Source organism: Aeromicrobium camelliae (assembly GCF_003850045.1).
GTDB classification, from domain to species: Bacteria; Actinomycetota; Actinomycetes; order Propionibacteriales; family Nocardioidaceae; genus Aeromicrobium; species Aeromicrobium camelliae.
The window spans coordinates 56,891-111,729 of sequence record NZ_RQJX01000002.1 but is presented as its reverse complement, the minus strand read 5'-3'; the positions used below and the strand labels follow the sequence as shown (position 1 = coordinate 111,729).

59 protein-coding genes (2 of these 59 running past the window's edge) are annotated in these 54,839 nt (G+C 69.8%); 17 read left to right on the top strand and 42 right to left on the bottom strand.

Features of this window, described 5'->3' with window-relative positions:
- The 3 genes from EHW97_RS02200 to EHW97_RS02190 all read right to left on the bottom strand — a co-directional run.
- Positions 1–657: the 5' portion of a glycosyltransferase gene (locus EHW97_RS02200; RefSeq protein ID WP_124235533.1), read on the bottom strand. 456 nt of this gene lie to the left of the window's left edge; 657 of the gene's 1,113 nt are visible here — the first part of the coding sequence; it begins with the start codon at positions 655–657; its stop codon lies beyond the left edge, outside the window.
- 68 nt (positions 658–725) lie between these two features.
- A complete protein-coding gene (locus EHW97_RS02195) occupies positions 726–1,436 on the bottom strand; it encodes a lytic murein transglycosylase (RefSeq protein ID WP_124235532.1) in 711 nt (236 codons plus the stop codon).
- Positions 1,437–1,460: 24 nt separating this feature from the next.
- A complete protein-coding gene (locus EHW97_RS02190; protein WP_166367353.1) occupies positions 1,461–2,975 on the bottom strand; it encodes an MFS transporter in 1,515 nt (504 codons plus the stop codon).
- Between the two features lie 52 nt (positions 2,976–3,027).
- On the opposite strand from EHW97_RS02190, the gene EHW97_RS02185 reads away from it, so the two are divergent.
- Positions 3,028–3,690, top strand: a complete 663-nt coding sequence (locus EHW97_RS02185) for a TetR/AcrR family transcriptional regulator (RefSeq protein ID WP_124235530.1) — start codon at positions 3,028–3,030, stop codon at positions 3,688–3,690.
- Between the two features lie 20 nt (positions 3,691–3,710).
- Here EHW97_RS02185 and EHW97_RS02180 read toward each other — a convergent pair whose 3' ends face one another.
- The gene (locus tag EHW97_RS02180; RefSeq protein ID WP_166367352.1) at positions 3,711–4,058 is read right to left on the bottom strand and encodes a sterol carrier family protein; all 348 of its coding nucleotides are present in this window, start codon (positions 4,056–4,058) and stop codon (positions 3,711–3,713) included.
- A gap of 48 nt (positions 4,059–4,106) precedes the next feature.
- On the opposite strand from EHW97_RS02180, the gene EHW97_RS02175 reads away from it, so the two are divergent.
- Entirely contained in the window at positions 4,107–5,750 is a 1,644-nt protein-coding gene (locus tag EHW97_RS02175; protein WP_124235529.1) for a DUF885 domain-containing protein, read from the top strand.
- Between the two features lie 124 nt (positions 5,751–5,874).
- On the opposite strand, the gene EHW97_RS02170 is transcribed toward EHW97_RS02175, so the two are convergent.
- From EHW97_RS02170 to dacB, 11 genes are all read right to left on the bottom strand, one after another.
- On the bottom strand, positions 5,875–6,354 hold the full coding sequence (locus tag EHW97_RS02170; RefSeq protein WP_124235528.1) for a DUF3180 domain-containing protein: 480 nt from the start codon (positions 6,352–6,354) through the stop codon (positions 5,875–5,877).
- Between the two features lie 7 nt (positions 6,355–6,361).
- On the bottom strand, positions 6,362–6,925 hold the full coding sequence (folK, locus tag EHW97_RS02165; protein ID WP_124235527.1) for a 2-amino-4-hydroxy-6-hydroxymethyldihydropteridine diphosphokinase: 564 nt from the start codon (positions 6,923–6,925) through the stop codon (positions 6,362–6,364).
- Positions 6,922–7,296 carry a dihydroneopterin aldolase gene (gene folB, locus EHW97_RS02160; protein ID WP_124235526.1) on the bottom strand — a complete coding sequence of 125 codons (375 nt, stop codon included), beginning with the start codon at positions 7,294–7,296 and terminating at the stop codon, positions 6,922–6,924. The genes folK and folB overlap by 4 nt, the downstream gene beginning before the upstream one ends.
- On the bottom strand, positions 7,296–7,724 hold the full coding sequence (locus EHW97_RS02155) for a nuclear transport factor 2 family protein (protein ID WP_124235525.1): 429 nt from the start codon (positions 7,722–7,724) through the stop codon (positions 7,296–7,298). Before EHW97_RS02155 ends, folB begins: the two co-directional genes overlap by 1 nt.
- Positions 7,721–8,518 carry a dihydropteroate synthase gene (folP, locus tag EHW97_RS02150; protein WP_124235666.1) on the bottom strand — a complete coding sequence of 266 codons (798 nt, stop codon included), beginning with the start codon at positions 8,516–8,518 and terminating at the stop codon, positions 7,721–7,723. The genes EHW97_RS02155 and folP overlap by 4 nt, the downstream gene beginning before the upstream one ends.
- Before the next feature lie 57 nt (positions 8,519–8,575).
- Complete coding sequence (folE, locus tag EHW97_RS02145; RefSeq protein ID WP_124235524.1) at positions 8,576–9,139, bottom strand: GTP cyclohydrolase I FolE; 564 nt, start codon at positions 9,137–9,139, stop codon at positions 8,576–8,578.
- Positions 9,136–11,151: an ATP-dependent zinc metalloprotease FtsH gene (gene ftsH, locus EHW97_RS02140; RefSeq protein WP_124235523.1), complete on the bottom strand. Its 2,016-nt coding sequence runs from the start codon at positions 11,149–11,151 to the stop codon at positions 9,136–9,138. Before ftsH ends, folE begins: the two co-directional genes overlap by 4 nt.
- Positions 11,152–11,170: 19 nt before the next feature.
- The gene (gene hpt, locus EHW97_RS02135; protein WP_124235522.1) at positions 11,171–11,725 is read right to left on the bottom strand and encodes a hypoxanthine phosphoribosyltransferase; all 555 of its coding nucleotides are present in this window, start codon (positions 11,723–11,725) and stop codon (positions 11,171–11,173) included.
- 4 nt (positions 11,726–11,729) lie between these two features.
- The gene (gene tilS / locus EHW97_RS02130; RefSeq protein ID WP_124235521.1) at positions 11,730–12,686 is read right to left on the bottom strand and encodes a tRNA lysidine(34) synthetase TilS; all 957 of its coding nucleotides are present in this window, start codon (positions 12,684–12,686) and stop codon (positions 11,730–11,732) included.
- Complete coding sequence (locus EHW97_RS02125; protein WP_124235520.1) at positions 12,686–13,729, bottom strand: zinc-dependent metalloprotease; 1,044 nt, start codon at positions 13,727–13,729, stop codon at positions 12,686–12,688. Before EHW97_RS02125 ends, tilS begins: the two co-directional genes overlap by 1 nt.
- A 65-nt stretch (positions 13,730–13,794) precedes the next feature.
- Positions 13,795–15,159 carry a D-alanyl-D-alanine carboxypeptidase/D-alanyl-D-alanine endopeptidase gene (gene dacB / locus EHW97_RS02120; protein ID WP_124235519.1) on the bottom strand — a complete coding sequence of 455 codons (1,365 nt, stop codon included), beginning with the start codon at positions 15,157–15,159 and terminating at the stop codon, positions 13,795–13,797.
- 58 nt (positions 15,160–15,217) lie between these two features.
- Between dacB and EHW97_RS02115 the strand changes: the two genes are divergently transcribed.
- On the top strand, positions 15,218–15,739 hold the full coding sequence (locus EHW97_RS02115; protein ID WP_166367351.1) for an inorganic diphosphatase: 522 nt from the start codon (positions 15,218–15,220) through the stop codon (positions 15,737–15,739).
- A gap of 4 nt (positions 15,740–15,743) precedes the next feature.
- Here EHW97_RS02115 and EHW97_RS02110 read toward each other — a convergent pair whose 3' ends face one another.
- Positions 15,744–16,337, bottom strand: coding sequence for a TetR/AcrR family transcriptional regulator (locus EHW97_RS02110; RefSeq protein ID WP_243696264.1), 594 nt, complete (start codon positions 16,335–16,337; stop codon positions 15,744–15,746).
- 264 nt (positions 16,338–16,601) lie between these two features.
- On the opposite strand from EHW97_RS02110, the gene EHW97_RS02105 reads away from it, so the two are divergent.
- The 4 genes from EHW97_RS02105 to EHW97_RS02090 are packed head-to-tail and all read left to right on the top strand — an operon-like array spanning position 16,602 to position 18,814.
- Complete coding sequence (locus EHW97_RS02105) at positions 16,602–16,871, top strand: hypothetical protein (protein ID WP_124235518.1); 270 nt, start codon at positions 16,602–16,604, stop codon at positions 16,869–16,871.
- A complete protein-coding gene (locus EHW97_RS02100) occupies positions 16,868–17,164 on the top strand; it encodes a WXG100 family type VII secretion target (RefSeq protein ID WP_124235517.1) in 297 nt (98 codons plus the stop codon). The genes EHW97_RS02105 and EHW97_RS02100 overlap by 4 nt, the downstream gene beginning before the upstream one ends.
- Before the next feature lie 29 nt (positions 17,165–17,193).
- The gene (locus EHW97_RS02095) at positions 17,194–18,036 is read left to right on the top strand and encodes an SCO6745 family protein (protein WP_124235516.1); all 843 of its coding nucleotides are present in this window, start codon (positions 17,194–17,196) and stop codon (positions 18,034–18,036) included.
- A 16-nt stretch (positions 18,037–18,052) separates the two neighbouring features.
- Positions 18,053–18,814, top strand: coding sequence for an adenosylcobinamide-GDP ribazoletransferase (locus EHW97_RS02090; protein WP_124235515.1), 762 nt, complete (start codon positions 18,053–18,055; stop codon positions 18,812–18,814).
- A 9-nt stretch (positions 18,815–18,823) separates the two neighbouring features.
- On the opposite strand, the gene EHW97_RS02085 is transcribed toward EHW97_RS02090, so the two are convergent.
- Positions 18,824–19,360 (bottom strand): bifunctional adenosylcobinamide kinase/adenosylcobinamide-phosphate guanylyltransferase, encoded by a 537-nt coding sequence (locus tag EHW97_RS02085; RefSeq protein WP_124235514.1) that lies wholly within the window; start codon positions 19,358–19,360, stop codon positions 18,824–18,826.
- Between the two features lie 320 nt (positions 19,361–19,680).
- Between EHW97_RS02085 and EHW97_RS02080 the strand changes: the two genes are divergently transcribed.
- Genes EHW97_RS02080 through EHW97_RS02070 form a run of 3 tightly spaced genes read left to right on the top strand, consistent with a single transcriptional unit; the run spans position 19,681 to position 22,849 of the window.
- Positions 19,681–20,913 (top strand): PucR-like N-terminal domain-containing protein, encoded by a 1,233-nt coding sequence (locus EHW97_RS02080; RefSeq protein ID WP_124235513.1) that lies wholly within the window; start codon positions 19,681–19,683, stop codon positions 20,911–20,913.
- Positions 20,910–21,839, top strand: a complete 930-nt coding sequence (locus EHW97_RS02075) for an HAD family hydrolase (RefSeq protein WP_124235512.1) — start codon at positions 20,910–20,912, stop codon at positions 21,837–21,839. Before EHW97_RS02080 ends, EHW97_RS02075 begins: the two co-directional genes overlap by 4 nt.
- Positions 21,840–21,880: 41 nt before the next feature.
- Positions 21,881–22,849 carry a M17 family metallopeptidase gene (locus EHW97_RS02070; protein WP_124235511.1) on the top strand — a complete coding sequence of 323 codons (969 nt, stop codon included), beginning with the start codon at positions 21,881–21,883 and terminating at the stop codon, positions 22,847–22,849.
- A gap of 2 nt (positions 22,850–22,851) precedes the next feature.
- On the opposite strand, the gene EHW97_RS02065 is transcribed toward EHW97_RS02070, so the two are convergent.
- The 7 genes from EHW97_RS02065 to clpB all read right to left on the bottom strand — a co-directional run bounded on the left by EHW97_RS02065 (position 22,852) and on the right by clpB (position 30,691).
- Positions 22,852–23,109: a DUF6457 domain-containing protein gene (locus tag EHW97_RS02065; RefSeq protein ID WP_124235510.1), complete on the bottom strand. Its 258-nt coding sequence runs from the start codon at positions 23,107–23,109 to the stop codon at positions 22,852–22,854.
- Entirely contained in the window at positions 23,088–23,657 is a 570-nt protein-coding gene (gene mobA, locus EHW97_RS02060) for a molybdenum cofactor guanylyltransferase (protein ID WP_124235509.1), read from the bottom strand. The genes EHW97_RS02065 and mobA overlap by 22 nt, the downstream gene beginning before the upstream one ends.
- Positions 23,654–24,847: a molybdopterin molybdotransferase MoeA gene (locus tag EHW97_RS02055; protein ID WP_124235508.1), complete on the bottom strand. Its 1,194-nt coding sequence runs from the start codon at positions 24,845–24,847 to the stop codon at positions 23,654–23,656. Before EHW97_RS02055 ends, mobA begins: the two co-directional genes overlap by 4 nt.
- Positions 24,844–25,176 carry a cupin domain-containing protein gene (locus EHW97_RS02050; RefSeq protein ID WP_124235507.1) on the bottom strand — a complete coding sequence of 111 codons (333 nt, stop codon included), beginning with the start codon at positions 25,174–25,176 and terminating at the stop codon, positions 24,844–24,846. Before EHW97_RS02050 ends, EHW97_RS02055 begins: the two co-directional genes overlap by 4 nt.
- A gap of 9 nt (positions 25,177–25,185) precedes the next feature.
- Positions 25,186–26,571, bottom strand: coding sequence for an NAD(P)/FAD-dependent oxidoreductase (locus EHW97_RS02045; RefSeq protein WP_124235506.1), 1,386 nt, complete (start codon positions 26,569–26,571; stop codon positions 25,186–25,188).
- A gap of 62 nt (positions 26,572–26,633) precedes the next feature.
- Positions 26,634–27,638 (bottom strand): hypothetical protein, encoded by a 1,005-nt coding sequence (locus EHW97_RS02040; RefSeq protein WP_124235505.1) that lies wholly within the window; start codon positions 27,636–27,638, stop codon positions 26,634–26,636.
- 413 nt (positions 27,639–28,051) lie between these two features.
- Positions 28,052–30,691, bottom strand: coding sequence for an ATP-dependent chaperone ClpB (gene clpB, locus EHW97_RS02035; protein WP_124235504.1), 2,640 nt, complete (start codon positions 30,689–30,691; stop codon positions 28,052–28,054).
- A 146-nt stretch (positions 30,692–30,837) separates the two neighbouring features.
- On the opposite strand from clpB, the gene EHW97_RS02030 reads away from it, so the two are divergent.
- Genes EHW97_RS02030 through EHW97_RS02015 form a run of 4 tightly spaced genes read left to right on the top strand, consistent with a single transcriptional unit; the run spans position 30,838 to position 33,414 of the window.
- Positions 30,838–31,455 carry a hypothetical protein gene (locus EHW97_RS02030; protein ID WP_124235503.1) on the top strand — a complete coding sequence of 206 codons (618 nt, stop codon included), beginning with the start codon at positions 30,838–30,840 and terminating at the stop codon, positions 31,453–31,455.
- Positions 31,452–31,763 (top strand): transcriptional regulator, encoded by a 312-nt coding sequence (locus tag EHW97_RS02025; RefSeq protein WP_124235502.1) that lies wholly within the window; start codon positions 31,452–31,454, stop codon positions 31,761–31,763. Before EHW97_RS02030 ends, EHW97_RS02025 begins: the two co-directional genes overlap by 4 nt.
- Positions 31,760–32,656 (top strand): ABC transporter ATP-binding protein, encoded by an 897-nt coding sequence (locus EHW97_RS02020; protein ID WP_124235501.1) that lies wholly within the window; start codon positions 31,760–31,762, stop codon positions 32,654–32,656. Before EHW97_RS02025 ends, EHW97_RS02020 begins: the two co-directional genes overlap by 4 nt.
- Positions 32,653–33,414, top strand: a complete 762-nt coding sequence (locus EHW97_RS02015) for an ABC transporter permease (protein WP_124235500.1) — start codon at positions 32,653–32,655, stop codon at positions 33,412–33,414. The genes EHW97_RS02020 and EHW97_RS02015 overlap by 4 nt, the downstream gene beginning before the upstream one ends.
- 97 nt (positions 33,415–33,511) lie before the next feature.
- On the opposite strand, the gene EHW97_RS02010 is transcribed toward EHW97_RS02015, so the two are convergent.
- The 13 genes from EHW97_RS02010 to EHW97_RS01950 form a co-directional block, all read right to left on the bottom strand.
- On the bottom strand, positions 33,512–35,053 hold the full coding sequence (locus tag EHW97_RS02010) for a PTS ascorbate transporter subunit IIC (protein ID WP_124235499.1): 1,542 nt from the start codon (positions 35,051–35,053) through the stop codon (positions 33,512–33,514).
- 11 nt (positions 35,054–35,064) lie between these two features.
- Entirely contained in the window at positions 35,065–35,841 is a 777-nt protein-coding gene (locus tag EHW97_RS02005) for a PTS sugar transporter subunit IIAB (RefSeq protein ID WP_124235498.1), read from the bottom strand.
- Between the two features lie 40 nt (positions 35,842–35,881).
- Entirely contained in the window at positions 35,882–36,517 is a 636-nt protein-coding gene (locus EHW97_RS02000) for a class I SAM-dependent methyltransferase (protein WP_124235497.1), read from the bottom strand.
- On the bottom strand, positions 36,514–37,572 hold the full coding sequence (locus EHW97_RS01995; RefSeq protein ID WP_124235496.1) for a prenyltransferase/squalene oxidase repeat-containing protein: 1,059 nt from the start codon (positions 37,570–37,572) through the stop codon (positions 36,514–36,516). Before EHW97_RS01995 ends, EHW97_RS02000 begins: the two co-directional genes overlap by 4 nt.
- Positions 37,572–38,285, bottom strand: coding sequence for a class I SAM-dependent methyltransferase (locus tag EHW97_RS01990; protein WP_124235495.1), 714 nt, complete (start codon positions 38,283–38,285; stop codon positions 37,572–37,574). Before EHW97_RS01990 ends, EHW97_RS01995 begins: the two co-directional genes overlap by 1 nt.
- A complete protein-coding gene (locus EHW97_RS01985) occupies positions 38,272–39,513 on the bottom strand; it encodes a glycosyltransferase family 4 protein (protein ID WP_124235494.1) in 1,242 nt (413 codons plus the stop codon). Before EHW97_RS01985 ends, EHW97_RS01990 begins: the two co-directional genes overlap by 14 nt.
- Positions 39,514–39,906: 393 nt before the next feature.
- On the bottom strand, positions 39,907–41,406 hold the full coding sequence (locus EHW97_RS01980; RefSeq protein ID WP_124235493.1) for a ferredoxin--NADP reductase: 1,500 nt from the start codon (positions 41,404–41,406) through the stop codon (positions 39,907–39,909).
- A complete protein-coding gene (locus tag EHW97_RS01975; RefSeq protein WP_124235492.1) occupies positions 41,403–42,230 on the bottom strand; it encodes an FAD:protein FMN transferase in 828 nt (275 codons plus the stop codon). Before EHW97_RS01975 ends, EHW97_RS01980 begins: the two co-directional genes overlap by 4 nt.
- Positions 42,231–42,232: 2 nt before the next feature.
- Positions 42,233–42,691, bottom strand: coding sequence for an FMN-binding protein (locus EHW97_RS01970; RefSeq protein WP_124235491.1), 459 nt, complete (start codon positions 42,689–42,691; stop codon positions 42,233–42,235).
- A gap of 62 nt (positions 42,692–42,753) precedes the next feature.
- Positions 42,754–43,944, bottom strand: a complete 1,191-nt coding sequence (manA, locus tag EHW97_RS01965; RefSeq protein WP_124235490.1) for a mannose-6-phosphate isomerase, class I — start codon at positions 43,942–43,944, stop codon at positions 42,754–42,756.
- An 81-nt stretch (positions 43,945–44,025) separates the two neighbouring features.
- Positions 44,026–45,690: a DEAD/DEAH box helicase gene (locus EHW97_RS01960; protein ID WP_124235489.1), complete on the bottom strand. Its 1,665-nt coding sequence runs from the start codon at positions 45,688–45,690 to the stop codon at positions 44,026–44,028.
- Entirely contained in the window at positions 45,690–46,625 is a 936-nt protein-coding gene (gene ygfZ / locus EHW97_RS01955) for a CAF17-like 4Fe-4S cluster assembly/insertion protein YgfZ (RefSeq protein WP_243696263.1), read from the bottom strand. The genes EHW97_RS01960 and ygfZ overlap by 1 nt, the downstream gene beginning before the upstream one ends.
- On the bottom strand, positions 46,618–47,112 hold the full coding sequence (locus EHW97_RS01950) for a heme-binding beta-barrel domain-containing protein (protein WP_124235487.1): 495 nt from the start codon (positions 47,110–47,112) through the stop codon (positions 46,618–46,620). The genes ygfZ and EHW97_RS01950 overlap by 8 nt, the downstream gene beginning before the upstream one ends.
- 51 nt (positions 47,113–47,163) lie before the next feature.
- On the opposite strand from EHW97_RS01950, the gene dtd reads away from it, so the two are divergent.
- A complete protein-coding gene (gene dtd / locus EHW97_RS01945) occupies positions 47,164–47,604 on the top strand; it encodes a D-aminoacyl-tRNA deacylase (RefSeq protein ID WP_124235486.1) in 441 nt (146 codons plus the stop codon).
- Between the two features lie 56 nt (positions 47,605–47,660).
- Positions 47,661–48,758 (top strand): LCP family protein, encoded by a 1,098-nt coding sequence (locus tag EHW97_RS01940; RefSeq protein WP_124235485.1) that lies wholly within the window; start codon positions 47,661–47,663, stop codon positions 48,756–48,758.
- Between the two features lie 315 nt (positions 48,759–49,073).
- On the opposite strand, the gene EHW97_RS01935 is transcribed toward EHW97_RS01940, so the two are convergent.
- The 4 genes from EHW97_RS01935 to EHW97_RS01920 form a co-directional block, all read right to left on the bottom strand.
- Complete coding sequence (locus EHW97_RS01935) at positions 49,074–49,370, bottom strand: DUF1416 domain-containing protein (protein WP_124235484.1); 297 nt, start codon at positions 49,368–49,370, stop codon at positions 49,074–49,076.
- Between the two features lies 1 nt (position 49,371).
- A complete protein-coding gene (locus EHW97_RS01930) occupies positions 49,372–50,220 on the bottom strand; it encodes a sulfurtransferase (protein WP_124235483.1) in 849 nt (282 codons plus the stop codon).
- Between the two features lie 23 nt (positions 50,221–50,243).
- Complete coding sequence (locus tag EHW97_RS01925; RefSeq protein ID WP_124235482.1) at positions 50,244–50,681, bottom strand: DUF4395 domain-containing protein; 438 nt, start codon at positions 50,679–50,681, stop codon at positions 50,244–50,246.
- A gap of 202 nt (positions 50,682–50,883) precedes the next feature.
- A complete protein-coding gene (locus EHW97_RS01920) occupies positions 50,884–51,315 on the bottom strand; it encodes a TlpA family protein disulfide reductase (RefSeq protein WP_124235481.1) in 432 nt (143 codons plus the stop codon).
- A 154-nt stretch (positions 51,316–51,469) separates the two neighbouring features.
- Here EHW97_RS01920 and EHW97_RS01915 point away from each other — a divergent pair, with 154 nt between their 5' ends.
- Positions 51,470–52,186: a response regulator transcription factor gene (locus EHW97_RS01915; RefSeq protein WP_124235480.1), complete on the top strand. Its 717-nt coding sequence runs from the start codon at positions 51,470–51,472 to the stop codon at positions 52,184–52,186.
- Positions 52,187–52,205: 19 nt separating this feature from the next.
- Here the strand turns inward: EHW97_RS01915 and EHW97_RS01910 are convergent, their stop codons facing one another.
- On the bottom strand, positions 52,206–54,839 hold the 3' portion of the coding sequence (locus EHW97_RS01910; protein WP_124235479.1) for a phosphodiester glycosidase family protein. It continues 996 nt past the right edge of the window; only the last 2,634 of its 3,630 coding nucleotides appear in the window; its start codon lies off the right edge, out of view; the stop codon is at positions 52,206–52,208.

The following is a 54,839-nucleotide window of genomic DNA, read 5'->3' as shown; positions in this document are numbered from 1 at the left end:
GTGAAGTTCGACCGCGGTGGCCACCGCCAAGGCCGGCGACTTCTCCCGGGACAGCCGACCGGCATGGACGAGTCGCAGGACGTCGGACGGCTGCCGCCGCGGCGGCGGCGAGAACAACTCGAGATCGACGCCGAGCGGCACCCGGTGCAAGAGCGCCTCGGCGGCCGGGACGGATCGGAACTCCGCCTGCGCGAAGCGCGACGTCACCACGACCGCGTCGAAGCCGCGCGTGATGGTGCGGTTCCACCACTGCAGCGGCATCCGAGTTCCCGGCTCGCTTCCCAGGCGCATCGGCACCATGTGGTCGAGCCGTTCGTGGGAGAACAGCACCGATCCCACACCGCGCCGACGCGCCCACCACCCTGCCGGCACCAGGGTCGACTTGTCGTTGACCTCGACGCTCGTCGGGGCGAAGTCGTCGAGCAGGTCGGCGACCCGCCAGGGCTCCGCGAGCAGACGGTAGCCACCACCCACCCGGGGAGCTCGCAACTGCACGACGTCACCCTCCTCCGTCTCCACGCGACGGTCGCGAGGTCCGGGCACGACGAGCAGCCGCTCGACTCCCGACTCGACGTAGCCTCGGCCGATGGCGGCGACAGCGGTCTTCATCCCGCCCGACAGCGGACCGATGAAGCTGGCCAGTTGAGCGATGCGCACGGTGCGACCATGGCGCGGTCGGGTGACGAGGAGTCGAGCACCCGGTGGACGCCGTGCGTCCACTCCGTTCACTCGCCCGCGAGTCGCGCGTACTCCTCGGCCGACGATGCCACGTCGCGCTGATATTGCGCCGAGTTGTTGTAGGTCCGGACGGCGGCGATCCACCCTTGATCGTCGTCGAGTCCGTCGTCGGGGACGCTGCACAGATAGCGGGCGGCAGCGAGCGCTGCGTCGTCGATGTGGTGCGGGTCGGCGTCGCCGTCCCCGCTCCCGTCCGCGCCCCACTCCTCCCACGTCTGAGGGATGAACTGCAGGGGCCCGACCGCCCGGTCCCACACGTCGTCGCCGTCGAGTTCGCCGCCGTCGGTGTCGGGGATCTCCCGCGTGCCGCGGGTGCCGTCCAACGGAATCCCCCGGATCTCGTCTGTGGAGCGGCCGTCCTCGCCGATGCTCCCCCCGAAGATCGTGCCGTGCTGACTCTCGATCTGCCCGATACCGGCGAGAGTGTTCCAGCCGACCACACACCCGTCCTCGTCCCGGACCCGAAGGTCGGCGCCCGCGTAGGCGGCGAGAACCCGCGCGGGGATGCCCGTGGCAGTCGACGTCCGGGCGACCCAGCCGGGGTCGGCGAGCGAGGAGACCGCCTCACCCCTCTCCACGCCGGCCGGCGCCTCGACGGGCTCGGCGGCCGGGCCGGTGAACTCCGGCTCGGCCGACCCGCAGCCTGCGAGAACGACGGTCAGGAGCACCGCGACGGCACCGGAGCGAACGGGAGCCATGCGGGTGACGTTAGCCGCCGGGCCCTAGCCCTGCGTCGAACCTTCCACTCCGCGGAGAAGGATGAAGGCCGCAGCCGCGAGAGCCAGGACCGCGATGGCAGCACCTGTCGCAACGAAGCTCATCGCGGACGCGTAGGAGTCGACGACGACGCTCGTCGCCTCGGAACGACCGTCAGCGAGCCGAAGCCCCTCTTCCAAGGAACGACTGGACACAACAGCGTTCGCGGCGGCGCCTCCATCCGATGGCGCATCGCCCAAGCGCCACTGGTAGACCGCCATGCTCGCGCTTCCGAGCACCGCGATTCCCCCGGCATTACCGAGTTCGTTGCCGGTCTCAGAGAGTGCCGCCGCGGCTCCGGCGCTTTCCGCCGGGGCGGTGGAGAGGATCAGATCAGGACCGAGGACGCCCACGGGCGCGAATCCCAAGGCCATGACGGACGTGCCGAGAACAATGGGAACGACGCCACTTGACGGTTCTGCTTGCGCCACGATCATCAGTCCCGCCGCAGCCAGCACGAGACCGCCACCGATGATCGACGTGACCGGGAAGCGCCGAGTGAGACGACCCGTGATCAGCGACGCCATGATGAGCAACGCGGTTTGCGGCAACATCAACAGAGCCGTCTGCAGCGCGGAGAGCCCCACCACGAGCTGCAGGAACTGCGCGGTGAGCAGGTAGATGCCAGCCATGCACAGACCGAGGGTGACGTTGGTCATCAGCGAGACCGAGAACGCCGGAACGCGAAAGAGCGACAGGTTGAGAAGCGGGTGCGTCGCCGCGTTCTGCCTCCGGACGAACGCTCCGGCCGAGACGACGGCGATGAGCATCGCAGCGACTACCGCGCTCGTCAGGCCCTCCCTCGCCCCGTGTTTCACGCTGTAGACCCCGGCCAGCATCGTGCAGACGAGCAGCCCCGCCCCGAGCACGTCCAGCGGCGGCACCACCTCCTCCTTCGACTCGGGAAGCAGCAGGGGCGCGGCGATGACCAGCAACGCCATCAAGGGAAGATTGATGAGGAAGACCGACCCCCAGTCGAACCGAGCCAACAACACACCAGCGACAAGCGGACCGAGCACCGCGCCGACCGAGAAGCAGGTCGCCCAGATCGAGATGGCGAAGGTCCGCTCGCGTCCGGTGAAGAGTGTGCGAATGAGCGCCAGGGTCGACGGCATGAGGGTCGCGCCGGCGACGCCTTGAAGAGCGCGGGCGAGAATCAGCATGTCCGCGCTCGTCGACACGGCCGCAAGCAGGCTCGTGACGCCGAATCCGAGGGCCCCGACGACGAGCAGCCGACGCCGGCCGATCCGGTCCCCCACCACCCCCATCACGATGAGGAGCCCGGCGATCACGAATCCATAGATGTCGGTGATCCAGAGCGCTTCCACCCCCGTCGCACCGAGGTCTCTGCTGAGGGTCGGTAGCGCGAGCACGAGCACCGACAAGTCCATGGAGACCAGCAGCGTGGGTAGCGCCAACACGGCGAGGCCGAACCAGCGGCGGTCGGCTCTCGCCGGAGATCCGGCGTGCGGTCGTGACATGGTCATCCCTTTCATTCCGTTACGTCTCGTAACGGAATGCTAATCTGTCCGCATGGCCACGTCCAGCCCCGGTCGTCCTCGCGACGAAGCCATCGATCGGGCGGTACTCGGTGCAACGGTCGAACTCCTCGACGAGGTGGGGTATCAGCGGTTGACCATCTCGGCGGTCGCCGCGCGCGCTGGCGCGACGAAACCCGCGCTGTACCGCCGCTGGCCGTCCCGCGAACGACTCGTCATCGCAGCACTCCATCGCGAACTCCGCACCATTCGCGCCCCTGATACGGCCTGCACCTTGTGCGACCTTCACGAGTCGATCGGGCTCTTCGCTCACGCCTTCGGGAATCGATACGTCACGGTCTTGGGACCGCTCCTCGCCGATTGCGCGGGCGATGACGACCTTCGGAGGGCCTTCATCGAAGGACTCTTCGATCCAGCCCGCGACGCGGTGCGGCATACCCTCGTGAACGCCGTCGAGCGCGGGGACCTGCGCGACGACCTCGACCTCGATCTGACCGTCGATATGCTCGGGGCGATTCCTCATTACCGCGCGATATTCGGAGAAGTTCCGCTGGGAAGCGACGACATCGAGCGTGCCGTGGTCACTCTCCTCCGCGGGATCGCCGTGGACTACGAGGCGCTCGTGGCGCATAGCCGACAGATCGACGACGCACCCGCCACGCACGACCGGCACCTGCCGCTGCAAGCGAGCACGTGATGACGGCCGTCCCTAGCCGATCACGTCAGCGGGAGGTAGGGGCTGAGGTCTGATCGTTCGCCGCTCGCGCGCACCTGGGCGTCGGCCCACGCGATGCGTCCGCGAGCGAGCGCGATCCACGTCGCGGCGTCCATCTCGACGACGGCCGGTGGAGTACCGCGTGTGTGGCGCGCACCTTCGATGCACTGAACGGCCGCGAACGGCGGGACGCGGACCTCGACGCTCGTGCCCGGCGCTCGTTGGACGAGAAGCGCGAGCAGGTGCTTGACGGCGGCCTTGAGGTCGGATCGGTCGGCGGTGCCCGCATCCAGACGCTCGCACAGGTCGGCGAACTCGGCAGCGGGCAGAGGCGTGAGACGACGGGCCACGGAGCCAGCGTAGAGACGAGCGCCGCAGCGGCGTCATAGGGTCGGGACATGACCGACGCCACGCGCACCGCGACCCCCATGGACCGCCTTGCCGAGCAGTGGTTGGACGCCCTGCTGGAACTCAACCCCGAGCTGCACGTCGAACTCGGCCGACCGGGGCGTGAGGGCCAGTGCGCCGACCTCTCCCCCGACGGCCATGCCGCCGCGGCCGACGCCGCCCGGTCGACGCTCGCCGCTGCCCGGCGGACCGAGGTGACCGACGAGATCGACCGGGTCACGCAGGCCGAGCTGGTCCGCACCCTCGAGTTGGCGATCGAGCAGTACGAGGCGGGGTTCTGGCAGCGCGACCTCAACGTCATCGCCTCGCCCACGCAGAACCTCCGCGACATCTTCGACCTGATGGCCACCGACAGCGACGACGACTGGGAGCACGTGGCGATGCGGATGCGCCAGCTTCCCACCGCGGTCGACGGCTACATCGCCTCGCTCGAAGCCGGCATCGCGGCCGGCAACACGCCCGCGGTGCGTCAGGTCGCCGAGGTCCTCGCCCAAGCCCGCAAGCAGACCCTCCCGGACAACTTCTTCATCGCGCTCGCTCGACGCGGTCCGGAGAACCGCCGGACCGAGCTCGCCTCCGCCGCCGCCGACGCCAGTGCGGCGTACATCCGGCTGGCCGACTTCCTCGAGCGCGATCTCGCTCCGGTCGCCACCGTGCACGACGGCGTCGGTCGGGAGCTGTACGCGCTTGCCTCGCGCGGCTTCGTCGGCATGGAGATCGACCTCGAGGAGACGTACGCCTGGGGCCTGGAGGAACTGGCGCGGATGGTCGCCGAACAGGAGGCGATCGCCGACGAGATCCTCCCCGGTGCCACCGTCGGCGAGGCCATCGCGCACCTCGAGACCGACCCGTCGATGCAGTTGGAGGGCACCGACGCGCTCCAAGCATGGATGCAGCGCGTGAGCGACCAGGCGATCGCCGAGCTCGGTTCGACGCACTTCGACATCCCCGAACCGCTACGCCGCCTCGAGTGCATGATCGCGCCGACGGACGAGGGCGGCATCTACTACACCCCGCCCACCGAGGACTTCTCGCGGCCGGGCCGCATGTGGTGGAGCGTGCCGGCCGGGGTCACACGGTTCGACACCTGGCGCGAACTGACGACCGTCTATCACGAGGGCGTTCCGGGTCATCACCTCCAGCTGGGTCTCGCGGTGGCCGAGTACAACCAGCTCAACGCGTGGCGCCGATTCAATTGGAACTCCGGGCACGGGGAGGGCTGGGCGCTGTACGCCGAGCGACTCATGGACGAACTCGGGTATCTCGCAACGCCCGCGGACCGGCTCGGGATGCTCGACGGACAGCGCATGCGCGCCGCGCGAGTCGTCCTCGACATCGGCGTGCACCTCGGGCTGCCGAAGCCCGACGGCTCGGGCCCGTGGACCGGCGATGATGCGTTCGGTTTCCTGGCTCAGCACGTCAACATGAACGAGGGCTTCGTCCAGTTCGAGGCGAACCGCTACCTGGGCTGGCCGGGCCAGGCGCCGTCGTACAAGGTCGGTCAGCGCGAGTGGGAACGGTTGCGTGACGACTGGGTCGAGCGGAACGGCAACGACCTCAAGCGGTTTCACGCCGACGCGCTCGCCGTCGGCAGCGTCGGACTCGGCACGCTCCGCGAGTCGCTGCTCGGCTGAAGGTCCTCCTCGCGCGAGTGGTGCAGATTTCTCGGCGAGTGGTGCGACTGCGCGACGCATCCGCTCCGCCGAGCGCGAATCTGCACCACTCGCGGGAGTCCTGGTTGGCGGGAGCGGGGATGGGTCAGGCCGGAGAGGCCGCGGCGTCCTTCTCCTCGTCGTCGCCGCCGGGCAGCTGGCAGGCCCATTCCAGGAGCAGTGCGGCAGCGAGCAGGAGGGCGGCCGCAAGCGCCGCCGCTCCGCTGTGCAGGAGGCGTTCGCGACCCAGGACGCTGTCGACGTCGATGTAGGCGAGCGCGAAGCCCCCGTAGCCGCCGGCGAAGACCGCGCCGACCATGATGCAGGACTTCGCGATGGCCAGCAGCTGGATCGCCCGATCGACGTGCATCGTCAGCTTGCGACGGTGCAGCGTCTGCCATGTGTTCCACGCCAGGCCGCCGACGATGACGGCACCGGTGGCGAGAATGACGGCCGCGGCCCAGCTGGGCCGCGGCGCCTGCCCCTCGAACCGCACCGCCAACGGCGGGAGCAGCCGGCCGATGATGAGACCGACCGCGAGGAGCGCGGTGACGTAGAGCGCCGAGCTGCGCTTGGCCCGCCTCATGGCGACGTCACAAGATGATCTCGACGTCCTCGCGCTTCACGACGCCCGAGGTGTCGATGTCGCCGATGAGGTCGGCGACGAACCCCTTGCCGGGGATCTCGCCCTCGGGGTCGACCTCGAGCCACGGGACGAGCACGAAGGCGCGCTCGTGGGCGCGCGGGTGCGGGAGCGTCAGCTGCTCGTCGTCGGCGATGCGATCGCCCACGACGATGATGTCGACATCGAGGGTGCGCGGAGCGCCCGGCTCGCCGCGCTCGCGCCCGAAGGCGTCCTCGATGGCCATGGCGCGGTCCAGCAGCGTGTGGACGGTGAGCGTGGTGTCGATGAGGACGACGGCGTTGAGGAACTTGCCGGAGTCCTCCGGCGCACCGACCGGCTCGGTCTCGTAGACCGAGGAGATGGCGACCACGGTGACCTCGGGGGTGTCCTCCAGGGCCGACACGGCGCCCTGCAGTCGTCCGGCGCGATCACCCAGGTTCGATCCGATGGACAGGACAGCCTGCCGGATGGGGCGCATGCCACCGGTCATCGTGTCCGCGTCGAGAACGTACGGCGTGGGCGATTCGGTCACTCTTTACTCCGCTCTATCGTGACGGCGACGTCGGAGAACGCCACCCGTATCGGGGCCTCGGGCTTGTGCACCGTGACGCTGGTCCAGCGCACGGCCTCATGCTCAAGACACACGTTCACTATACGGAGCGCGAGTGTCTCGATCAGATCCACGGGGTCCCCGGTGATCACTGCATGAATCCGTTCGGCGAGCACACCGTAGTCGACCGTGGCCGCGAGGTCACCCTCACGCGCCGCGCGTTCCAGGGACAACGCCAGCTCGACGTCGACGACGAAGCGCTGCCCGTCGCGGCGCTCGTGATCGAACAGCCCGTGATGCCCGTGCGCCTCGAGGCCTTCGAGCCGGATGCGGTCGAGAGGTTCGGCGGTCATCAGGAACCCTCCTCGCCGGGGTCGGGGATCGCCACGGGTGAGGCGTGCCGCGACCAGAAACGCCAGCGGCGACCGTCGCGGACCAGCAGACTCGAGCAGATGGCGGCACCTCCGGTGAACGACTCGCTCGTCTCGCCGTCGGAGAGGATGTTCTCGGTGCACACGACGAGCGCGCTGGAAGGCTGGTCCGCCCCCACGGGGAACGTCGTGATCTCGATGTCGGTGAGGAAGAACTGGATGTACTCGATCTGCGCCATGAGCACGGCCCAGGAACGCAGCACCGTCTCGGTCCCGTGCAGCGGCGGAGCCGCCGGGTGCACGCACGTGACGCCGGGGTCGTCGACCCACAAGGAAGCCATGAGGTCGAGGTCGCCGGTCTCGATGGCGTCGTAGAACGCGCGGTGCGCCGCCAGCACGTCGCGGGTCACGCTCCCGCCTCCCGCATCCGGGCCACGACTCGCACGGCGTCAGCCGAGGGGCGCGGCTCGTGCACGCGGACCGCCCAGGCGTCGGCCAGCGCGGAGAGCGTGCTGATCGCCGCCGTCGCGTCTTCGCGCTCGTCCGTGGGTCGCAGGGAGCCGTGGGCGGCGAGCAGCTCGCCGAGAAACCGCTTGCGACTCGCAGCGACCAGGACGGGGAACCCGAGAGCATGGAACGCGTCGAGCTGGGCGAGAAGTTCCCAGTTCTGCGCCCCGGTCTTGGAGAAGCCGAGTCCGGGGTCGGTGATGATGTTGGCCGGGTCGATACCCGCCGCGACCGCGTCGTCGATCTGCTGCTGCAGTTCGTCCAGCACGTCGGCCACGACGTCGTCGTACTCGGTGTGCTGCTGCATCTGCGCGGAGTGGGCGCGCCAGTGCATGACGACGAACGGCACGCCGGCGTCCGCCGCGACCGCCGTCATGCGCGGATCGGCTCGACCTCCGGACACGTCGTTGAGGATGCGGGCGCCGGCGTCCAGGGCGCGCTCCGCGGTCTCGGCGTTCATCGTGTCGACGGACACCACGACCCCGCGACGCGCCAGTTCGGTGATGACCGGCAGCACTCGCCGCTGCTCCTCCTCCGGATCGACACGGACGGCGCCCGGCCGGGTCGACTCACCGCCGACGTCGACGAGGTCGGCCCCCCGTGCCACGAGCGCGAGCCCGTGCGCGATGGCGGTGTCGGTGTCGAACCACCGGCCGCCGTCGGAGAACGAGTCCGGGGTGACGTTGACGACGCCCATCACGGCGCAACGGCCCCACGCGGGCAGGGTCGGCAGCTGAGGGGTCACGCCGCCACGTTACGCGGTGATGAGGCCCATGGCCTCCGCGCGGGTCGCGGGATCACGCAGCTGACCGCGCACCGCACTCGTGATCGTCTTGGCACCGCCCTTGCGCACCCCGCGCATGGTCATGCACAGGTGCTCGGCCTCGATGACGACGATGGCACCGCGCGGCTGGAGCACCGTGACGAGCGCCTCGGCGATCTGCGTCGTGAGTCGCTCCTGCACCTGAGGACGGCGCGCGTAGACGTCGACGAGCCGGGCCAGCTTGGACAACCCGGTGACCTTGCCACCCTCGGAGGGGATGTATCCGACATGGGCGACTCCGAAGAACGGCACCAGGTGGTGCTCGCACAGCGACCACACCTCGATGTCCTTGACCAGCACGAGCTCGTCGTGGCCGACGTCGAAGGACGCGGTCAGGACGTCGGCCGGGTTCTGGTCGAGTCCGGCGACGAGTTCGACGTACGAGCGCGCGACACGCGCCGGCGTGTCGCGAAGACCCTCGCGATCGGGATCTTCACCGATCGCGGCGAGCAACTCGCGGACCGCGGCCTCAGCGCGCGGGAGATCGACGCTCATGCCCCGTCTCGGGAGTCGGGGGCGTCGCTCGGCGGGGCGTCGGACTCTGAGTCCGGGCCCACGACGATGCCCTCGTCACGGTCGTCGGCGGGCTTGTCGCCGGTGCTCGCCGGGATCACGACGGGCGGCAGGTCCGACGGCACACGGCTCTCCGAACCGGTCCACGCCGGTCGGACCTCGCGACGGCGCAGCGGCTCGAAGATCCGCGCGACCTGGGCCTTGTCGAGAGTCTCCTTCTCCATCAGCTCCACGACGAGCGCGTCGAGGACGTCGCGGTTCTCGTTGAGAATGTCGAAGGCCTCCTGGTGGGCGTGACCGATGAGCGCCGCGATCTCCTCGTCGATCGCCGACGCGACCGACTCGGAGTAGTTGCGCGAACTGCCGAGGTCGCGGCCAAGGAAGGGCTGGGAGTGGTCCTCGCCGAAGCGGATGGCGCCGATACGCGCGCTCATCCCGTACTGCGTGACCATGGCGCGGGCGAGGTTGGTCGCCTTCTCGATGTCGTTGCCCGCACCCGTCGTGGGGTTGTGGAACACGAGTTCCTCGGCGGCGCGGCCACCGAGCATGTAGGCGAGCTTGTCGAGCAACTCGGCGCGCGTCTGCGAGTACTTGTCCTCATCGGGCAGCACCATCGTGTAGCCGAGGGCGCGACCACGCGGGAGGATCGTGATCTTGTGGACGGGGTCGCTCTGCGGCAGGGCCGCGGCGACGAGCGCGTGGCCGCCCTCGTGGTACGCGGTCACGAGACGCTCGTGCTCGTTCATGAGACGGGTGCGCTTCTGCGGACCGGAGATGACGCGGTCGATCGCCTCGTCAAGCGCCGCATTGTCGATGACCGTCTTGCTGCTGCGCGCGGTGAGCAGCGCCGCTTCGTTGAGGACGTTGGCGAGGTCGGCACCGGAGAAGCCGGGGGTACGCCGCGCGACCGATTCGAGATCGACGTCCGGCCCCATCGGCTTACCCCGCGCGTGGACCTTGAGGATGTGGGTACGGCCGGCGAGATCGGGTGCCTCCACGGCGATCTGTCGGTCGAAACGGCCCGGTCGCAGCAGTGCCGGGTCGAGCACGTCGGGACGGTTGGTGGCGGCGATGAGGATGACACCGCCGCGCACGTCGAAGCCGTCCATCTCGACGAGGAGCTGGTTGAGGGTCTGCTCGCGCTCGTCGTGACCGCCGCCCATGCCGGTGCCACGGTGGCGTCCGACGGCGTCGATCTCGTCGATGAAGACGATGGCGGGCGCGTTCTCCTTGGCCTGCTCGAACAGGTCGCGGACACGGGAGGCCCCCACGCCGACGAACATCTCGACGAAGTCCGATCCGGAGATCGAGTAGAACGGCACGCCGGCCTCACCCGCGACGGCGCGGGCCAGCAGCGTCTTGCCGGTGCCGGGCGGCCCGTACAGCAGCACGCCCTTGGGGATCTTGGCGCCGACGGCCTGGAACTTCACCGGCTCCTGGAGGAACTCCTTGATCTCGCCGAGCTCCTCGATGGCTTCGTCCGCACCCGCGACGTCGGCGAAGGTCGTCTTGGGGGTGTCCTTGCTCATGAGCTTCGCCTTGGACTTGGCGAACTGCATGACCCTGCCGCCGCCGCCCTGCATCGAGGTCAGCAGCCAGAAGAACAGCAGGAAGAAGATGATGAGGGGCAGCATCGTCCCGAGCAGCGACATGATCGGGTTGCTGCGCGGCACCTCGACGTTGTAACTGTCCATGTCGCCGTCGTCGACCTGCTGCTGCGCCTGCTCGACGAGTCCGCTGCTCTGCTGTTCGCCGAGCCACGTGGCCTTGACCTGCTCCTCGTCGTCGCCCTTCAGCGTCGCGCGGATCTCCTGCTCGCCCTCGACGAACGTGACCTCCTTGACCTTCTGGTCCTCGAAGTACTTGACCATGGTCGCGGTCTTGACCTCGCGGTAGCCGTCGGCGCCGGAGGAGAGGTTGAGCACCACGATCACCAGGATCGCGATGAGGAGGATCCAGAGCCAGGGGCCCTTGAAGAGTCGCTTGACGTTCATGCGGTGCCAGGGAGTCCGTTCAGGAGTAGACGTGCTCAGCCAGTGTGCCGATACTGCGCAAGTTGCGGTACTTCTCGTTGAAGTCCAGACCGTAGCCGATCACGAACGCATTGGGGATGTCGAAGCCCACGTACTTGACGTCGACGGGGATCTCCAGCGCCTCGGGTTTGCGCAGCAGCGTGGCCACCTCGACCGACGCGGGGCCGCGGGACTTGAGGTTCGCGACGAGCCACGACAGCGTGAGGCCGGTGTCGATGATGTCCTCGACGATGAGCACGTGCCGACCCTCGAGCGAGGTGTCGAGGTCCTTGAGGATGCGGACGACTCCCGAGGAGCGGGTGCCGGCGTACGAGGAGACGGCCATCCAGTCGATCTCCACGTGCCGCTGCAGCGCTCGGGAGAGATCGGCCATCACCATGACGGCTCCCTTGAGGACGCCCACGAGCAGGAGATCCTCACCCTCGTAGTCGGCCTCGATCTGGCGGGCCATCTCGGCCAGCCGGGCCTGGATCTGCTCCTCGGTGTAGAGGGGCTGGGTGCGATCGATGTCGTGCTCTACGTGTTCGACGTCCACGGATTCAGCCTGCCACAGGCGTACGAATGCAGGTCAGCCGGTTCCCGGAGCGCACCACGCTCACGTGACCGGGGAGCTCGACGCGTCGCTGCCCTCGCCAGTCGGTGACGAGCGCATCGACGTGGGCCAGATGCTCGGCCGACAGTTCACCCGCCGCGGCGCCACCGTCGAGAACCAGTCGGCGCAGCACTCGCGAGCGCACGGCGTCAGGCAACGCGCGAAGGGACTCCACCTCATCGGTGTATGCCTGATCGGCGAGGCTGTCGAGCAGGTCGACATCGGCCCGGACGAGTTCGGCGGTGCGGGCCAGGGCCTCGGCGACTCCCCCGCCGAGGACGTCCTCCATGAGCGGGAGGAGCTCGCGTCGGATGCGTACGCGACGAAAGCGCGCGTCGGTGTTGTGCGGATCGTCCCACCAGGTGAGTCCGTGGGCTCGGCAGATGGCCTCCGTCTCCATGCGCCGAAGGCGGAGGAACGGGCGCACCCACCGCCCGTCTCGCTCCGGCATCCCAGCGATGGAGCGTGGGCCGGATCCTCGACCGAGACCCAGCAGGACGGTCTCGGCCTGGTCGTCGGTCGTGTGAGCCAGCAGGACGAGTGCGTCGTCAGCGTCCGCGTCGGCGGCGAGTGCGGCGTACCGGGCCCGGCGCGCGGCGGCCTCGGGCCCCTCGCGGCCCTCGGACACCGTGACGGTGACGACCCGCGCGGGGACCTCGAGGCCAGCTGCCTGCTCGGCGGCTCGAGCGGCGATCACGGCCGAACCCTCCTGCAGTCCGTGGTCGACCACGACCGCGCGCACGTGGCGATCTTGCTGTCGCGCGACGAAAGCGGCGACGGCCGTGAGGGCGAGCGAGTCGACCCCTCCCGAGAGCGCGACGACCAGCGGGCGGCCGTCGTCAGCGACGGCGTCGCGCACGAGGCCGCGGGCACGTGCCACGGTCGGGTCGAGCCGCCCGCCCATCAGCCGTGGACCCGGGCCACCCACGCATCGGGGTCGTGGATCTCGGCCTTGCTGGGCAGGTTCGCCGGCTCAGCCCACACGGCCGCGAATCCGTCCTCCCCCACCGTGGACGTGACCTTGCGGACGAAGACGGCGCCGTCACGGTACTGGCTCATCTTGGCCTCGAGTCCGAGCAGGCGACGGATGATCTTGGACAGTTCGGAGCCCCCGCGCCGACGCTGGTCGAACCTGCGCCGGATGCGGCTGACGGAGCCGATGAGGTCCGGACCGGCGACGTCCATCACGACGTCGGCATGCCCTTCGAGGAGCGACATGAGGCCGGTCATCTGATCCACCACGCGCGTCTGCTGCTCGTTCTGGAACAGGTCGGACAGCGAGGCGTCGGACTGACCGCGGACGATCTTGACGATCTCGCCCAGCGCATCGCCGAGCGCCGTGCCGACGGCGCCTTCGGAGAGGTCGGTCGCGTCGACGAACTCGTCGATGAGCCCGCGAAGGTGCGCCCGCATCCAGGGAACCCCGGTGAACTGGGCGCGGTGGGTCTCCTCGTGCAGGCAGACCCACTGGCGGAAGTCGGACGGGTCGACGCCGAGTTCGCGCTCGACGTGGAGGATGTTCGGGGCGACCAGCAACAACCGGCCGCCGGCGGAACCCTCTTCCCAGAACGGGTCGAACTGGCCGAGCACCTTCGAGGAGAGGAATGCCATGAGCCCGCCGAGTTCCGCCCCGGCGATCTTCGCGCTCATGCCGGCGGTCACGGGGCTCGGCCGGTGCGAGCGGCCCGCCGTGAGCTTGTCGGTGACCGGGTCCATCACGGTCCGGAAGGTCTCGAGATTGGCCGCGACCCAGCGTGGCCGGTCCACGACGAGGACCGGCGAGGAGACCTGGGCGGTGAGACCCGTGTACTCGGCCACCGGTTGCACGGCCCGCGTGGCGGCGTCGCGCAGCTCGGCGACGACGGCGGCGACCTCCGGACCGGACACCTCGGGTCCGGGACGGCCCCACCGCTCGGCGGTCCGCTGCGCGAACTTCCAGTCGATCATGGCCCCACGGTACTGACCGGCCCGTCGCAGCACCGGACTCTCGGCCTGCGCGCCCGCACCACGGGTCAGCAACCGCATCCGGCGATCGCGGCCGCGACGGCGTCGAGGGCGGCTTGCGTCTGCAGCGCGTTGATCTCCTCCGTGCCGTTCGCCATCACGGCGAACGCCACCGGGCGACCACCGGCGAGGGTGGCGATCCCGGCCAGGCTGTGGACGCCCGTCAGAGTTCCGGTCTTCGCCCTGACCCACCCCAGCCCGGCGGGCGCCTGGTCGAATCGCGAGCGCACGGTGCCGTCGAAACCGCCGACCGGCAAACCGCTCAACGCCGCGGAGGTGCGGTCGTCGCGAGTCGCGGCCACGAGCGTCTGAACGAGTGTGGTGGGGCTGATCCGGTTCCGGCGCGACAAGCCGCTGCCGTCGTGCAGCTCGAGGCCGTCCACGGACACCGCGTCCTGCTCGAGGGTCGTCTTCACCGCCGCGGCCCCGCCCTCGAAGGACGGCTCGTAGCCCGCTGCCCGCGCGATGTGCCGGAACAGGATCTCAGAGGTCTCGTTGTTGCTCGTGCGCAGCAGGTCGGCCACGATCGTGGCCACCGGGGCGCTGCGCACGAGCGCGACCTGCGCCGCACCCTCGGGTGCGGCGGCGGGACCGGGGTCGGCCACCTCGACGCCCCGCTCGCGCAGTAATCGCGCGAAGGCGTCCGCCGCGGCCCGCGCCGGGTCCTCGCCAGCGCCGCGGCCCTGGTCGATCCAGAGCGCGCTGATGGGCGCGACCACGGACGGAACGTAACCGTCCTCCCAGGCAGGACTGACCGCCGGCCCGCTGAACAAGCCCGCGTCGTACGTCAGCGTGAACCTTCCGGTGCCCACGCTGCGAGCCACCCGATCGGCCAGGGTTTCCAGGTCCGCCGTGACGACGGGGGACGGCTCCTCCGGCCGTCGTTCGACCAGATAGGGGTCGCCGCCGCCGACCAGCGTGAGGGTGTCACCGTTGCGCACGACACGGGTGGCGAAACGCTCGTCGGGACCGAGCACCTCCAGTGCGGCGAACGCCGTGAGCACCTTCGTGGTGGAGGCGGGGGTGAGTCCCTCGGTGCCACCACCGGCGAGGGGGGCGCCGTCCCTGGCGTCGACCGCCACGAATCCGACCTGAGGACCCAATGCGGGATCGGCGAGCGGGCCGGACACGGCCTGCTTGAGCGCGTTCGACGCGATGGGGCCGTCGCCGACGGCGTCGGCCTCCGTGTCCTCCACTCCGGCGACCTGCATGGAGTCCGGGGCGGTCGCGTACTGAGGGGGACAGGCCCCGTCGCAGATCACCCGGTTGAGGTCGCCGCGCACGTACAGCCAACCGACGCCGGCGATGAGCGCGAGGACGAGCACGACCGACGTGATCGTCCCGAGGACCCTGCGCACTCGCCCTTTCGCCACGTGAGACAGACTATAGAGTCAGCATCCGACCATCGGACGGACGAAGGTTCGTTCCGCGATGCCACCCGACACTTCCGGAGGAACCGTGATTTTCGACGTCACCGTGGAGATCCCCAAGGGGGAGCGCAACAAGTACGAGATCGACCACAAGACGCATCGGATCCGGCTGGACCGCACGCTCTTCACGTCGATGCAGTACCCCGCCGACTACGGCTTCATCGACGATTCGCTCGGCCTGGACGGCGACCCGCTCGACGCGCTCGTGATCCTTCCCTTCTCGACCTTCCCCGGATGCGTCATCGAGTGCCGTGCGATCGGCATGTTCAAGATGACCGACGAGGCCGGCGGCGACGACAAGGTGCTGTGCGTGCCCGCCACGGACCCGCGCCAGGAGCACCTCCAGGACATCTCCGACGTGGCGGACTTCGATCTCGCCGAGATCCGTCACTTCTTCGAGTCCTACAAGGCCCTCGAGCCCGGCAAGTCCGTCGAGGAAGGCTCCAAGTGGGTCGGTCGCGTCGAGGCTGAGGCCGAGATCCAGGCGAGCTTCCAGCGCTTCAAGGACAACGGCGGCTACTGAGCCGTCAGTCGCGCACGAGCACGCGCATGACGTCGGTGAAGACGTCGACGTCGACGTGCGAGTCGAGCGACCGTAGCGCGCCGAGGCCCACGCCGAGGCTCAGCAGGGCGGTCGCGACCGTCTGCACGGGAACTGTCGTGGACAGCCCCGACTCCTCCGCGACGTGTGCGACGAGCTGACCGATCGCCTCGCGGATCTCGCGGTGCCGCTTCACCAGCTCCGCGGCGACCCAGTCGTTGTGCCGGGCGACGGCGCCGAACTCGACCTCGAGCGCGGTCCAGCGAGGCTCGCCGAGACCCTGATGCGCCCACGCGGCGAACGCCTTGAGCTTGGTGTCGAGGTCGGCGTCCTGCGTGAACGCGTCGAGGACGCCCTGCACCTTCTCGGCGTGGATGACGTCCAGCACCGCGAGGCAGAGTTCCTCCTTGCCCCGGAAGTTCGAGTAGACGGCGCCCTTGGAGAACCCGGCCTCGAGCGCGACCTTGTCCAGCGACGTGGCGGCGTAGCCGTCGCGCAGGAACATCTCCTTGGCGACCTCGATGAGCCGGTCCCGAGTCTGCGCCTGGCGCTCCGCCCGGGTCACCTTCGTCTGGGTCACGGTGGCTCCTCCTCAACTCCCCGCCGGATACCGATGGTATCTGGCGGTGGTGCTCCGCGCACCGACGCCCCGCCGTGCGGGGTCGAGACGAGACTGCTCCGCTCGACGGGGTTCGGGGGCCGGATGGCCCATCGCAACCATTTCGTAGTCCTTCATAACCAGAAGTCGGTAGTCGAACCGGGCTGCGCCGGTCTACGCTGGGAGGCAACGCGGTGCCGATACGGCCCGTGGGTCGTTCGATGTCGCACCGCTAGGGGGGGGGCCATGTCCGTCGATATCACTCCTCCCGTCGAATCGATGCGTCTCGGAGCGTCCCGGGTGGCTCAAGCGCACGAGGAGATCACTCGACGGATCGCCGCGCTGCGCTCGGAGATCTCGGGCGACGACGCCCTCGGCCCCCGCGACCGTCGGCGCTGCGACACCGACACTCGCCGCATTCTCTCGGCCCTGGAGCAACTCGAGCAGGCCCTCGACAACGCCGCCCTGACCCAGCCGCTCTTCGCCGACTCGCATCCTCGGTCGGCGCACGGATGACGAGCGAGGAGACGCAGCGGGAGGAGCCCGCGCCCACCGGGCTGGAGCACCTGCGGTTCATCGCTGCGCGGCTGGCCGAACTCGAGGTCGAGCTGACCCGACTGCGTGCGCAGTGGAACGGCACCGCCACCGAGGCGTATCAAGCCGCACAGGAACAGTGGCGCGCCGCCCTGCGCGATCTCAACGCACTGCTGACACCGCGCCCGCAGGAGGAACCGCCGGCCTCGAGCCGCGCCCAGCCCGCTGAAGCCCCGGTCCAGAAGCCGCGGCGTTCCTCCCCGCGCTGGGCGTGACCACCACACCGCTACGGCACACTGACCTCATGGCGATGACACGGGAGTTCTGGCGGGCGATCGAGACGATCCACGACGTCGTCTACGTGGCCCCGAACGTCAAGGAGCGGTTCGAGGAACTCGGACTCAAAGGCTTCTGGATGGGCTACGTCGCCTCGCGGGCCGCAGCGCTGGGAACTCCCCCGCCCGAGCTGGTCATCGCGACGTTTCACGGCTTCGCTCCTGCGCGGATACGTCGCGCGCTCCCCGATGCCTGGCGTCTGGCCGATCGCGACGCCGTCCTCGACCTTCGGCTGCGCATCGCGCGCGAGGAACTCGCGGCGGCGTGGCCCGGCATCGACGTGGCCGGCACGGCCGACCGCCTCGAGGCGATGCTCGCGGGGCTCGATTGGGCCGGCAAACCCCTCGCCGCCGCTCATGCGGCGCTCCCCGTTCCGCCCGACCCGGTGGGTCGACTGTGGCACGCCGCCACCGCCGTGCGCGAGTATCGGGGCGACTGCCACGTCGCGATCCTCACCGCAGCGGGACTCGACGGGGCGGCCGCCAACGTCCTCGCGCAGGCCGTGGGGCTCGTCCCGGCCGAGCAACAGCACTCGCGCGGGTGGGACGACGCCGCGTGGGCGCGGGGGCGACGCGGTCTGCAGCAGCGCGGGTGGCTCGACGACGACGGCCGCATCACCGAGACCGGACGTGGCGCGCGCGAGCAACTGGAGGCGGCCACCGACCGGGTCTGCGCGGCAGGCCTGGACCTCGAGGCGACCGCGCACGGCGTCGCACTGGAGGGCGAACTCCTCTCGCTCGCGTACCGCGTGACCGAGCGCGGTGGCTTCCCGGACGTGAACGCGACCGGGGTGCCGCGCCCGCGCCGGTGACCGGGACAATGCGCTCATGAGCGTCCTGCACGCGTGGCGACTGTCGGTCGGCACCTTCACCGCGATCCCCGTGACCCCGCCACCGGCCGTCACCCCGCGGCTGAGCGGTGCCGCCGTCGCACTGGCACCGCTCGCGGTCCTCCCGCTCGCCGCACTGGTCGCCGCGATCGTATGGGCTGGCCGCGGACTCGGCCTCGCCCCCATCGCCGTCGCCGCCGTGGCGGTGGGCGCCCTGGCGCTGGGAAGCCGGGCGTTCCACCTCGACGGACTCTCGGACACCGCTGACGGACTCACCTCCTCCTATGACGCGACACGGGCCTTGGAGGTCGTCAAGCTCGGGAACGCAGGGCCGGCCGGAGCGGCGGCGCTGACGATCGTCGTCGGCGTGCAGATCGGGGCCCTCACCACGCTCTCCTCCGAGCCCTGGGGGCCGCTCGCCGCCGGCGTGCTGGTCTGCGTGTCACGTGCGGCGGCGGTGCTCGGCTGCATGCGCGGCGTTCCGGGCGCGCGCAAGGACGGTCTCGGCGTCACCTACACCGAGACGATCGCACCTGCGGTGGCCATCGGGACGTGGCTGGCGATCGCCGGACTCCTGTGCGCGGGGTACGCGGCCGTCGGCGAGCCCTGGTGGCGGGGTCTCGCCACCACGGCCGCGGCACTCGTCGTCATCGTCTGGATCCTTCGGCGCGCCGTGAGCCGATTCGGCGGGGTCGTGGGCGACGTCTTCGGCGCCACAGTGGAGGTCTCGCTCGCCGTGCTCCTGCTGTCGGCCACCTGAGCGAGCGAGTCAGAGCGTGAGGGCGCGCCCGGCGACGATGAGCAGGACGTCATCGCACTCGAGGGCGAGTCGCTGGTTCGTGTAGCCCAGCAGTTCGCGGAACATCTGAGCGCCCAGGTCGAGGACGTCACCACCCATCCCCGCCTCGAGCGAGACCAGGACGACCGTGCCGCGGCGGGCGGCGAGCGCCGCGGCGGCCGCCTCGACGTACTCCGTGAACCGGGGCTGCCAGTCCTCGCGCGCCTCGTCCCAGCCGTCCAACTCACCGATCAGCCAGCGCACCCAGTCGCTGACGCAGTCGACGACGAGCGCGCCCTCAGCGGTGCTGAGGGCCGCGGCCAGATCGTGCTCCTCGAGCGTCACCCACGAGGCCGGACGGCGGGCTCGGTGGGCGGCCACCCGGGCCGCGTGGGCCGGATCGACCGACGGATCCACCTCGGGGCCGGGCACCACGTAGGTGACCTGGGGCTCGGCCACGACGAGCGACTCGGCATGGAACGACTTGCCCGATCTCACCCCACCGGTGACGAGGGTTTTCGCCGACATATCCACAGCCTAGGCCTCTCAACTTGGACGTCCATCCGAGTTTCCACCGATTCGACCGAACCTTGTGGTGCGAATGGCGCTGGCATGCTCCACTGGTGCCATGCCCGGGTCAACGACTCCCTCCTGACCCGGACACCCCCGAAGCCGCGGAGTGACCAGACCAACTCCCTCTTACTCCCAGCTGGTCACTTCGCGGCCTTCCACGCCCGACAGCCCTCTTGCCGGGCGGCCCTGGCGGCATGGAGAATGTGAGGCACAGCACATTGAAACAGGGAGACCATGAGCCGCGCCAGACCTCGACCGATCGCTGGCGGCGCGTCATGACCGCTCTGCGCGAGGACGGCGGCTTCGAGGCCACGGCCAGCTCCCTGGTCCCCCTGTTCCGGCCCCAACTCCCCGAACTCGTCGCGCGTATCACGCAGGACATCCAGACCAACGTCCCCGCGTACGCAGGCCCCGCCCACGGCCGGCGTCACCGGCTGATCACGCTGGCGGTCAACGGCGCGGTGAGTCACTTCCTCGACCTCCTCGAGGGCGGCGGCACGAGCGGTGATCGAGTCGACGACCTGTTCCGCAAGATGGGCTACGGCGAGGCACTCGGCGGGCACGACCTCAGCGCCATGCGGGCCTCCTACCGGATCGCGCGGCATCAAGGGTGGGAGTATCTGCGGTCCTTCGCGGTGGCTCAGGAGCTGAGTGCTGAGACGCTCGGCCTGCTCGGCGACGCCCTCCTCGCCTACATCGATCACCTCACCGAGCAGGCGTCGATCGGCTGGCGGACGGCGCGCGAGACGATCGAACGCGACCGTGATCGCAACCGGCGCCGGCTCGTCGTCGCACTCCTGGAAGGACGCAACAGCGACGTGCCCACGCTCGCCGCGCACGCGGGATGGGAGATCCCGGACCGGTTCGTCGTGCTCGCCGTCGCGCCTCGCCGTCGCCGCGACAGCCTCGAGCTTCCCGATCTCGGCCCGTCGGCGATCGTCAACGCCGGGCCCGATTCCGCCGCCGTGCTGACGGCACCCGACGGGGTCGACGCGGTCATGAAGACGCTGAGATCGGCGTCCCCCGCCGTCCGTTTCGCCTTCAGCTGGCCGGTCGCTCGCCCCGACCTCCCCGACGCCCACCGCTGGGTGATCCGGGCCCTCGAACTCGGCGCGGCGGGCGTCATCACCGACGGTGCCGTGATCGACTGCGGACGTCACCGCACCCAACTGTGGCTCCATTCCGAGCCCGCCCTCCGTCGCGGGATGGTGCAGGAGTTGCTGCGCCCGCTACTCGCCGAGACCCCCAACTCGCGCGAGATCCTCTCCGAGACGCTGCTGGCCTGGCTCGAGACGCGCGACAGCGCTCCGGCCATCGCCGGCCGGCTCGGCGTCCATCCGCAGACCGTCCGTTATCGGTGGAAGCGCATCAACGAGATCTTCGGTGAGGCGCTGCACGACCCCGACTTCATCGTCCAGATCACGATGTTGCTCAAGGCGAGCGTCCCGTTGTGGAAAGCGGGCGACCAGAGCGACTTCGAACGCTTCCACGCCGAAGAGAACGCATGAACCATCGCCTCATCTGGGTGGCCGCGGCCGCCATCGTCCTCGCCGTGTGGTGGATTCTCGACGGTCCCCTGTGGGCGCTCGTCGCGGCCGTCGGCACGCTCGTGGTCACCGCTCCCGCAGCTTTCGACCTCGGTGCCCGCAGCGCTGAGCGTTCCTTGCTGCGTGCCGCTCGCAAGCGCGGACTCGAACTTCCCGCCGACCCGCGCATCGATCATCTGGTGATGGACAAGCAGGGCTACCTGACGACGGGGACGTTGCGCGTCGCCTCGGTCGAACCCGTCCGCGCCGACTACGACCGCGACATGCGGTGGTTCGCCGGCGCACTGGAGCATCACTCGGATCATCCGGTGGGCAAGGCACTCGCCCGCCTCGCCACCCGAGGACGCGTGACCGACGTCGTGCATCATCGCGATGCCGGCATCAGCGGCGTGGTCGACAAACACCCCGTGCGCGTCGGTCGCCCCGACTGGATCGGCGTCCCGGACCCCGGCCGGTTGGGCACAACCGTGGGCGTGGAGGTCGACGAGCGGCCGCTCGGAACGATCACCCTGGTCGACACGGTCGCACCGCACGCAGCCGACGGCGTCGCCCAGTTACGTGAGCTGGGCATCACCGCCGTCCTCGCCACCACGGACTCCGCACGGAACGCGGAGCACCTCGCCGACATCGTCGGAATCGACCGTTGCTTCGCATCGACGACGCCGGAGCAGGCGAAGGCAGCGCTACACGCCGACGGCCGCCGCGCCGACGTCCTGCCCGCGCCGGCCGCGCCGAGCGACCTGCGCCTCGTCGCCGAGGCGTACGCGCTCGCCCGCGATCTTCCGGCACGCATCCACCGCAGCCGCCGTGCGGCTCTCGTCGTGAGCATCGCGGCCGGTCTCGTGGTGGCCTCGTCGCCGGCCCTCGCGGTCTTCCCGGCGCGATAGGTCGCCCACGGGTGCTGTGTCACCTATGACACAGTGACTCCATGTCCGTCGCCCTCGCCCGCGAGCTCATCGACGCCCGCGCCAATCAGCTGACGCCTACTGTCTTCACCGACCGGATCGTGGAGGTCGGCGCGCAGATCGGCGCCCACGTCCGGGTCCACGACGAAGCATGGCTTCGTGAGCATCGGATGGGCGGGCTGCTCGCGATCGGTAGCGGATCGGCAGAGCCGACGCGGCTCGCCGAGGTGTGGTGGGGCCCGCAGGACAGCCCCGCCGAAGGCTCGGTGGCGCTGGTGGGCAAGGGCGTCACCTTCGACAGCGGCGGCCTGTCACTCAAGAGCAGCGCGGCCATGGTCGGCATGCACACGGACATGGCCGGGGCGGCCACCGTGCTTGCCGCGATGGCAGAGCTGACACGACACGGCGCCCCGCCGCTGCCCGTGCACGCCGTGCTTCCGATCGCGGAGAATCTTCCCGGCCCCACCGCGGTGCGCCCCGGCGATGTGGTGGAGACCTTCGGCGGTCTCGGTGTGGAAGTGGTGGACACCGACTTCGAAGGGCGCGTGATGATGGCCGACGCCCTCGCGTACGCGAGCAGCCACCGGCCGCGTGCCGTGATCGACGTCGCGACGTTGACGTACCAGTCGATCGTCGCGCTCGGCCCCCGGATCGGCGCGATCATCGGTCGCGATCTGGATCTCCGCGCCGAGGTGGAGGACGCCGGGCGGGAGGCCGACGAGACCTGGTGGCCCTTGCCCTGGGCGCCGCAGTACCGCGATCAGCTGCGTTCGTCAGCCCCCGGCGCGTCACTGCGCAACCACCCCGGCAGCGATACCGGACGTGCCCTCACCGCAGCGTTGTTCCTCGGCGAGTTCGTCCCCGCCCACATCCCGTGGACGCACCTCGACATCGCCGGACCCGCCGTCGAGGGCTCCGGAGCCGACCTGCGCGCGACCGGCTTCGGCGTGCGCACCCTGGCGACCCTGCTGCGCCGACTCGCGAAGGGCTGAGGTCAGGGCGACGGAGTCCAGGTGTCGACTTCGCGGACCACCGCGGCGATGGCGTCCGCGATGTCCTGCGGAGTGCTGCCGCTCCGGCCTGCGGCCAGACCGGCCACGAAGGCGCTCAGCGGAGCCGCCGGGCGCACGACACCGTGAGCCACGTCGGCGGCCATGTCGAGCACGTCCTCCATCGGAACGAGACGCGGGTCGAGCCCGAAGCGTGTCGCCAGGTGCTCGGTCCACTCGGTCAGGACGTCGTCGGTCGCCATGGTTCCTCCAGGTCCTCGGGGGTGTCGATGTCGCGTACCAGCTCATCAGAGACGGCGAGCTCGGTGATGTCCAGGGGTGCGAGCGCACGGCGCAAAGCCGCATCCTGCACGTGGGGCAGTGCCGCAAGCGCCGAGCGCAGCGCATCCGCGCGATATCGTCCGGCGAGCCACTGGCGTCGGCCCGCGGTGTCGACCAGGCAGACGCCGTCGCCGGACACCGGGGTGACGGCGAGCCGTTCGGCGATGGCCCCGCCGTTCACGAGATCCACCGCAAGCAGCAGCACGTCCGCCGCGGATACGAGGGGCAGGGCCGCCGCAAGCGCCGCCACCGGGCCACCGTAAGGCGGGTCCTCGCGCACGACGGTCACCCCCGGCCCCGCGAGCTCAGGCGGCCCGACGACCACGACGGTCCGGCTGCCGATGCCCGACGCGGCCTCGAGAACCCGGTCCAGCAGCGTCCGTCCGGCGACCTCCAACAGCGGTTTGGAGCGCCCTCCCAGTCGTTGCGCGCGACCGCCGGCCAGGATGATGGCGTCGGGCGGGGTCATCGCACCACCAGGACGTCCACCCGGTCGCCGCGGCGCACCGCCGAGGTCCCACGCGGCACCACCGCCCATCCTTCGACCGCGGCGAGCGAGCCCGCGCGATGAGATCCGTGAGCGAGTGGGTGGACCCACGAGCCGTTCTCGGACACTTCGAGGCGGACCGCCGTGTACTGCTCCCGGTCGTCCTTCGAACTCCATCCCTGTGACGCCATCGCGCTCAGCGCCGGTCGAGTGATCTCCCGATGCCCGGCGAGCGCCAACACGGCCGGTCGCACGAACACCTCGACGCTGACCGCCGCGGCCACCGGGTTGCCCGGTACCCCCACGACGGGAACGTCTCCGACGAGCCCGAGTGCCTGGGGGCGCCCGGGCGACATCGCCACGCCGACGAACTCCAGATGGTCCGCCAGCGCCTGACGCACGACGTCGTAGTCGCCGGCGCTCACGCCACCCGACAGCACGACGAGGTCGACCTCGGCTGCATGAGCGCGGCGCAGAGCCTCCTGAACCGCCTCCGACTCATCCGGGACACTCGTGCGCAGCACGACGTCGGCCCCGGCCTCCTCGACCAGCGCCGCGATCATCAGCGAGTTGGACTCGGGGATCTGACCCGCGCCCAGCGCTTCGCCGGGGGCGCGCAGCTCGCTCCCGGTGGAGATCACCGCGAGGCGGGGGCGCTCGACGACGAGCACGTCCGCCACGCCCGTCGCCGCGAGTGCCGCCAGGGTCAACGCGTCCACGACCACGCCGGACTCGACGACGAGGTCCCCCACCTCCACATCCTCGGCGGTACGGCGGATGTGGCGACCGGCCTCGAGGACGGCGTCGATACGGACACGCTCGCGACCGTCGTCGGTGAGCTCGAATGGCACGACGGTGTCGGCGCCCTCGGGCAGCCGCGCTCCGGTCATGATGCGCACGGCTTCGCCTGCCCCCACCCGCACGGACGATGCAGCGCCTGCGCCGACGTGACCGACGACCGCCAAGGTCGCTCCCTCGCGCAGATCGACGTGGCGTACGGCGTACCCGTCCATCGCCGCGTTGTCGAAGCGCGGCACCGCCTCTTGGGCGGTCGCCGGCGCGGCCAGCACCCGGCCGTGCGCCTGGTCGAGCGGCACCCGCCGAGTCCGTCGGCGATCCGGAAGCATCGCGAGCACGTGCTCGCGATGCTCGGCGACGGTGCGCAGGGTCACCGTCCGGCGAGCGTCGTCAGGAGCACCACGGAGTCCTCGTGGGCCTGGAGATCGTGCCGATCGTCGGGAAGCACCAGCAACTCGCTCGCACCACCTTCCCAGCGCTCACTCTGGGTCGAGACGCTCACCCGCCCGCGGAGTACGAGCAATGTCGCCTCGGCGGGGGCCAGGTGCTCGTTCATCCCCGCGCCGCCACGCAATGCGATGAGCGTCTGACGCATCAGGTGCTGGCGGCCCGGATGCAGGGCCTGGGCGCTACGACCGCTGTCCGCGGAGCGCGCGTGCGCGAGATGCTCGTCGGCCAGTTCTTCGACGGAGATCGAGTCCATGCCCCGACGCTATCGGGGATCGGGCCGTTCGTCAGAGGTCGCCTTCTTGGCAGCCTTCTTCGCGGCCTTCTTGGCGGCCTTCTTGCCTCCGCGCGACGCGTTCGCGTCGAGAACCTTGGGTTCATGTGCGATGACGTAGGGAGTCTCACCCACGATCGCGCTGTGACTGCGCCACAGCAGGAACTTGATGCTGAGGTTGGTCATCGTGGCGAAGCGGTTGCGGTTGTCCAGCAGCGAGGCGATGTGCACTGCGACCCAGATCGCCCAGGCGATGAAACCCTTGAGCTTCGGCAGTCCCTTGACCTCGGCGATGGCCGAGGCGCGACCGATCGTGGCCATCGTGCCCTTGTCGCGGTACTTGAACGGCTTCGGGTCGGGCTTGCCCTCGACCTCGTTCTTGATGACGGTCGCGACATACTTGCCGCCCTGCAGCGCGGGCTGGGCGAGCTGCGGCAGCGGGGTGTCCGGGTTGACGGCGATGTCGCCGATCGCGAAGACGTTGCGGAACCCGCGCACCCGCTGGTGGTCGTCGATCTCGATGCGTCCGCCGCGGCCTTGGGGCAGACCCCACTCGCCGACCACCGAGTGTGCCGTGACGCCCGAGGCCCAGACGACGATGCCGGCCTCGAGGAACTCCTCGGTGCCGTTGCTCTCCACCAGCACGCCGTCAGGGCGCACTTCCTTCACCGCGGTGCCGAGGCGCAGGTCGATCTCGCGCTTCTCGAGCGCCTTGCGGGCGTAGTCGCGCAGGCGGGCGTCGAACGGCCCGAGCACGTGCGGGGCCATCTCGACGAGGGTGATGTGCACCCGATCGCGGTCGAGTTCGGGGTAGGTCGTGGGCAGGTCCAGATTGCGCATCTCGGCCAGCGCACCGGCCATCTCGACACCGGTGGCACCGCCGCCGACCACGACGACGCGAAGATCGCGGTTCTGACCGTTGATCGCGGCGTCCTCGAGGTTGGCGAACATGCGGTCGCGCAGGGCGAGCGCCTGGGTGCGTCGGTAGAGCGGCATCGAGTACTCGGCCGCGCCCTCGATCCCGAAGAAGTTGGCCGTGACGCCGACGGCGACGACGAGGTAGTCGTAGCGGACGGTGATGTTGCCGTCCAGCAGCACCGATTGCTGGTCGTGGTCCATCGCGACGACGGTGCCCTTCACGAACCGCACGTTGTCCTGCTTCGCGCGCACGGCCCGCAGGAACCAGGTGATGTCGCCGGGATTCAGACTGGCCGTGGCCACCTGATAGAGCAGCGGCTGGAACGTGTTGTACGTGTGCCGGTCGATCAAGGTGATGTCGACGTCGGCGTTCTTGAGCTTGCGAACCGCTGCCAGTCCGCCGAATCCTCCTCCGACGACGACGACGTGAGGACGCTTCGTGGTTACCGGACCCGTCATGCCTCCAACCCTAGTGCGCCCACGTCGGAACTTCAGGGCGGGCGGGGAGGCTGTGATCTGGGTTACGCGGCGCCGAACCAGGCCTTGGCATCAGGCTTGCTGACCTGCACGAGCACGACGACCGCCGCGGCCGTCCACAGCAGACCGAGCGGGAAGAACAGCACCGACACGACCAGCGTGATGATCGACAACGCGAAGAGCGCCTTGCGCGCGGCGGGCGACCGGCGGGTGGCCGCCCACAGGGTGACCGCGAGTGCGATGAGTGCGAGGACGACCCACACCACCGCGGACCAGGTGATGATCGCGATCGCATCGTCGGCGCTCATCCGGCTCGAGCGCAGCACATCCTGCATGAAGCCCTGCTCGTTGAGCGTGCGTTCGTACTCGTCGCGGCCCACGGTGACCACGAGCAGCGACAGCGCCCCGAAACCGGCCACGACCGCCGCGCCGATCCCCGTGAGGAGCAACGAGAGCGTGACCGAGGCGGGCCGGCGGGCCGGAAGATAGGGCGGCAACTGCGCCGGCGCCGGTGCCGGCGGGCCGGACCATCCGCCCGGCGGAGGAGCCGCCGGGTGCGCAGTCTGTGGAGCGGACGGCTGCTGGCGGACTGCCGGCGCGGCCCCCAGCTCGAGCGGCTGCTCCTCGCCGGCGAAGAACCGGCGGGAGTCGGCGTTCCACAGCAGCGCGATGCACACGACCGCGATCAAGGCGGGCAGGAAGCCGACGAGACCCGAGGCCAGGAACGTCAGCGCCGCGAGTCCGCACAGGACGGTGAGGCCGATCTGCGAGCCGCGATCGCCACGGAACGCGAACACGGCGAACACCATGCCCGCGATCGAAGCGACGACGCCGGCCAGCAGCACCCATCGCAGGCCGTCGAGCACCGTCTGGACGTCGAGTTCGAGGCCGGCGAGCGGCTGCTGGTCGAGCACGTCGGCGATCTGGTCCTGCAACGCGATGGAGCCCCAGTCCCACAGCACGCTCAGCAGCGACATGAACAGGAACGCCGCACCGATACCGGCATACAGGCACGCGAGCGTGACGGACCGAGGACGTGGCGCAGCCATGCCCCTATCGAAGCAGATGCGCCAAGACCGACGAGGAGGTCACCCGCAGCGGGAGAGGTGGTCGCTCACCCCGGATCGGTGGTCGAGTAGGCCGGAGCGCTAGCGGAGTGCCGTATCGAGACCACGTCACGTGGTCTCGCTCCCTCGTCCCTCGGTCGCTACTCGACCGCCTAACCGGGGTGCAGGTGGTCGAGTAGGCCGGAGCGCTAGCGGAGCGCAGTATCGAGACCACGTCACGTCACACGGTCTCGCTCCCTCGTCCCTCGGTCGCTACTCGACCACCTAACCCGGGCGTAGGTGGTCGAGTAGGAGGTCGCTCAGCGACCGACATGGAGCCATCGCAGGAGGGGCGTAGCCGCGATGGAGCGAGACCACGTCACCTCGACTGGTCTCGCTCCGTGGCGGCTACGCCCTCATTGCCACGGCTCGTCCCTCGCCGCTACTCGACCACCTATGGCCGTTACGGGCGCGGGGGTGACGGTGAGTTCGTCGGCGTCGACGGCGCGGTCGACGCGGACGGTGTCGCCGTCGCGAACCTCGCCGGACAGCAACTCGCGGGCGAGCCGGTCGCCGATCGCCTGCTGAACCAGGCGTCGCAGCGGACGTGCACCGTAGGCCGGGTCCCACCCGGTCAGGGCGAGCCATTCCTTGGCCGCATCGGTCACGTCGAGCGTGATGCGACGCGACTCGAGGCGACGCGCCAGCGAGTCGAGCTGCAGATCGACGATCCGCGTGAGCTCCTCGGTCCCGAGCGCCTCGAACATCACGACCTCGTCGAGTCGGTTGAGGAACTCGGGCTTGAACGAGGACCGGACGATGTCCATCACCGCGTTCTTCTTGGCCGCGTCGTCGAGCGTCGGGTCCACGAGGAACTGCGACCCGAGGTTCGACGTGAGGATGAGGATCACGTTGCGGAAGTCGACCGTGCGCCCCTGACCGTCCGTGAGGCGTCCGTCGTCGAGCACCTGCAGGAGGATGTCGAAGACCTCGGGGTGCGCCTTCTCCACCTCATCCAGCAGCACGACCGAGTACGGACGGCGCCGGACGGCCTCGGTCAACTGACCGCCCTCGTCGTAGCCCACGTAGCCCGGAGGGGCGCCGACGAGGCGCGAGACGCTGTGCTTCTCGCCGTACTCGCTCATGTCGATGCGGACGATCGCCCGCTCATCGTCGAACAGGAAGTCCGCGAGACTCTTGGCCAGCTCGGTCTTGCCGACGCCGGTGGGCCCGAGGAACAGGAACGAGCCGGTGGGACGGTCCGGATCCGAGATGCCCGCCCGGGCACGACGGACGGCGTCGGACACAGCGCGGACGGCGTCACGCTGTCCGATCAACCGCTTGCCGAGTTCTGCCTCCATGTGCAGGAGCTTCTCGGTCTCCCCTTCGAGCAGACGGCCCGTCGGGATGCCCGTCCACGACGCCACCACCTCGGCGATGTCGTCGGGACCGACCTCCTCGTGGACCATGCGATCGGCGGTGGCGGTCTCCTCCGCGCGCTGGGCCTCGGCGAGCTGCGCCTCCATCTTCGGCAGTTCCCCGTACGTCAGCCGGGCCGCGGTCTCGAAGTCGCCTTCGCGCTGCGCCTTCTCGGCGGCCGTCCGAACCTCGTCGATCCGCTCCTTGATCTCGCCGACCGCGTTGAGGCTCTGCTTCTCGGCCTGCCACCGCTGTTCGAGCGCACGCAGGGCCTCGGTCTTGTCGGCCTTCTCGGCGCGCAGCTTCTCGAGGCGCTCGACGCTGGACTGGTCGGTCTCGTTCTCGAGGTGCAGTTCCTCCATCGTCAGCCGATCGACGGCGCGTCGCAGCTCGTCGATCTCGACGGGGCTGGAGTCGATCTCCATGCGCAGCCGGCTGGATGCCTCGTCGATGAGGTCGATCGCCTTGTCCGGCAGCTGTCGGCCGGGGATGTAGCGGTGCGAGAGCGTGGCCGCGGCCACCAGCGCGGCGTCGGCGATCTCGACCTTGTGGTGCGCCTCGTACTTCTCCTTGAGGCCGCGCAGGATCGCGATCGTGTCCTCGACGCTCGGCTCCCCGACGTAGACCTGCTGGAACCGCCGTTCGAGCGCCGGGTCCTTCTCGATCGACTCACGGTACTCGTCGAGCGTGGTCGCGCCGATCATGCGCAGTTCACCACGGGCGAGCATCGGCTTGAGCATGTTGCCCGCGTCCATCGCTCCCTCGCCGGAGGCGCCGGCGCCCACGACGGTGTGCAACTCGTCGATGAAGGTGACGATCTGCCCGTCGGACTGCTTGATCTCGTTGAGCACGGCCTTGAGCCGCTCCTCGAACTCGCCGCGGTACTTGGCGCCGGCGACCATCGCGCCGAGGTCGAGGCTGACGAGCCGGCGGTCACGCAGCGACTCGGGGACGTCGCCGTCGATGATGCGCTGAGCGAGACCTTCGACGACGGCCGTCTTGCCGACGCCGGGCTCGCCGATGAGGACGGGGTTGTTCTTCGTCCGGCGGCTGAGCACCTGGACGACGCGCCGGATCTCGGAGTCGCGGCCGATCACCGGGTCGAGCTTGCCGTCGCGGGCGAGCGCGGTGAGGTCGATGCCGTACTTCTCCAGCGCCTGGTAGCTGTCCTCGGCGTCGGCGCTCGTGACCTTGGCGCTGCCGCGGACCGCGCTGAAGGCGTCCTTGAGCGCGTCGGGAGTCGCGCCATGCCGCGCCAGCACGGCCTGCGCAGGCGACTGAACGGTGGCGATGCCGACGACGAGGTGCTCGGAGGACACGAACTCGTCGCCGAGCGAGGCAGCGTGGTCGATGGCACGCTGCAGCGCCTCGTGCGTCGCGCGGGCGAGCTGCGGGTTCTGCACGCTCGCGCCGGTCGCGGTCGGCAGGAGTTCGAGGCTCTGCTTGAGTTCGGCCAGGACGACCTGGGGGTCGGCGCCCGCTGCGGACAGCAGCGGCCCGGCCGTGCCGCCCTGCTGCTCGATGAGGGCGACGAGAAGGTGGGCAGGTTCGATGGTCGGGTTACCGGCCGCGGCCGCCGACGACATCGCGGCCGCCAGCGCCTGCTGGCTCCGCGTGGTGAGTTTCGAAAGATCCATGTACTGACTCCCCTGGTGACGAAGGTCTGCACCCGGTACAACGATGCTGAAGTTGAGTCCATTCCGCTCAACTTTGACATTCTTGCACTTTGTGACACAAACTGACTTTGCTGGACAAACTTGTTTGCATGGGACCAGGAGTATCGATGAGCGAGGACGACCGCGCGCCCACCCCTGAGGAGAGCTGGGCGATCATCGCCGCGCAGCGCCGCGAGGTACGTCGGCGCCTCAGCGTCGACGACCGTGTCCTGTACGGGGCCTGGGGGATCGCCTGGGGTGCCGGGTACGTCGCGATGTTCCTGGACACCGACCGTGAGGGCCTCCCCGGTTCCGTCGGTTCCGCGGTCTTCGGCGGGCTCATCATCGCCGCCATCGTCGTGACGATCGTTCACGCGGAGGGCCGCGCCAAGGGCCTCGGCGGAGCGGCGGGAGCCATGAACGCTCGACTCGGTGCCGCGTGGCCGGTCGCTTTCATCACGACGTTCTTCATCTTCGGTGCGATGTTCAGCGAGGGCCTGGAAGGTCCCGGCGTCGGCATCATCTCCAACGCCCTGCCCTGCCTCGTCGTGGCCTGCCTCTTCATGACCAGCGGCGCGGCGTGGGGTGATCGGCGCCAGTTCTGGCTGGGCGTCTGGATCGCCGTCACCGTCTCTGTCGCGTCGGTGACCGGACCGCCCTACCTGTACCTCGTCATGGCGGTGATGGGCGGCGGGGGCTTCCTCGTCGGTGCACTGCTGGACCACCTCGAACGGCGCCGCCGATGACCGACGGTGAACTCGACCCGGTGATCCACGCCCAGGCCCGGCTCCGGGTGGTCGCGACGCTGTCGGCGATGCCGAACCATGCGAGCATCACGTTCCCCCGCCTGCAGAAGCTGCTGGACATGACGGCCGGCAATCTCTCAACCCATCTGCGCAAACTCGAGGACGCGGGTTACGTCACCCAGACCAAGACCATCGAGGGCCGCAGCCCGGCCACCTACGTCGCCCTCACCCCCGCCGGACTCGCCGCGTTCGAGCGATACACCGCGCAGATCCGCTCCCTCATCGATCCCACAGGAGACCCCGCATGACCAGCCCACCCGTGGTCGACGTCGCCCACGTGACCAAGACGTTCGGCGAGAACCTGGCCCTCGACGACGTCACGCTGACGATCGCGCGCGGTGAGCTCGTCGGTCTCCTCGGCCCGAACGGCGCGGGGAAGTCGACGCTGATCTCGCTGCTGACCGGCCTGCGCAAACCGTCGAGCGGCAGTGTTCGGGTGCTCGGCGGCGATCCGCGCGATCCGGCGACACGAGTCGCCGTCGGGTCGACACCTCAGCAGACGGGCCTGCCCGAGACCTTGAAGGTCGACGAGGTCGTCGAGTTCGTCTCGCGGCACTATCCCGATCCTGCCGACGCCGACGAGCTGCTCGAGCGCTTCGGACTCACCGACCTCGTCCACCGGCAGTGCGGTGCCCTCTCCGGCGGACAGCAGCGCCGGTTCGCCGTCGCGCTCGCCATGCTGGGCCGCCCGGCACTCGTACTGCTCGACGAACCGACGACCGGGCTCGACATCGACGCCCGGCACACGCTGTGGAACGCCATCGAGGCGTACCAGGCCGAGGGCGGCACCGTCCTCGTGACCAGCCACTACCTCGAGGAGATCCAACGGCTCGCGCAGCGAGTCGTCGTCATCGATCACGGCCGGGTGCTCGTCGACGACACCACACGTGCGGTCATCGACCGCGTCGACGTCGACCGCGTCGCCCTCGTCAGCGCGGACGCCCGCTTGGCCGACCTTCCGGAGGTCATGAGCCTGGAGCGCGAAGGCGAGGACGTCACGCTCCTGACGCCGGATGCCGACGCGCTCGTTCGGCGCCTCGTCACGGAGGACATCGAGTTCCGCAGGCTCCGCGTGGCGGGCGCCTCGCTCGAGGACGCCTTCGCCCAACTCACCGCACTGACCGCAGGAGACCACCGATGAGCACGTCGTCGCTGCCGCGGCTCACCGCCGCCCACGCCAAGATCAATCTGCTGGAAGTGCTGCGCGAGCCGATCGCGATCGTCGGCACGACGGTGTTCCCCTCGCTGGCGCTGCTGTTCTTCGTGGTCCCACAGCGGATCATCGCCGATGACCGGGTGGCCGCCACCGGCGCTGCCGCTCAGCTCGCCGCGGTCGCGGTGATGTCGGTGTGCCTGTTCACCTTCGGTGCCGGCATCGCGGAGGACCGGGCGCGGCCGTTCGACGCGTACCTCCGCACGCTGCCCGCCGGGCCGCTCCCCCAGGTGCTCGGCCGCGTGGCGAACGGCGTGATCCTGTCGGTTCTCGGCCTCATCCCGATCGTGGTGATCGCCGGGTTGCTGACCGAAGCACGACTCGCCCCCGAGCGCTTGCTCCTCACGCTGGCGATGTTGCTGGTGGGCGCGGTGCCGCTGCTGCTGATCGGCTTCGCCGTGGGCTACATGCTGCGCCAGAAGTCGGCGATCGCCGTCGCGCAGTTGCTGTTCTTCGGTCTCGCGTTCGGTGGCGGCATGTTCGTCCCGCCGGAGGTGTTCCCCTCGTGGCTCGACGCGATCTCGCAAGCGCTGCCGAGCCGTGGCGCTCGTGACCTCGTGGTCTGGGCGGTCGGCAGCGGCGACATCGGACTCGCGACCGTCGCCTCGCTTGCGGGGTGGACGGCGGTCGGGGCGCTGGCCACCCTCTGGGCCTTCCGTCGCGACGAGGGCCGCCGCTTCCGCTGAGCAGCGCCCTGACACCACGAGGGCGGTGAGTGAGCGTCCATTCTCGAGGTCGAGATGGACGCTCACTCACCGCCCTGCGTGACGAACGGACGCTAACTCACCGCTCCGGCGGGGGCGGGGGCGTCGGGGCTCCCTTCGGCGGAGTGATCTTCGGGTAGGTGGCCGTGGTCGCCGCACCGGCGCTCGGGGCCGCCGCGGTGGCCGCGCCGGGGAGCTCACGTCCCGGAGCCGGGTCCCAGTGGGTGTCCACGACCCGCTTCTGCATCAGCATCGCGCCAGCCAGGATCAGCAGGCCGAGGAGCGCCATGACGATCAAGCCGCCGACGGAGCCGATCTTGGCGCCGTTTCCGATGAGGATGCCGAACCAGCCGAAGTCCGTGTCACCGAATGTCGTGTTGGCGCTACCGAAGTCACCGAGCACCTTGAGCAGCAGCGCGGGCAGGAAGGTGATCAGCAGACCGTTCACGAAACCGCCGGCGACAGCACCACGGCGGCCGCCGGTGGCGTTGCCGTAGACGCCTGCCGCACCACCGGTGAAGAAGTGCGGGACCAGGCCGGGCAGGATCAGCGCGAGGCCCAACGCGGGGTTCAGCCACAGCGACAGCACGGCGAGGCCGATCAGACCGCCGGTGAAGCTCGAGACGAAGCCGACGAGCACGGCGTTCTGTGCGTACGGGAAGACGATCGGCGCGTCGAGCGCGGGGATCGCGCCCGGCACGACCTTGGCGGCGATGCCCTGGAACGCGGGCACGAGCTCACCGAGGATCGTGCGGACGCCGAACAAGATGACCGCGACGGCGACACCGAACTGCAGACCCTGGGTGACCGACAGCATGAGGTAGTTGCCGACGTTCGCCGCCCCTCCGAAGGCGTCGAACGCCTCCTCCTGACCGACCCGGCCGAGGGCGATGAGCGCGACGACAACGTACATGAGCACCATGGAGAGCGCCGTGGCGACCATCGAGTCACGCAGGAAGCGCAGTGATTCGGGCAGCTTCATGTCTTCGGTCGAGCGGCTGTTCTTGCCGACGACCCGACCGACGGCACCGGCCGCCACATAGCCCGCTGTGCCGAAGTGGCCGATGGCGACGCTGTCGTCACCGGTGATCCGGCGTGTCCAGGGGTGGGCGAGGGCGGGCAACGACACCATGAGGATGCCCAGCAGCGCACCGCCGAGGACCACGGTGATCGTGCCGTTGTAACCGGCCGACGCCAGCACGATGGTCAGCAGCGTCGCCATGAAGAGGATGTGATGTCCGGTCAGGAACACGTAGCTCAACGGGGTGAACCGCGCGAGCACGAGACTCACCGCGAAGCCCAGGATCATCAGCCACGCGACCTGCGCGCCGTACTCCGACTGAGCGATACCGACGATCGCCTCATTGGTCGGGATGACGCCCTGCGCACCCGTGGCCGCCTGGATGAGCACACCGAGCGGGTCGAGCGACGCGACGACGAGTGTCGCGCCGGCTCCGATGAGCAGGAAACCGAGCGTGGCCTTCATGGCCCCGCCGATGACCTGGCCCGTCGTCTTGCGAAGCGCGATCAGACCGACCGCGGTGATGATGCCGATGAGAAACGCCGGAACGCTGAGGATCTCGTTGACGAGGAACTCGGCGATGGCGACCAACCAGTCCATAGGGGACCTTCCTAGACGTCGTAGAGCTCGCGCAGCGCGGCGTCGAGCTCGGTGGTGCTGGTGAAGTTCTCGATGACCTTGACCGGAACGCCGACGTCACCGAGCGTGCGGGCGATCTCGCCGGAGGTCAGGATGAGGTCGGCGTCCTTGGCCTTGCCGCGCGCCGAGATGGTGTCCGTCGCCTCGACGCTCACGAAGGGCGACCACTTCCAGCGGTCGAGCACCTGCTCGAGCGTGTTCTTGAGGAACAAACTCGTGCCGAGGCCGTTACCGCACACGGTGAGGATGAGGTTGCGCGAGCCGCCGCCGGACCCGGCCGGGGCGCTCTGGGCGGCCTCCTCGTCGCCACCGAGGATCGCGAGGATCTCGGCCGGCGAACCGGCAGCGTCGAGCGCGGCCTTGGTCGCCGGATCCCCGATGACCTTCGCGAGCTCGGCCATCGCGGTGGTGTGGGCGCCGTCGTCCTTCGCGGCGAGCGCGACGACGAGGGTGACCGGATCGTTCGACGGATGCCCGAAGGACACCGGGTCGGCGAGCCGGACCCAGGAGAGGCCCGTGCGCTGCACGTCCTCCGTCGGACGGGCGTGCGCGAAGGCGAAGCCGGGCGCGATGACGATGTAGGGACCGTTCTGCGTGACGTTGTCGATCATCGCCTGCGTGTAGCCACTGTCGGCGACCCCGGACTGCTCCAGCAGGGACCCGGCGATCGTGATCGCGGACTGCCAGTCAGGGGCCTCGACGTCGAGGGAGATCGCGTCCTCACGCAGCAGAGGTGCGAGAGCGGACATGCCCCGAGGGTACCTCCGCGGGGATCCGGACGATCGGGCGCTATGCCCCCGTTTCGCGGGTCAGAACCCGCAGGCTTCCGGTCACTGCGACCTCGCGGAAGCCGTCCTCGACCGCCCGCAGGTACACCCGGTACGGAGCTTGTCCGCCGTCGGCCGGATCGGGGAACACATCGTGGATCACCAGGGCTCCGCCGAGCCGGATCCACGGCGCCCACCCCGCGTAGTCGGCCTGGGCGGCCTCGTCGGTATGCCCGCCGTCGATGAAGACGAGGTCGACCGGCGTCCGCCAGAACGCGCTGACCGTGGCCGATCGGCCGACGACGGGCACGACGACGTCCTCCAGGCCGGCCGCGAACAGGGCCCGGCGCAGCGACGGCAACGTCTCGAAGGCGCCCGTCTCGGGGTCGACGAGCTCGGGGTCGTGGTACTCCCATCCGACCTGATGCTCCTCGGAGCCCCGGTGGTGATCGACCGTCACCAAGGTGGCGCCGGCGGTCCGCGCGACATACCCGAGATGGATGGCCGACTTGCCGCAGTAACTGCCGATCTCGACCAGGACGCCGCCTTCGGTGGCGAACCGGCCTGCCGCAGCCCGCAGCGCGGCGGCTTCGTCGTCCGGGAGGAATCCCTTGACGTTCTCGGCGAGACGGGCGAGGTCGGCAGGCAGGTCGGTCATCGGGCGGGCTCCTGGCACGGGCACGACACGAGCCAGTCGGTGCGTACGTGCCGCTCGGGGTGGAAGAGATCGTGGGCGGGGGTGCTCGCGGAGAGCGCGTCGGCGGCCAGGATGACCGTCGCCCCCGTCCATGTGGTGCGTTCGACCGGCCAGCGGACGCCGTCGCTGTACACGAGACCGGTCCAGTACGAACCGTCGTGATCGCGCAGGTGCTGCATCTCGCTGAACACGCGCAGCGCCGCGTCGCGCCGGCCCATCGCCTCGAGCGTGAGCGCGAGCTCGCAGGACTCGCCGCCGGTCACCCAGGGGTTCTCGGTGACGCAACGCGCTCCCAGCCCGGGCACGACGAACTCGTCCCAGCGTTCGTCGATGCGCTCGGCGGCCGGGTCGCCGGTGAGCGAACCGCCCAGAACCGGGTAGTACCAGTCCATCGAGTGGCGGGGCTTGGCGGTGAACCACTCGGGGTGGACCGCGAGGGCGTGGTCGATGCGGGCGACGGCCAGCTCCCAATCGGGTCGCTGGTGGCCCCACACGCGGGCGAGGTCGAGCGCACAGCGCAGGCTGAACGCGATGCTCGCGTTGCCGCTCACCAGCGCCTCGTCGGCGAGTTCGCCCTCGCTGCCTCGCGCCCAGGCCACGACGCCGGTAGGCAGCCGCATCGACAGGACGCACTCGAGCGCGCGATCGATGACCGGCCAGAACCGCTCGAGATCGCCGGTCGGATCGATCGCCCACAGATGCCGCACGCCGGCGGCGATGTACGCGCAGAAGTTGGCGTCCGTGCCGGCGTCCTCGATGGTGTCGTCGACGTACTTGATGGCCCATGAGCCGTCCGGGCGCTGCACGTCCGCGAGCCACTGGATCGCGGCGACGGCCTCATCGCGCCGGCCTGCCGTAGACAACCCCATCGCGGCCTGCACGTGGTCCCACGGGTCGGTGTGCCCGCCCGGGTACCAGGCGATGGCGCCGGAGTCATGCTGCGCGGCGACGATGGAGTCGGCGGTCTGCTCGATCTGCGCGGCCGAGAGCACCCCCTGAACCTCGGGAACCGGCATCAGAGCGGCTTGGTGAAGTAGAGGGCGACGCTCTTGCCGATCAACGGGTCGAGCACCTTCTCGGCGAGCCGCGTCACGGCCGGCGCCTTCATCATGTCCCACACGAGCAGCTGGTGGTAGCTGCGCACGAGCGGGTGCTGGTCGCGCTCGACGCCCACAGCGCACTTGAGCCACCAGAACGGCGAGTGCAGGGCGTGCGCGTGGTGCTGGTGCGTGAACACCAGACCGGCGGCCTCGAGCTTGCGACGCAGCTCGTCGGCCTTGTAGATGCGGATGTGCCCGCCCTCGTTGGCGTGGTACTCGTCCGAGAGCGCCCAGCACACGCGCTCGGGCAGCCAGCGCGGCACCGTCACGGCGAGGGTGCCGCCGGGCGCGAGGATGCGGGCGAGCTCAGCGATGCCCTGCTCGTCCTCGGGCACGTGCTCGAGGATCTCCGAGGCGAGCACGGTGTCGAAACTGCCGTCGTCGTAGGGGAGGTCGAGGATCGAGGCGACGACGGTCTCGGCCGTCGCGCCGGGCGGAACCTGGCCCTCGTCGATCATCGCGTCGAACATCTCCTGCACGCCCTTGAGCTCGACCTCGTCGAGGTCGAGGGCGGTGACCCTCGCTCCGCGGCGCAGCGCCTCGTAGGAGTGGCGGCCGGCGCCCGCTCCGACGTCGATGAATCGAGTGCCGCGGCCCACCCGGAGGCGGTCGAAGTCAACGGTCAGCATGCAGTTTCTTCTTCCTCTCGACGCGCGCGATCTCGCGCTCGTAGGCCTCTACCGTGGCACGGGCGACCGACACCCAGCTGAACCGCTCCACAGCGCGCTCCCGACCGATGCGGGCGAAGTGCTCCCGGCGCTCGGGCGAGCGCAGCAGCGCGCCGATCTGCGTCACCAACTGTTCGACGTCCCCCGGTTCGACCAGCACGCCCGCGTCACCGACGACCTCGGGCAGTGCGCCGGCACGGCTCGCGACCACCGGGGTGCCGCAGGCGAGCGCCTCGACGGTCGGCAGCGAGAACCCCTCGTACAGCGACGGCACCGCCATGACCTCGGCCGAGGCCATGAGCCGGGCGAGTTCCTCGTCCGAGATCCCGCTGTGCACGGTGACGACGTCCTCGATGCCGAGCTCGTGCAGCCGACGTTGGGTACTGCGCTCGACCGGCGACACGAGATGCAGGTGCACGTCGTGATCGACGCGGAGCTTGGCGATCGCGTCGAGCAGGTGCGGCACGCCCTTGAGCGGCTTGTCCGCGCTGGCGACGGCCACCACACGACCCGGCACACGGTCACCCCGCGGGGCGAACAGGTCGGTGTCGACGCCCAACGGGATGACGGTGATCTGCTCGGGATCGAGGCGGAAATCGGTGACGGTGTCGCCCGCCGACACGCTCGAGACGCCGAGCAGGGTCGGGATCCGGCGCGCGACGCGGGCCTGCATACGGACGAAGCGATACCAGCGGCGGGTGGTGATCTGCTTGCGCAGCGGCGCCGCCGCGATGTCGAGGCGCCGGTCTTTGCTGATCGGATGGTGGATCGTCGCCACGAACGGGATGTCGCGGCGCGGGAGACTGAGCAGGCCGTACCCGAGGCTCTGGTTGTCGTGGACCACGTCGAAGTCGGCGGCGCGGGGCCCGAACAGCCGACGGACGCGCAGGCTGAACGTCAGCGGTTCGGGGAACGCGGCGGTGATCATCTGCCCGTACTCGAGCACGTCGATCCAGTCGCGGAACTCGCGGAGCGAAGGGGTGCGGAACGGGTCGTCGTCGCGGTACAGGTCCAGGCTCGGCACCTTCTCGAGCCGGACGCGGGGATCGAGGTCCTCGGGGTAGGGCTGTCCGGAGAACACCGTGACCTCGTGCCCGAGCTCCGCAAGCCCCCAGCTGAGGTGCCGGACGTACACGCCCTGCCCGCCGCTGTGCGTCTTGGTGCGATACGACAACAACGCGATGCGCACGCGGCCCTCCCTCACGACGATCTACTGAACGGTAACCCATCGTGACAGGTCCGGCCGCCGCCCCAGCACGGGGCAGCCGGACTTCAGTCGCAACTTTCGGCCAGTTGTGGCCCTTCGCCGGCCTCCCGAAGGGCTCAAAGTGGCCAGAAGTCGGGAACCGGCCCCGCGCCCGTCCCACTCCCCGAGATGTGGTCAGTGATGTGTCACCACGGGCCCTGCGTTGAATCAGAACTGACCACATGTCGGCCCTGGCGCCCGGTCGTCCCGAATCCCGAGACGCGCCGGACCACCTGCCCGGCTTGTGGCCAGTTCGGGCCCTTTTTCCGCCTCTCAGAGGGCCCAAACTGGCCAAAGGTTGAAACCCGGCCGGCACCACCCGCCAGCCGCACCGCGTCAATAGCCGAGGAAGTGGTCGACGCGGATGCGACGGGCGCGGCCGCGGAGGGCGCGGCGGATGGTGTCGACCATCGCCGGGGAGCCGGAGATGTAGGCGACCCGCTCGTCGAGATCGGGGACGGCGGCGGCGATGCTGTCGGCGTCGAGGACGTCACCCACGACGAGTCGGACGTCGACGCCGAGGGCGGCCAGCTCGTCGGCGTAGGGCACGTCGTTCCCGTCGCGCACGCCGTACACCAGCACCACGTCGTGATCCCCGGTGCCGGCCCTGAGCTGGCTCATGAACGGGGTGATGCCGATCCCGCCGGCGATGAGCGCGACCTTCGCGTCGTCGCGCGGCAGGACGAAGTCGCCGTGGACGGCCGTGGCGGTCCAACGGGACCCGGCGTCGGCCTGCGCGAGTGCCCGTTTGAAGCTCGAGGCGCCCTCGGGTTCGCGCACGGCGACGGCGACCTCACGGCCGGGAGGCGAGGCGATGCTCAGGATGCGCCGCATGCCGCGGCCGTCCGCCCGGCCGTGCGGCAGGTACAACTCCAGGTACTGCCCGGGCGTGAATCGCAAAGGCCGGTCGGCGTCGAACCAGTACTCGTAGACGTCCCCGCCGAGCGGCCGGCGCTCACGGAACGTCAATCCGATCTGCCCGCGCGGACCGAGCAGGAAACTCACCAACCCCGTGGCGACGAGCGCCAGCTCGTACGTCCCCTCGAACGGGCCGATCGCGGTCGACGTTCCGAACGCCGCGAACGACCACAGCGGCCACGCGAAGATCACCGCGGCGAGCACGCCGACCGCCCACTGCTGGTGGCGCCGGGGCGGCAGAGTCAACGGCTCACTCAGCATGAACCCGGCGAAGAACACGACCGGGTATGCCGTCACCGCAGTCCACAGCGCGTCGCTCACCGACGACCCGAACGCGGTCAGGCCCGACACGACGAGCGGGACGGCCACCGCCGCGAACACGAGACCGAGGCTCACGCGACGCGTCCGGCGCAGGATCAGCAGGGCGCCGACGAGCACGACCGGGAAGAGGATCTCGCTCGCCGCCCACCAGGTCGTGAACGGCATGGCGTCGATGCCCGCGGCCCATCCCAGCAGCGTCGCGAGCACCACGCCGGCTGCTGCCGGATTGACGAGGTGCCGACGGCGTACGGCGATGACGTACTTCGACGCGGTCGCCAGCAGCGCCACGACGGCGAGCCAGCCGAGGGTCGCAGGCTCGGTGGTGGGCCAGTAGAGGAACCACAGCAGGAGCGCCGTGATGATCGCCGAGTCGCGATGCGGCCGAGCGCCGACCACGCGCCCCAGGACTTCGTTGGAGATCGCCGAAGCGACGACGAGCACGGCGAGCGTGAGGAGCATGGGCCCGACACCGAAGATCGACGGATCGAGCCAGCCCGCCGCAGCGGCGACGAGCGCCCAGACGCCGACGACGGCCAGGACGGCGATCACCAGGCGGTACATCGTGAAGCGGCTGAGGAAGCGGTCGAGGGTGCTCATCGGAAGATCTCTCCTGTCATCCGGGCGGCGCGGATGCGCATCGTCGCGTCGACGACGGCGCACCCCACCTCGGGGAACTCGTCGAGAACCCGCTCGGGCTCGACGAAGAACAGCGCGGTGGCCAACCCGTCGGCCAGCGCGGCGTCCGGGGCGACCACCCACGTGGCGAGCACGTCGCGCGTCGGCTCGCCTGTCCGGGCGTCCAGCACATGGTGCCAGCCGTCGCCCCACGTCCGCCGGTTGATGGCGGAGGCGCAGATCGCCATTCCCGGGGCGAGCTCGACGATGCCGACGGCGAGCTCGGGGTCGCGCGGGTGCTCGAGCGCGACGCGCAACGGGTGCGCTCCCCGATGGACGATGTCACCGCTCGCGTCGACCGTCACCGGATCGCCGACGAGCTCGGCGACGCGCTGGGCCAGGAAGCCCTTCCCCACTGCTCCGATGTCGACGACGACCGGCTGGTCGACCGTCACGACAGAGCCGTCGCGACGTGCCGTCCGCCAACGGAACGCGGGAATCGCCTCGCCCCGCGCCGTCAGCGTGTACTGGGCGTCGTAGCCGAGCTGTTCGAGGCTTGCGCCGACGGCAGGGCTCACCGCCCCGTCGGTGAGGTCGTCGAGCCGCTCGTACAAGCCGAGGATCGCGGGCGCGTCAGACCCGAGGTCGACGGTGCGTTCAGTCCGCAGTCGGGCGACCACCGAGTCGTCACGAAATCGCGACCAGATCCGGTCGAAGTCGTCGATGACCGCCCGGACGGCGGCTGTGTCGATCGGTTCGGGCGCGTCGATCCGCCATCGGGTGCCGATGGCGTCGAACGCCCACATCGTCAGGCCTGCGCGTCGTCGATGATCTGCGCGATGGCGTCGTTGAACCCGCCGCTGGTGAGCGAGGAGCCCGAGACCTTGTCGATGGAGAGCTCGGTGATCTTCCTGCCTTCGACCTGAGCGTCGATGCCGCTCTCGAACTTCTTCTGGAACTGCTCGGAGTTGCCGCCCTCGGCGTTGCCGTCGACCTCGACGTCGGTGATCGTGCCGTCAGCCTCCAAGGTCACCTCGACGTCGACCGACTGGGTGCCGCCGGGGGTCTGGTAGCTGCCCGTGGCCTCGTACTCGCCGGCGGTGAAGCTGGCGGGCGCCTCGCTCGCACTGTCCGACTCGGCGGACCCGGACGGCGACGACGGGGCCGACTCGACCTGTTCGGTCTGCGGACCGCAGGCTGCTGCGAGCAGCGCCGTGGACGCGGCGGTAGCGGCGTAGAGGGCAGTGCGGGCGGTGCGGCGCGGCATGGGTGGCTCCTGGCTCCTTGCATCGTCAACTACTGCCGCCACCCTACGGCCGGGCGGCAAGATCACACGAGGTCGACCAGTCGGCTGCGCAGCGCATCGCGATCCTGCGGGGCGTACGCCTGGGCGACCTCACCGGTGCCGTAGACCCGCAACGTCCCGTCGTCGGGACCGGCGTAGACCGCCTCGCCGCGTCGCACCTTGAGCCGCTCGTCGCGGGCGCTGACGAGTTCGACCTCGCCGCCCGTGCAGAACACGATGCGATCGGGCGCGTCGAGCAGCGGCACTCCGTCCGGCTCACCGCGCGAACACTGCGTCACGGCGAGGGCGAAGTCCCCGATGCCCGGGTCGAAGATCTCGGTCGTGACGCCGACCGCCTGCGGCGTGACCCGCGCGAGGCGCGACATGCCCACGTCGAGGCAGGCCACCAGGCCACGAGGGTCGAGGTGCTTGCTGGTGAGACCCGCCCGCAGCACGTTGTCCGACGTCGCCATGACCTCCAGACACAGGCCGCGCAGGTGCGCGTGGATGACGCCCGTGTCGAGGAAGGCCGCCTCCCCCGGCTGCAAGGTGAGTCGGTTGAGCAACAGCGAGATCACGACGCCCGGATCGTTGGGGAAGTCCTGCCGGATCATCAGCGCCGTGGCATACGCGCGCTTGATGTCCAGGCCCTGGTCGAGCAGGTCACGGCAGCACTGAATGACCGCGTCGATCTGCGACGGGTCGATCGGTTCGCTGAGCAGCCACTCGACGAGGCGCACGATCCCCGCGAAGCCGGGGTTGGCGCGCAGGTCGTCGTGCAGGCGCTGGGCGAGCGGCGCCTCCAGCGGCGCGAGGACGCGGAGGATCTCCGCGGTCGGACGGAACCCCACGACGGTATCGAAGGTGGACAGCGCGTAGACCATCTCCGGTTTGTGATTCGGGTCCTTGAACGTGCGATCCGGAGCGTCGAGCGCGATGCCGAGGGTGTTCTCGCGCTCGTACCCCTCCCGCGCCGTGGGGAGGTCCGGGTGCACCTGGAGTGAGAGCGGCCGCCGCGCGGACAGCAGCTTCAGCAGAAACGGCAGCGACCCGGCGATCTCGTCGAGCCGCTGCGTCGTGCCGTCCTGGTGGGTGACGAGCGAAGGGTCCATCGAGTGGGTCCCCATCCACACCTCGGCCACCGGTTCGGAGTTGACCCCGGACCCCACGAACCGGGGAATCTCGTCGAAGGATCCCCAGTCGTAGTGACGGACGGCGTTCTCGAGGACGAACACCGCACCAGTGTAGGGGCGCCTGACCGCGTCGGCTCGCTCGCCGAGCGGCCGCCCGGATGGGGACGTCCGCTCGGCGGCCGATCAGCTGCGCTTGGGCTTGGGCTTGCGTTGCGGCCGCGACTGCGGGCGTCCGCGATCGCGACGTAGGTCGATCCGGCGCCCGGAGATGCGGGTGTCGGCGAGCGCCTGGAAGACCGCCTCGGGCAGATCCGGCGGCAGCTCCACGAGCGTGTGGTCGGCACCGATCGTGATCTTGCCGAAGTCCGAGCGCCGCAGGCCACCCTCGTTCGCGAGAGCGCCGACGACCATGGCGGGGGTGACCTTGTGCCGCTTGCCCACCGCGATCCGGTAGACCGTCCGGCCGTCACGCGGACGCGGGTCGCGCGGTTCGCGGCGTTCGCGCCGCTCCCCCGGCTCGCGACGGGCCGGCGACGGAACGTCGCCGCTGATGAAGAACTCGTCCCCGTCGTGGCTCTTGACCGCCAGCGCCGCGGCGATGTCGACCATCTCGACGCCGTTCTCGCTCGCGTACTGCTCGACGAGCTTGCGGAACGCGTGGAACTGCGGCGAGCCCATGTTGGAGGTGATCTCCTCCGCGAACTTGTCGACGCGCCGGGCGTTGACCTCCTCCGCGGTGGGGATCGACATCTCCTCGATGGGACGTCCGGAGACCTTTTCGATCGCACTCAGCATGCGGCGCTCGCGCGGGGTGACGAACAAGATCGCGTCACCCTGCCGGCCGGCGCGACCGGTGCGCCCGATGCGGTGGACGTACGCCTCGGTGTCGTGGGGGATGTCGTAGTTGACGACGTGGCTGATGCGCTCGACGTCGAGTCCGCGCGCGGCGACGTCCGTGGCCACGATGATGTCGAGGGCGCCGCTCTTGAGCGCGTTGACAGTCCGCTCGCGCTGCTGCTGGGCGAGGTCGCCGTTGAGCGCCGCTGCTTGGTAGCCGCGGCTGCGGAGACGCTCGGCGAGTTCCTCGGTGGCCTGCTTGGTGCGGACGAAGACGATCATCGCGTCGCCGGTCTCGACCTCGAGCACGCGGGTCAGCGCGTCGAGCTTGTGGTGGTGCGAGACCGCGATCCAGCGCTGCCGCACCGAGGCGGTGCTCTGGGTCGCCTGCGGGGTGGCGATGTCGATGGGGTCGTGCAGGTACTTCTTGGCCAGGCGCCGGATCGCCGCCGGCATCGTGGCCGAGAACAGCGCCACCTGCTTGTACTCGGGGGTGTCGGCCAGGATGCGCTCGACGTCCTCCGCGAAGCCCATGTTGAGCATCTCGTCGGCCTCGTCGAGCACCATGACGTCGAGGTGCGCGATGTCGAGGGTGCCCCGCTCGAGGTGGTCGATGATGCGGCCCGGCGTCCCGACCACGACGTGAGCGCCGCGCTTGAGGCCGGAGATCTGGAACTGGTAGCTCTGGCCGCCGTACACGGGCAGCACCTGCAGCTGCGGGGTGGACGCGGCGTACGAGGTGAACGCCTCGCACACCTGCAGCGCCAGCTCACGCGTCGGTGCCAGCACGAGCGCCTGCGTTTGGCGCGAGCTGGGATCGATCTTCTGCAGGATCGGCAGCGCGAACGCCGCCGTCTTGCCGGTGCCGGTCTGCGCCAGGCCCACCACATCGCGGCCGGTCAACAGCGCCGGGATCGCCGACTCCTGGATCGGGGTGGGCGTCTCGTAGCCGAGGTCGGCCACGACCGACACGATGCTCGGGTCGAGCCCGAGTTCGTCGAAGCCGGCCATCAGCGGGCTGCTCGCACGTGCAAGCCGGCGTCGGGATCCACGATGACCTCCTGGGTGGCGGCGACACCGTCGGCGATCACGGTCGCGGACGGGTCGACGTTGCGTTTGACGATCGCGAGCGCGATCGGTCCGAGTTCATGATGCCGGGCGCTCGACCCGACGGTGCCGACGACCTTGTCGTCCAGCATGACCTCCGAGCCGTGCGGAGGCAGATGTTCCACGGAACCGTCGAGCAGCAGCCGCACGAGGCGACGCGGCGGACGGCCGAGGTTGTAGACGCGGGCGACGGTCTCTTGACCGCGGTAGCACCCCTTGTCCATATGGACGGCGACATTGAGCAGGCCGACCTCGTTGGGGATGGTGCGGTCGTCGGTGTCGAGACCGAAGCGCGGCATCCCCTGTTCGATGCGCAGGGCCTCGTGCGCCCACGTTCCGACCGGAGCACCGAGGCGGTCCGGCAGGCCCGCCAGCTCGGCGCGATCGACGAACTGCCAGCCGGTCGCGGTGCCGATCACCGCGGTCGACGGGTCGAGCGCGACCTCGACGCGCGACATGAACCGCATGCGGTCGAGGAACTCCACGACCGCGGCGCCCGCCCCGGGTTCGGTGTGCGCCCGGAACACGTTCTCGCCGTCGTCGATACCGCTGAACGCGTGCTCGATGCGGCCCTGCGGCGTTAGCAGGAGCACCTCGGTGGGCACGTTCGGCGCGAGCGATTCGAGGTGCTGGGTGGTGAGCGCATGCAGCCACGAGAGGCGGTCCGGACCGGTCACCGTGAAGACGTCACGGTGCGAGAGGTCGACGAACGCCTCACCGGCGATGAGCCGACGCTGTTCGGCCACGATCGAGCCGTAGTGCGCGGCGACGCCGGTGTCGGGGGCGTCGCCTTCCACCGCGCCAGGAAGCGCGAGCAGCGGGCTGCGGTACTCAGACACGGGCGAGCTTCCCCCACAGATGCGACTGCAGCGGCTGACCCTCGGCGGCCATGTCGTAGGCATACATGAGGTTGCCCTCGACGAGCCCGTACATCCGCTGGCCGGCCGTGTACTCCTTGGCGGTCTCGGTGCGCGCGACGATGTCGGTGGTCAGCGTGAGACGCGGTCCGTCGATCTCGCCGTACCAGATCTCGGCATAGCCCGTGGGGTGCGCGAGCACCATCTCGACCTTGCCGTCGCCGACGGCGCGGATGAAGCCGGTCTCGAGGGCCCCGGGGCGCAGGCGCTGTCCTTCGTCGTCGGTGATCCAGGTCTGGCTGAAGTAATGGAGGAACGGGCGGGTGTCGTGGGTGAACGCGACGTCCTGCTCGAAACCGAAGGCCTCGATGGTCGGATAATCGCCGCGCCCGTTGCCGTGCCAGTGCCCCAGCAGCCAGGCCAGCGGCATGACGTCCGGGTGCAGATCGGGCGGGATCTCAAAGGCCATACCCACGATCCTAGCGTCGGAGCATGAGCGGCTTTGCGTACGCTGGCGCCCATGCGTGCTGTCGTCCAGCGGGTGTCTCGGGCCTCGGTTTCCGTCGCCGGTAAGACGGTGTCGACGATCGACGAGCCGGGCCTCCTCGTGCTCCTCGGCGTCACTCACGACGACACCCCAGCGCAAGCGCACACGCTCGCCGCCAAGATCCGCGACCTGCGCATCATGCGCGACGAGCGCTCCGCCGCGGAGATCGGCGCCCCGATCCTGGTCGTCAGCCAGTTCACGCTCTATGCCGACACTCGCAAGGGCCGGCGCCCCTCGTGGAGTGCCGCTGCGCCGGGGCCGGTGGCCGAGCCGCTCTACGAGGAGTTCTGCCAGGCGTTGGAGACCCACGGCATCGCCGTACGTCGCGGTGTGTTCGGGGCCGACATGGCGGTCGACCTCGTCAACGACGGCCCTGTGACGTTGATCATGGAAAACGAGAACTCACCGACGTGACTTGACGCGGCCTGCGAGAATAGCGAGGTTGAGCAGTCCATGCACGAAGGTCATCGATGGGAACACACAAGAAGTACGAGGGAGCCGGCAAGCGCCGGGCCGCTCGTGTTCCCCTCCGTAAGCGTCATCCGGTCGTCGTCTGGGGCCTCGTCGTCGCGATCCTCCTGCCCATCATGGGCGGCGCGGCGTACGCGTGGAACCTCAACCAGAAGCTCGCGAACCTCGACACCGTCGACACCGACACGCTGAAGAACCGCCCTGACGTCGATCCCGACGCGGGCCATTCGATCAACGTTCTGCTGCTCGGCTCCGACAAGGGCGAGGGCAACCAGGGCGGCGAGACGCTCGCCGAGGATGCCGCCGCGAGCGAGTGGCCGTCCGGCAAGTACCGCAGCGACACGATCATGGTCGTGCACATCTCGGCCGACCGGAGCAAGGTCGATCTGGTGTCGATCCCGCGTGACACCTACACGATGATCTACGACGAGAACGGCGAGCCGACGCAGGAGCAGAAGATCAACGCGGCGTTCTCCGAGTTCGGTCCGCTGGGTGCGATCTCGACGGTGGAGAACCTCACCGGCCTGCGGATGGACCATCTCGCGATCATCGACTGGGAGGGGTTCAAGGACCTCTCGACCGCCGTCGGCGGCGTGCCGGTGACGATCCCGAACAGCTTCTACGACCCCAAGCAGGACGTCCGCTGGGAAGCCGGCGAGCACGTCCTGCAGGGTGATGAGGCGCTCGCGTACGTCCGTACCCGCTACGGACTCCTGCGCGGCGACTACGACCGGATCGCCCGCCAGCAGAACTTCATCCGCTCCCTGCTCGGCAAGATGCTCCAGAGCGGTGTGACGACCAACCCGGTCAAGCTCAATAACACCGTGAGCGCCATCGCTGAGAACCTCACGATCGACGAGGAGTGGACCACGGGCGACCTGCGCGGCCTCGCCCTGTCGATGCGCGGCGTCACCACGGACAGCGTGCGCTTCCTCACGGCGCCCGTCGGGTCCGAGGAGGACCATCCCGCGTGGGGCAGCATCGTCCGGCTCGACGAAGCGAAGATGGGCCAGTTGTTCGACGCGATGCGCTCGGACCAGATGGACGCCTACATCGCCCAGCACCCCGACGACCTCCTCGGCGACGAAGTCCGCTGACACGGCCGGGTCGGCACTAGGTGGTCGAGTAGCGACCGAGGAACGAGGGAGCAATGGAGCCGTGGCAATGAGGGCGTAGCCGCCACGGAGCGAGACCAATCGACGTGACCTGATCTCGATACGTCGGTCGCTGAGCGACCTCCTACTCGATCACCTATGGCCGAGTTAGCGGCCCGGTCTCGATACGTCGGTCGCTGAGCGACCTCCTACTCGATCACCGCTGGCGGAGTTAGCCACCCTGCGTCGCTCCATGGCTGCCGCAACGACGAAGGGGACCCGCCGGCGGCGGGTCCCCTTCGTTCGCGTGTCGGGTCGTCAGACGGCGACGGCCACCTCGGCGACCGAGCCCTTCTGCGCCACGACCTTGCGCTCCACGACCTCGGCACGCGGTGCGAGAGTGCGCAGCGTCCAGGAGCCGGGGGCGGCGAAGAACCGGAACTGTCCGGTGGCCGAGGTCGGGACCTCGGCGGTGAACTCGCCGCCCGCGTCGAGCAGACGCACGTACGCGTTGCCGACCGGCTCGTCGTCACGCGTCACGATGCCCTGGATGACCGCCTGGTTGGCGACGTCGACGCCCTCCAGGCTCGGGCCGCCCTTGATCGCGCCGCACATGTCAGGCCTGCCCGGGCTGATCGCCGACGGCCACCGGAACGCCGCGCAGCGAGCCGTACTCGCTCCACGAGCCGTCGTAGTTCTTGACGTTCGGATAACCGAGGATCTCGTGCAGGACGAACCAGGTGTGCGAGCTGCGCTCACCGATACGGCAGTACGCGATGGTGTCCTTGTTCTCGTCGAGGCCGGCCTCGCTGTACAGCTGCGCGAGCTCCTCGTCGCTCTTGAAGGTGCCGTCCTCGTTGGCGGCCTTGCTCCACGGGACGTTGCCGGCCGTGGGGATGTGGCCACCGATCTGCGCGGCCTCCTGCGGCAGGTGCGCCGGAGCGAGCAGACGGCCCGCGTACTCGTCGGGGCTGCGGACGTCGATGAGGTTCTTGGTGCCGATGGCCTCGACGACCTCGTCGCGGAACGCGCGGATGTCGGCGTTCGGCTCCTGCGCCGTGTACGTGGTGGCCTCGCGCGAGGGGACGTCGGTGGTCAGCTCACGCGACTCGAGCTCCCACTTCTTGCGGCCGCCGTCGAGCAGGCGCAGGTTCTGGTGACCGTAGTACTTGAGGTACCAGTAGGCGTAGGCGGCGAACCAGTTGTTGTTGCCCCCGTAGAAGACGATGGTGTCGTCGTTGGCGATGCCCTTCTCGCTCAGCAGGGCCTCGAGGCGGTCCTTGCTGACGAAGTCGTGGCGCACGCCGTCCTGGAGGTCCTTCTTCCAGTCGAGCTTGATGGCGCCGGGGATGTGGCCCTTGTCGTAGGCCTCCGTGTCCTCGTCGACCTCGACGAGGACGACCTTCGGGTCGTTCAGATGCTCCTCGACCCAGTCGGCCGTGACGAGCGCGGTCTCGCGGCTCATACTCATTCCTTTCGGTGGGGGTGTCAGGCCAGGGACTTGGCCAGGCGACGGGATGTCAGGTACAGCTCGCAGCCGAGGCAGAAGCCCGTGACGGCGTTGAGCAGTGCCGCGACGAGGGCCGCGGCGGCGGCGCCGTAGCCGAGCGCGTCGAGTCCGGTGAGGAACCCGGCGAGCGCGACGACGACGAAGATCAGGCCCACGAGCTGGGCGAACTGCGGAGGACGGGCGTCCTCCAGGTCGGTCGGCGGCGCCAATCGCGGCCGCACGACACCGCGGAAGAACACCGCGTAGGGAGTGGCGGCCACGCTGACGAACGCGCCGACCGCGAAGACCGCGCCTTGCAGCACGAGGAGGAACTCGCGGGCGGGCGGCGGGACGACGATGGCGAGGGCCAGGACGAGTGAGGTGAGCGCCGCCGCGACTCGAGGGCCGCGCGGGTCCACCTGGGAGGGTCGAGACATTGAAGAACTCTCCGGGGAGGTCGCCGAAGCGACGGGCTGACAGGAGTGAGGAGTCAGCCGAGACGACACAGCGCGGAACGCACGTGGCAGTTGTCGACCGCCCGGCGTCGCGTCAGAAGTGCCGTGATGAACATGGCCCCAGCCTAGAGGGCAGTTCGAGCGGAATCCCGTCGTCGTCTTGACATCCGAGACACCTGTCCGATCACTGAGACATTTCGGCCAGCGCGGCGAGCATCTGGTCGCGCCGGGGAACCCCCGATGCGCGGCGAATCACCCGGCCGGAGGCGTCGAGCACGAGCACGGTCGGGGTCCGCAGGATGTTGAGTTCGCGCACGAGGTCCAGATGCGCTTCCGCGTCGATATCGATCGCCGTGACACCGTCGACGGCGTCCGCGACCTGGTTGAGCACGACCCGAGTGGCGCGACACGGGGCGCAGAACGCACTGGAGAACTGGACCAGCGTCGCCCGCTCTCCCAGCGCCTGGCCGAGACGTGCGGCATCGATCCGTTCGACGTCGTCGTTCACCTCTCCAGTGTGCGAGGTGCGGCGGAATCTGCCGTCGTACCGGGCCTTGACCAGCGCCACCAGGGCGGTGGCGATGAGCGCTCCGACGAGCACGAGGAGTCCGGTCATCGAGCACTTTCCCTTCATGTGTCAGTCATGTGACGTGCTTCTCATCGGCCGCCAGAGCCTGGCAACACGCCCGACTCATGACCTAGGGTTGACCCAGCAATGAGGCCACGGTGAACTCACCATGGCCTCAACGTGTACCGGGAGGTCGTCCACGATGTCACACCTGCTCCTGCTGACCAAGAGCACGCAATCGTCAGTGGAGGTGCTTCCCGCGCTCGCGCTCCTGCCCCACCACGTGAAGATCCTTCCGGCGGAGGCCAGCGCTCTCATCGACGCGCCGCAGGCCGACGCCGTCCTCGTGGACGGTCGGCACGATCTCGCCCAGGTCCGCAGCCTCACGCGGGTGCTGCGCACGACCGGCATCGAGTGCCCGCTCATCCTCATCCTCACCGAAGGCGGTCTCGCCGTCGCGGCCGCCGACTGGGGCATGGACGACGTCATCCTCGTGACGGCCGGCCCGGCCGAGCTCGAGGCCCGGCTTCGGCTCGGCGTCGGACGCCTCGCCCAGGCCAAGGACGCCGGCGCCGACGACAGCCACATCATCAGCGCGAGCGGCCTGGTCGTCGACGACGTCACCTACACCGCGAAGCTCGAGAACCGCACGCTGGACCTGACGTTCAAGGAGTTCGAACTCCTCAAGTTCCTCGCCCAGCATCCCGGCCGGGTGTTCACGCGCCAGCAGCTGCTGCAGGAGGTGTGGGGGTACGACTACTTCGGCGGCACCCGCACCGTCGATGTGCACGTGCGTCGGCTGCGCGCCAAGCTCGGCGCCGATCACGAGACCCTCATCGGCACGGTGCGCAACGTCGGTTACCGCTTCGTCGCGGCCAAGCGCGACGCGGCGCGGGACACCGCGGACGTCAACGCCTGACGTCCGCGGCGCCCGTTCCTCAGGACTCGCGCGTCGAGCCTCGCCGCCACGCTGCCGCGCCGGCGGCGAGCAGCACCAGCGCCACCACGACGGCCGCAGCCGTCCACGCAGCGGCCCCCGCAGCGGGCAGTGCCCCGTCGCGCGCCGCCGACCGGTCCACCGCATCGCCCTGAGCCGGCGGAGCGGCGTCGGGTTCCTCGGTGCCGGGTCGGCCTGGTTGCTCCGGCTGACCCGAGCCCGGCTCGCCGGGCTCGCCGGGCTGCTCCGGGACCTCCGGCTGCGCGGGATCGGCGACGACCTCCACCGCCAGCTGGGCCGAGCGGCCGTTGACGGTGACGCTCACGGTCGCCGTGCCGGGCTGAAGGGCCGTCAGCTGCCCGGTGCTCGGATTGACCCGCACCACCGCGTCCGTCGCCGCGGCGGCGGCCAGGCCGCGGCCGTCGTCCACCGCGACCCCGTCACCGGCCCACTGGGACGTGACCGGCCACGCGACCGGAACCTCCCGGCCGTCCTGCATCAGCGTGGCTGCCACGTCGGCGCTCTGCCCCACCATGAGATGGCCGGGAGCCTCGAGTGCGAGTTCGTCCACCCACGGTCGCGTCTCCGCCGCGAGCCACTCGATTCGGTCCTGCACCTGCGGCGCGCCGGGCAGCAGGCCCGCACCGGGGTCGATCCCGAGCATCATCCACCCGGTGAAGCCTCCGTTGCCCGGAGTCCCCGAGGGGCTCTTGCCGGAGTTGCCGTTGACCAGGTAGGTGACGCCTTCGGTCGCGGAGCCGTGGAACACCCCGGAGTGTCCGTTGACGACGGCGGCCGACTTGCCGGATGACGCCCGGAACTCCCCTAGCAACCGCTCGATTTCGGTCGCCTCGCGACGGTCTGAGAGCTGGCTGTGCTTCGTCGGCAGCGGGTCCTGCGGCGGATGGTGGAAGAAGACGACGAGCCCGGTGAGGTGATCGCTGTCGGCGACCTCGTCCAACGTGCGTTCGAGCTCGCGCAGCTGGTCCATGCCGCCGCTCCGCAGCGACCCGCCGGCCGAGTTCATCGTGAGGAGCTTCGTCCTGCCGAGGGTCTGCTCGGTGCTGGCGGGCCCGAAGGCGGCCTCGAAGTTCTCGATGCTGCCGCCCATGATCTCGTGGTTGCCGGGCACGTAGACGAACGGGATGTCGTCGGTCCACTCCTCGTCGAGGATGCGCCGAGCCAGCGCGAAGTCCTTCGGCGACGCTTCATCGACGAAGTCGCCGTTGATGACGAGCAGGTCCGGTTCAGCTGCTCGGATCTCCCGCAGCGTGCGTCGCGCCCCGTCCACCGCTCCGCTCTCGGGATCGCGGGCGACGAACTGCGCATCGCTCATCACCGCGATGCGCTGCGGGCGCTCGTCCACGGTGCCGTGGGCGAGCAGGGCGGGATCGTGCACCGTGGCCGGAGACTCCGCTGACGCGGCGGGCGTGGTGATGGCCCGCAGGTTGGCGATCATGATGTCGCCCTGGTAGGACGCCGCAGGTCGGGTCTCCATGATCCGGACCCGTTCCACGGACAACGGCTGCGCCAGTCCGGCCGGGACCGTGAAGCGCGTTCGCTGCCAGCCCTCCCACGTGATGGTGGGGCCGTCGACATTCGTCACGGTGCCGTCCGCGGCACGCACCTGCAGGCGCGGCCAGGCGCCCGAGGCGTCGCCCTTGATGTCCATCTCCAACGCGAGAGCGTCGCCGTCGATCGTGACGGGCTCGTCCTTGATGAGGTAGTAGCCGCGGGTGGCCGTGGAGGTGGTGAAGTCGTACTGCAGGCGTACCGCGGGAGTGCCGGGCTCAGGTCCCTTGGCGGCCGAGAAACTGCCGGTGGCCCGGGCGGTCTCGTCGGAGAACCCGTCGAGATCGCCGAAGTCGGTGATCGGCACCTCGCGGGTACCGACGGCGACCGCGACCCGTACCTGGGCCTCGCCGGACCGGAACGTCACGTGACCGGAGGCGGAGGGGCTCGTGGCCTGCACCAGGAACGTGCCCTGCCCGTCGGAGGTGGCGCGCAGGCCAGGGTCGGCGCTGACCTCGAGGTCGCGTGCCTCCATGCGTGCGACATGTCCGTCGGCATCGAAACCGTCGATCGTCACCTCTGCCGACGCAGCGGCATCCGCGAGGTTGATGGCCGGGGTGCTGGACCGCAGACCGACGAGTTCGCCCACGATGCGCACGGGCAGGCGTGCTTGGTGCCCGCCGACGCGGTACGCCACATGTCCTTCACCGGGAGCGGTGCCCTGGACGGTCGCGGCACGTCCGTCGGCCTCCGTGAGCTCCACCGGGCCGTCGACACTGAACTCGCCGTCCGCCGCGATGCGCTCGAGGTTGGCGCCGAGGCCGATTCCCTCGAAGGTCCGGTGCTGACCGGCGAAGATCGTCGTCTGTCCCTCGATCTGCGGCTCGATCTTCGCATCGCTCAGCTGCTCGGCCGGTGCCGAGGAGTAGAAGACGAGAGCGTTCGGCACCTGCCGCTCGTGACCGTCCGACGGGGTGTTCTGCACCCGGACGTCCTCGGCACCGGCCGGCCTCGCGACCATGCTCGTCGAACCGCCGCCGTCGAGATTGACCGCGTTCTCGGCACCGAGGTCGGCCATGAACTCACCCAGCTCCGGGAGGGTCATCCCGCGTGATGCCGCGGT

What these genes read in the sequence shown, in the direction of transcription:
- EHW97_RS02185 (WP_124235530.1), top strand. Translation starts at nt 3,028, where the DNA reads ATGGCCACGTCCAGCCCCGGTCGTCCTCGCGACGAAGCCATCGATCGG.
- EHW97_RS02045 (WP_124235506.1), bottom strand. Translation starts at nt 26,571, where the DNA reads ATGACGGGTCCGGTAACCACGAAGCGTCCTCACGTCGTCGTCGTCGGA.
- EHW97_RS02050 (WP_124235507.1), bottom strand. Translation starts at nt 25,176, where the DNA reads ATGGACTCGATCTCCGTCGAAGAACTGGCCGACGAGCATCTCGCGCAC.
- EHW97_RS02000 (WP_124235497.1), bottom strand. Translation starts at nt 36,517, where the DNA reads ATGACCGACCTGCCTGCCGACCTCGCCCGTCTCGCCGAGAACGTCAAG.
- EHW97_RS02080 (WP_124235513.1), top strand. Translation starts at nt 19,681, where the DNA reads ATGACCGCTCTGCGCGAGGACGGCGGCTTCGAGGCCACGGCCAGCTCC.
- EHW97_RS01935 (WP_124235484.1), bottom strand. Translation starts at nt 49,370, where the DNA reads ATGTGCGGCGCGATCAAGGGCGGCCCGAGCCTGGAGGGCGTCGACGTC.
- clpB (WP_124235504.1), bottom strand. Translation starts at nt 30,691, where the DNA reads ATGGATCTTTCGAAACTCACCACGCGGAGCCAGCAGGCGCTGGCGGCC.
- EHW97_RS02170 (WP_124235528.1), bottom strand. Translation starts at nt 6,354, where the DNA reads ATGAGGCGGGCCAAGCGCAGCTCGGCGCTCTACGTCACCGCGCTCCTC.
- EHW97_RS02175 (WP_124235529.1), top strand. Translation starts at nt 4,107, where the DNA reads ATGACCGACGCCACGCGCACCGCGACCCCCATGGACCGCCTTGCCGAG.
- EHW97_RS01940 (WP_124235485.1), top strand. Translation starts at nt 47,661, where the DNA reads ATGGGAACACACAAGAAGTACGAGGGAGCCGGCAAGCGCCGGGCCGCT.
- EHW97_RS02115 (WP_166367351.1), top strand. Translation starts at nt 15,218, where the DNA reads ATGCCACCCGACACTTCCGGAGGAACCGTGATTTTCGACGTCACCGTG.
- EHW97_RS02190 (WP_166367353.1), bottom strand. Translation starts at nt 2,975, where the DNA reads ATGTCACGACCGCACGCCGGATCTCCGGCGAGAGCCGACCGCCGCTGG.
- EHW97_RS01975 (WP_124235492.1), bottom strand. Translation starts at nt 42,230, where the DNA reads ATGTGGGCGTTCGACGCCATCGGCACCCGATGGCGGATCGACGCGCCC.
- EHW97_RS02195 (WP_124235532.1), bottom strand. Translation starts at nt 1,436, where the DNA reads ATGGCTCCCGTTCGCTCCGGTGCCGTCGCGGTGCTCCTGACCGTCGTT.
- EHW97_RS02030 (WP_124235503.1), top strand. Translation starts at nt 30,838, where the DNA reads ATGAGCGAGGACGACCGCGCGCCCACCCCTGAGGAGAGCTGGGCGATC.
- EHW97_RS01980 (WP_124235493.1), bottom strand. Translation starts at nt 41,406, where the DNA reads ATGAGCACCCTCGACCGCTTCCTCAGCCGCTTCACGATGTACCGCCTG.
- EHW97_RS02085 (WP_124235514.1), bottom strand. Translation starts at nt 19,360, where the DNA reads ATGTCGGCGAAAACCCTCGTCACCGGTGGGGTGAGATCGGGCAAGTCG.
- folB (WP_124235526.1), bottom strand. Translation starts at nt 7,296, where the DNA reads ATGACCGCCGAACCTCTCGACCGCATCCGGCTCGAAGGCCTCGAGGCG.
- EHW97_RS02090 (WP_124235515.1), top strand. Translation starts at nt 18,053, where the DNA reads ATGAGCGTCCTGCACGCGTGGCGACTGTCGGTCGGCACCTTCACCGCG.
- EHW97_RS02025 (WP_124235502.1), top strand. Translation starts at nt 31,452, where the DNA reads ATGACCGACGGTGAACTCGACCCGGTGATCCACGCCCAGGCCCGGCTC.
- folP (WP_124235666.1), bottom strand. Translation starts at nt 8,518, where the DNA reads ATGGGCGTCGTCAACGTCACCCCGGACTCGTTCTCCGACGGCGGCCGG.
- EHW97_RS01920 (WP_124235481.1), bottom strand. Translation starts at nt 51,315, where the DNA reads ATGACCGGACTCCTCGTGCTCGTCGGAGCGCTCATCGCCACCGCCCTG.
- EHW97_RS02070 (WP_124235511.1), top strand. Translation starts at nt 21,881, where the DNA reads ATGTCCGTCGCCCTCGCCCGCGAGCTCATCGACGCCCGCGCCAATCAG.
- EHW97_RS01990 (WP_124235495.1), bottom strand. Translation starts at nt 38,285, where the DNA reads ATGCTGACCGTTGACTTCGACCGCCTCCGGGTGGGCCGCGGCACTCGA.
- EHW97_RS02100 (WP_124235517.1), top strand. Translation starts at nt 16,868, where the DNA reads ATGACGAGCGAGGAGACGCAGCGGGAGGAGCCCGCGCCCACCGGGCTG.
- EHW97_RS02105 (WP_124235518.1), top strand. Translation starts at nt 16,602, where the DNA reads ATGTCCGTCGATATCACTCCTCCCGTCGAATCGATGCGTCTCGGAGCG.
- EHW97_RS01960 (WP_124235489.1), bottom strand. Translation starts at nt 45,690, where the DNA reads ATGGCCGGCTTCGACGAACTCGGGCTCGACCCGAGCATCGTGTCGGTC.
- EHW97_RS01930 (WP_124235483.1), bottom strand. Translation starts at nt 50,220, where the DNA reads ATGAGCCGCGAGACCGCGCTCGTCACGGCCGACTGGGTCGAGGAGCAT.
- EHW97_RS02125 (WP_124235520.1), bottom strand. Translation starts at nt 13,729, where the DNA reads ATGATCGACTGGAAGTTCGCGCAGCGGACCGCCGAGCGGTGGGGCCGT.
- EHW97_RS01970 (WP_124235491.1), bottom strand. Translation starts at nt 42,691, where the DNA reads ATGCCGCGCCGCACCGCCCGCACTGCCCTCTACGCCGCTACCGCCGCG.
- EHW97_RS02015 (WP_124235500.1), top strand. Translation starts at nt 32,653, where the DNA reads ATGAGCACGTCGTCGCTGCCGCGGCTCACCGCCGCCCACGCCAAGATC.
- EHW97_RS01950 (WP_124235487.1), bottom strand. Translation starts at nt 47,112, where the DNA reads ATGGCCTTTGAGATCCCGCCCGATCTGCACCCGGACGTCATGCCGCTG.
- ftsH (WP_124235523.1), bottom strand. Translation starts at nt 11,151, where the DNA reads ATGAACGTCAAGCGACTCTTCAAGGGCCCCTGGCTCTGGATCCTCCTC.
- EHW97_RS02095 (WP_124235516.1), top strand. Translation starts at nt 17,194, where the DNA reads ATGGCGATGACACGGGAGTTCTGGCGGGCGATCGAGACGATCCACGAC.
- EHW97_RS02010 (WP_124235499.1), bottom strand. Translation starts at nt 35,053, where the DNA reads ATGGACTGGTTGGTCGCCATCGCCGAGTTCCTCGTCAACGAGATCCTC.
- mobA (WP_124235509.1), bottom strand. Translation starts at nt 23,657, where the DNA reads ATGACCCCGCCCGACGCCATCATCCTGGCCGGCGGTCGCGCGCAACGA.
- EHW97_RS02005 (WP_124235498.1), bottom strand. Translation starts at nt 35,841, where the DNA reads ATGTCCGCTCTCGCACCTCTGCTGCGTGAGGACGCGATCTCCCTCGAC.
- EHW97_RS01915 (WP_124235480.1), top strand. Translation starts at nt 51,470, where the DNA reads ATGTCACACCTGCTCCTGCTGACCAAGAGCACGCAATCGTCAGTGGAG.
- EHW97_RS02065 (WP_124235510.1), bottom strand. Translation starts at nt 23,109, where the DNA reads ATGGCGACCGACGACGTCCTGACCGAGTGGACCGAGCACCTGGCGACA.
- tilS (WP_124235521.1), bottom strand. Translation starts at nt 12,686, where the DNA reads ATGGGCGGGCGGCTCGACCCGACCGTGGCACGTGCCCGCGGCCTCGTG.
- EHW97_RS02040 (WP_124235505.1), bottom strand. Translation starts at nt 27,638, where the DNA reads ATGGCTGCGCCACGTCCTCGGTCCGTCACGCTCGCGTGCCTGTATGCC.
- folE (WP_124235524.1), bottom strand. Translation starts at nt 9,139, where the DNA reads ATGAGCGTCGATCTCCCGCGCGCTGAGGCCGCGGTCCGCGAGTTGCTC.
- dtd (WP_124235486.1), top strand. Translation starts at nt 47,164, where the DNA reads ATGCGTGCTGTCGTCCAGCGGGTGTCTCGGGCCTCGGTTTCCGTCGCC.
- EHW97_RS01925 (WP_124235482.1), bottom strand. Translation starts at nt 50,681, where the DNA reads ATGTCTCGACCCTCCCAGGTGGACCCGCGCGGCCCTCGAGTCGCGGCG.
- EHW97_RS02075 (WP_124235512.1), top strand. Translation starts at nt 20,910, where the DNA reads ATGAACCATCGCCTCATCTGGGTGGCCGCGGCCGCCATCGTCCTCGCC.
- EHW97_RS01995 (WP_124235496.1), bottom strand. Translation starts at nt 37,572, where the DNA reads ATGCCGGTTCCCGAGGTTCAGGGGGTGCTCTCGGCCGCGCAGATCGAG.
- EHW97_RS02020 (WP_124235501.1), top strand. Translation starts at nt 31,760, where the DNA reads ATGACCAGCCCACCCGTGGTCGACGTCGCCCACGTGACCAAGACGTTC.